Consider the following 56,341-nt stretch of genomic DNA (forward strand, 5'->3'; position numbering starts at 1 on the left):
GGCCGGACCACCGGCAAGTGGGGCGACCGGATCCCGGAGAACGGGATGAAGGACGTGCTCACCGAGACCTGGCCGGTGGTCGTGCGCGGCGCGGCCGTCGCCACGGTGCTCTTCCTGGTGTGGCGGGCGCGCCGCCGCGGCTGAACCCCGCCAGGGCCTAGTCGCGCTCCGCCTTCACGGACGCGTTCTCCACCGCTCGTTCCGCCTGCCAGGGCGCGCCCGGGACGACGAGGGGGCTGCCCGTCACCGGGTCCGGTACGACGACCGACTCCAGCCCGAACACCTCGTGCACCAGTTCCGCCGTGACCACCTCCGACGGGCGCCCGCGCGCGACGATCCGTCCCGCCTTCATCGCGATCAGGTGGTCCGCGTACCGCGCCGCCTGGTTGAGGTCGTGCAGGACGGCCACCACCGTACGGCCGCGCTCGTGGTTGAGCTGGCGGACCAGGTCCAGCACCTCCACCTGGTGGGAGATGTCCAGGTAGGTCGTCGGCTCGTCCAGCAGCAGAAGGCCGGTCTCCTGCGCGAGCGCCATCGCGATCCAGACGCGCTGCCGCTGGCCGCCGGACAGCTCGTCCACCAGCCGGCCGGCGAGCGCCGTCACGTCCGTACGCTCCATCGCGTCGCCGACCGCGCGTTCGTCCTCGTCGGACCACTGCTGCCACCAGTGCTGATGCGGCTGGCGGCCGCGGGAGACGAGGTCGGCGACGGTGATCGCGTCGGGCGCGACCGGGGTCTGCGGGAGGAGCCCCACGGACTGGGCGATCTTCTTGGTGGGGATGCGGGCGAGGTCCGTCCCGTCGAGGAGGACGGCGCCGCCGCGCGGCTTGAGGAGGCGGCCGAGGGCGCGCAGCAGGGTGGACTTGCCGCAGGCGTTGGGGCCGACGATGACCGTGACCTCGCCGTCGGGTATCACCAGGTCGAGGCCGTCCACGACGGTCCGGTCCTCGTAGGCGAGGGTCAGCTCGCGGGCGGCGAGCCTGGACCCGTGTGCGGCCCCGGCCCCGGACGCGGATGGTGATGCGGTCATGCCGTGGTGCCTCCGTTGCGGCTGCTGCGGCCGCGTCCCCCGGACGTCAGCAGCAGGTGGATCAGATACGGGGCGCCGACCGCGGCGGTCAGCACCCCCACCGGCAGTTCGGTCGGCGCGAACAGCTTGCGCGCCAGCAGATCGGCGGCGACGACGATGAACGCGCCGGTCAGCGCCGAGCACAGGAGCGGGATCTGCGCGGTACGGGTCATGCGGCGGGCGATCTGCGGGGCGAGCAGCGCCACGAAGTCGACCGGGCCCGCCGCGCCCGTCGCCATCGCGGCGAGGACGATGCCGAGGGTGGCGAGCCCGAGCCGTACCCGTCCGAGCCGTACGCCGAGCGCGGTCGCCGTGTCGTCGTCCATCGAGACGGTGCGCTGCGCCCGCGCCGCCCACAGGACGGCGGGCAGCAGGAACAGCAGCGCCCAGCCGAGCGGGGTGGCCTCGTCCCAGCCGCGCCCGTTGAGGGAACCGGTCATCCACACCTTGGCCTGCTGGGCGACGAGGTAGTCGCCCTTGGTGAGGAAGAGCTGGGTGATGGAGCGGAGCGCGACGGCGAACCCGATGCCGATGAGGACGAAGCGGGTGGCCTGGAGGCCGCCGCGCCAGGCGAAGACGTAGACGAGGGCGGCGGCCGCCAGGCCGCCCGCGACGGAGACGTACGGCAGCACGCCGAAGGCCGTCACGCCGTACGTCATCGCCCCGACGGTGACCGCGCTCGCGCCCTGCGTCACGCCGATGATGTCGGGGCTGGCGAGCGGGTTGCGGGCCACGGTCTGGATGAGCGCGCCCGCGATGCCGAAGGCGGCGCCGACCAGGAGGCCGAGGGTCATACGGGGGAGACGGAGGGTGCCGACGACGAGGTCGTTCGGGGTGGGCTGTCCGATGCCGTACTGGGTGTGCAGGAGGGCCTTCACGGCGTCGGCGGGGGCGATGAGGCTTTCGCCGAGGCAGAGGTACGCGACGCACACGGCCGCCGTGGCGGTGGTCAGCGCGAGGGCGACGACGGTCGCGCGGCGGTGCAGCAGGAACGAGGCGCGGCGGCCGGTGCGGAGGAGGCCGTAGCCGACAGGGCGGGCGGACGGCCGTGGCACGAAGACGGCACTCTCGCCGGTCCCGTCGGCGATGGTCTCGGTGCTGCCGCCGGTGCTGCCGCCGGTGCTGCCGCCAGGGGTGCCGCTGACCGGGCTCATGCCGTCACCGTCCTGCGTCGCACCAGTGTGACCAGGAACGGGACGCCGATCAGGGCCGTCATGACGCCTGCCGGGACCTCGCTCGGCGGGAAGACGAGACGGCCCACCACGTCCGCTATCAGCAGCATGACCGGGCCGATCAGGGCGGCCATCGGGAGGACCCAGCGGTGGTCCGTTCCCACCACCGCGCGCGCGAGGTGCGGGACCGCGAGGCCGACGAAGGCGATCGGGCCCGCGGCGGCGACGCCCACGCCCGTGAGGACCGTCGCGCCGAGGCCCGCGAGGACGCGTACGACGGCGATGTTCTGGCCGAGCCCCTTCGCGACGTCCTCGCCGAGCGCCAGCGCGTCAAGACCGCGGGCGACCGCGGCCACCAGCACCGTTCCCACCAGCAGGAACGGCCAGATCTGGCCGACAATCTCGGCGTCGCGCCCCGCGAGCGAGCCGATCTGCCAGAACCGGAACTCGTCCAGCGCCGCGGCCTTCGTCGTCAGCACGCCCGAGGTGACGGACACCAGCAGGGCGTTGACGGCGGCGCCGGCGAGCGCGAGCTTGACCGGGCTCGCGCCGCCCCGCCCGCCGGAGGCGATGGCGTAGACGGCGACCGAGGCGAGGCCCGCGCCCGCGAAGGCGAACCATACGTACCCGGTGAGCGTGTGCACCCCGGCGAAGGCGATCGCGAGCACGACCCCCACCGAGGCGCCCTGGCTGATGCCGAGCACGCCGGGGTCGGCGATCGGATTGCGGGTGACGCCCTGCATCACGGTGCCCGCCATGGCGAGCGCCGCGCCGACCATCAGGCCGACGACGGTACGCGGCAGCCGCAGCGACCGCACGATGTCGGCGGCGTCGCTCGTGCCCCCGTGCAGCAGCGCGTCCAGGACCTGGCTCGGCGCGATCTGGCGGCTGCCGAGGGCGAGGCTGAGCAGCACGGCGAGGAGGAGGGCGACGACGGCCGCGGCCGTCCAGCCGACGCGGCGCCGGACCAGTGCGGCTCTGGGACTTCGGCTGCTGGTCCGGTCTTCAGACATCGCTTCCGTTCGATCGTTCTCGCGTTCGGCTCTCGTGCGTGGGGTCGGCGCAGGTAAGGCGACGCTAAGTGTATGCATGGGCCAGGCACAATGACGGGCATGGCTGCACCGAGCACTTCCCCCCTCACCGTCGGCTTCGACCTCGACATGACCCTCATCGACTCCCGCCCCGGCATCAAGGCCGCCTACGAGGAGCTGTCCGCCCGCACCGGAACCCCCATCGACTCCGAACTCGCCATCACCCGGCTCGGCCCGCCGCTGGAGCAGGAGCTGGCGCACTGGTTCCCGGACGAGCGGATCGAGGAGATGGGCGATCTGTACCGGTCGCTGTACCCGGAGTTCGCGATCGCCCCGACGCTCGCCATGCGCGGCGCCCGGGAGGCGATAGCGGCGGTGCGGCGGGCCGGCGGGCGCGCCATCGTCGTCACGGCGAAGCACGAGCCGAACGCCAAGCTGCACCTGAGCCACCTGGGCATCGAGGCGGACGCGGTCATCGGCTGGCTGTGGGCGGAGGCCAAGGCGGAGGCGCTGCGCGAGTACGGGGCGTCGGTGTACGTCGGGGACCACACCGGCGACGTACGGGGCGCGCGGACGGCGGAGGCGCTGTCGGTTGCGGTCGCCACGGGGCCGTGCGCCGCGGGCGAACTGCGCGGGGCGGGGGCGGACGTCGTGCTCGACGACCTCACCGCGTTCCCGGCGTGGCTGGAGGGCCACACCGCGGCGTAACCCCGCGCCGGGGTATGCCCCGTTACGACTTGTTCTGCGCGACCCGTGCGACCCGTGCGGCCTCGCGCCGCTGCGCCGCGATCGACCGCAGCATCCCCGCCGCCGCGAGCGCGAAGCCGACGCCCATCAGCATGCAGACGAAGTACGCCACCGACGGCAGCGGATCGGCGCCCAGGAACAGGGGCGCGACGGTCGCGAGGGTGGCGACCGCGCCGACGGCGAAGACGATCACGCCGATGCGTACGAGGCGGTCGCCGGGGGCCGTTTCGCTGGTTCCACCGGTTCCACCGTGCGGGGTTTCGTTGCTCACCGCTCCAGGGTAGATCGGTGCCAGAGCGCGCATGCCAACCACCCGGAACCACCCGGGTACGTCTTGTCACCAGGCTCGGGACCATTAGCCTTGGTGGTGGCGGGTCTTACGACCCGCTGTAGTGCTATCCAGAGCTTTTTTCCGTGTTTTCCGACGAGCGACGAGGACGAGGACAGACGTGCCTACCGGCAAGGTCAAGTGGTTCAACAGTGAGAAGGGCTTTGGCTTTCTCTCCCGCGATGACGGCGGTGACGTCTTCGTGCACTCGTCGGTGCTCCCGGAAGGCGTGGATTCGCTGAAGCCGGGGCAGCGCGTTGAATTCGGTGTCGTCGCGGGAAACCGCGGTGACCAGGCGCTTTCGGTGACGCTTCTCGATCCGGCGCCGTCCGTTGCGGCCGCGCAGCGGCGTAAGCCGGACGAGCTGGCGTCGATCGTCCAGGATTTGACCACTCTGCTGGAGAGCGTGACGCAGCAGCTGGAGCGCGGCCGTTATCCCGACAAGGCGCACGGCCACAAGATCGCGGGGATGCTGCGCGCAGTGGCCGACCAACTCGATGTATGAGGCTCGATGTATGAGTCGCAACCCGCGCCGGTATGCTCTCATTCGAGCCGTAAACGAACGTAAAAGCGAACGGAATTAGGCGAATTCCAGTGCGTCCGGGCCGAGGGGCGGTACCAGTCCCTCGGCTGCCGCGCGCGTGAGCAGTCCGCGCACCGCCGCGTAGCCGTCCTCGCCCAGATCCGCGGTGAACTCGTTCACGTACAGCCCGATGTGCTGGTCCGCGACGCGCGGGTCCATCTCCTGGGCGTGCTCCAGGACATACGGACGCGACGCCTCCGGGTCGTCCCAGGCCATCCGGACCGACGTACGGACGGTCGCGGCCAGCTCGCGCAGCCGCTCCGCGCCCAGCGAGCGCTTGGCGATGATCGCGCCGAGCGGGATGGGCAGTCCGGTGGTCAGCTCCCAGTGCTCGCCCATGTCGGCGAGGCGGTGCAGGCCGTAATTCTGATAGGTGAACCGGGCTTCGTGGATGACGAGTCCGGCGTCGACCAGGCCGTCCCGTACCGCGGGCATGATCTCGTGGAACGGCAGCACCCGGATCTCCCCGACCCCGCCCGGCACCTCGGCGGCGGCCCACAGCCGGAACAGCAGATACGCGGTCGAACGCTCGCTCGGCACCGCGACCGTCTTCCCCGCGAGGTCCTTCGCCGCGCCCGGCTCCCTGGTGAGCACCAGCGGGCCGCAGCCGCGCCCGAGCGCCCCGCCGCAGGGCAGCAGCGCGTACTCGTCCAGCACCCAGGGCAGCACCGCGTACGACACCTTCAGCAGGTCGGACTCGCCGCGCTCGGCCATCCCGTTGGTGATGTCGATGTCGGCGAACGTGACGTCCAGCGCGGGCGCGTCCGGGATCCGGCCGTGGGCCCAGGCGTCGAAGACGAAGGTGTCGTTCGGGCAGGGCGAGTAGGCGATCGTGAGCGGCTGGGCTGCCGACGGAGTCACCTGGCCTCCTTCGAGGATGCCCCCGCCTTCACGCGGGGGAGGAATCGAGCCCCTGCGGAGTAGGGGAAGGTACGGCATTTCACCTCTAGGGCGAAATACCGCCCACGCGGTCGGGTGAGCTGCGTGTCGTGCGTTGCGAGAACCAAGCGTGCACAACGCGCTGAGCGAGAACCAAGCCAGTGCGACTCAATGCTTTCGGGCAACCGGGCAGGTTCCGTCCCGGCTGGTGCTGAGGGAGTAAGACCTTTCAGGTCGCTGACCTGCGAGGCTTCCTGAGCGAGGGATCCCTCTGCTTCAGCTGGGGGAGGGTTCAATGCTGGCTTCCTTCCAGATCGGGGTCAGGGGCCGCGCCCGGAGTCGGGGCCGCGAGGGCGGTGGCTACGGCGGGTACGGCGCGTGTGAACGCCTCCGCCAGGGCGTCCAGCGCCTCGCCGATGCGCCAGGCCGCCCGGTCGCGCGGGCCGACCGCGTTGGAGACGGCCCGCATCTCCAGTACGGGAACGGACTGGGCGGCGGCAGCCTCGGCCACCCCGAAGCCCTCCATCGCCTCGGCGACGGCGCGCGGATGGCGCCGCAGCAGCGCGGCGGCCCGCTCGGCGCTGCCGGTCACGGTCGATACGGTGAGCACGGTGCCGCGTACAACAGCCCCGATCGCCCCAGTAGTCCCGATCGCCCCGGCGACGGCGGCGACGAGCGCGGGCGGCGGCCGGTGTTCGACGGTTCCGAAGCCGAGGTCGGTGACGGGGGCGAAGCCGTCGGGGGTTTCGGCGCCCAGGTCGGCGGCGACGACGGCCTCGGCGACCACGACGGAGCCCAGCGGGGCGTGGGGCGCGAAGCCGCCGCCGATACCGGCCGATACGGCAAGGTCGTACGGGGCCCCTTGGGCGGCGGCGACGGTCAGCGCGGTGGCGGTACCGGCCGCCGCGGCGGCCGGGCCGACCCCGGCGGCCAGCACATCGACGGTGCAGCCCAACCGCAGCCGGTGCAGCACCCCGCCGGGCACGGCGACCTCAACCACATCGGCGACGTCGGCCGCAGCGCATCCGCGGACGACGGCGTCGCGCTCCGCGGGGACGGCGGTGACGATCAGTACGCGCATCAGCGCCTCCCGGCTATCGTGCCGCGGACCGAGCGGATCAAGCGAACCTGCCTACGCGGCGTCAGCTGTCCCGTTCCAGCTTGAAGCGCCAGATGCCCTTCACGCCCTGGGAGCCGTCGCCGAGCTGGGCGACCGTGATGGTGACGCTCTTCGACATGGTGGTCTGCCCGGTCTGCGGGTTCTGCTGCGCGAAGAGCGTGTCGCTGTCGAAGCTGCGGTACGTCTCCTTGCTCGGCTCGGCCATGACCGGGTTGTTGGCGATCAGGCCCCAGCTGGAATCGGCGATCTCCGGGTCCACCCCGATCCGCACCTTGTCCCCGGCGCCCACCTTGACGGTGTGGTCGGGCTTGGCGCTCAGGCACTTCTTGAACGTGCCGGAGCTGAGGTTCTTTCCGTCGCCGAAGCAGCCCTTGCCCGCCTCCGCCGTCACGGTGCTCGAACCGACCGTCACCGTCGCGAGCGGAGTCGGCTTGTCGCAGGCGGAGAGGGCGATGAGCCCGAGGGCAACGGCGCAGGCGGCGGTGGTGGCCCTGCGGCCCTTGCCCCTGGAAAACAGCGCAGCGGTCATGCGGGCAGGCTATCGGGCGCTTCCGGTCGCGCGGCGCCGGGGTAGCGGATCGCGGCACCGGTCGCGCCACGCCCGGTCACGCAGCGGCACGGTGCCCGGTCACGCGGCGGCGGAAGGTGCCCGGTCACGCCACCCGGGGGTGCGCGGCGCTGTGCCGGGCGGCGGACAGCAGCCCCCGTACGCTCACGGCCACGCCCAGGGCGATCATCGTCGCGGCCGCCGCCATGCCCACCACCCCGCTCAGGGGCAGCGAGATGCCCACCGCGCCGCCGACCACCCACGCCATCTGGAGGGTGGTCTCGGAGCGGGAGAACGCCGACGTACGGACCTCTTCCGGCACGTCCCGCTGGATCAGCGCGTCCAGCGACAGCTTGCCCAGCGCCAGCGAGACGCCCGCGGTGGCGGCGACCACGGCGACCGTCACCGCGCTGTACAGCACCGCCGAGAAGACGATCACGCCCAGGGCCGAGGTCAGCACCACGGCGATGATCAGCTCCGGGCCGCGCTCCCGCAGCCAGGCGCCGATCGCCGTGCCCAGCGCGTTGCCGCCGCCCGCCGCGACCGCGACCAGGCCGAGCGAGAACTCGGGGGACAGCCCGCCGACCGGATGCTCGCGGAGCAGGAAGGCGAGGTAGAGGGTGAGGAATCCGGACAGCGCCTTGAGCGAGGAGCAGGCCTGGAGGGCGTGCAGGACGGACGGGCCGACCGTCCGCAGCCCGGGCTTCTTGCCGCGCCCGGTGAACCCTCCGGAGAACCACCGGCCGAACGTCCCGGACCGTCCGAACCGGCCGAACCGGCCGCCGTCCCGGCCCGGATTCGGGGTGCCGCCCCCCGGCCTCGGGTCGGCGACCGTCACCACCTCGGGCGCCCCCGCCCCCGCGGGCACGGTCTTCGGCCCCGACGCGTGAGCCCCCGCCGCACGATCCCCCACCGCGCGATCCCCCGCCGCGCGGTGCCCGAAGTGGTGCTCGCCCGAGGTCAGCCGCGCCTTGGCCTCGCCCTTCGACGAATCCACCTTGTGCGGCAGGGTGAAGGACAGGAACGCCCCGGCCATGAAGATCGCGAACGCCCCGTACAGCGGCCAGCCCGGCCCCAGCTGATGCAGCCCGGCGCCCACCGGGGCCGCCGCCCCGGTCGCCAGCAGCCCGGCCAGGGTCACCCGGGAGTTCGCCTTGACCAGCGAGAAGCGGGGCGGCAGCAGCCGCGGTACGACGGCCGATCTGACGACCCCGTACGCCTTGGACGACACCAGCACGCCCAGCGCCGCCGGATACAGCTCCAGGCCGCCGCCCACCACCGCGCCGGCCATGGTCAGCGCGAGCAGCGCGCGAGTGAGCATCGAACCCGCCATCGCCGCGCGGCGGCCGTGCGGCACGCGGTCCAGCAACGGGCCGACCACGGGCGCGAGAACGGCGAACGGGGCCAGGGTGATCGTGAGATAGAGGGCGACCCGGCCGCGCGCCTCGTCCGTCGGCACCGAGAAGAAGACCGTCGAGGCGAGCGCGACCGTGATCAGCATGTCGCCGGCCGAGTTGACCGCGTGCAGCTCGATCAGCTTGCCGAGCCCGGACTCGCCCGCCCCATGGGCGTGCGTGGCCCGCCGGATGCCGCGGCCGGTCGCCGTGAACGGCAGGTGGAGCGCGCGGCCGATCAGGCGGCCCGATCGTCTGATCGGGCCGCCGTCGTGGAACCGCATGCCTGCCACCCGACCATGGTGCCGCCAAGCTGCCCGCAACGTGAGACCTACGACGGCTTTCCGGTCATGACTCCTTGTTCTCTCACCCGTACAACACCCTTCTGGCCAGCGAAAACGACCATCCGGCGGGTGCGTCCACGAACGCCGGACATGAGACGGGGGTGGGGGCGGCGCGGCCGGACAAGGTAGCGTGCGTTACGCGCCACCCACGGTCGTTCCTGGCCATGCGCCGAGTCGCCATCCCGCAGAATGGGACGTAACAAGGTGCGCCCGAGGCCGGATCGGGTGCGGACGTCGACGCGGTCCCACGGTCCGCTCCGTCCGCAGTCCCGCCGTCCGGCCGTACGGCTGGCGCACTCGTCAGACGACGGCTGAGACGGCGTGGAAGAGAGAATCGATCCTGTGAGTGCTGCGATGCGGAGCCGTACCCCCGACCGCCTGTGCGCCGAGGCGGTCGAACTCGCCCGCGAGGCGGCGGCGGAAGCGGCCCACCCGGGGACGGTGGGCGAGCACGTCGGGGTGGTCGCCGAGGGTGACCGCGTTGTCACGCATTTCTTCGACAGCGCCGAGCCGGGCTATCGCGGCTGGCGCTGGGCGGTCACCGTCACCCGCGCCTCCCGCGCGAAGATCGTCACCCTGGCCGAGACGGTGCTGCTCCCCGGCCCCGACGCGCTGCTCGCCCCGGAGTGGGTGCCGTGGAGCGAGCGGCTGCGCCCCGGTGACATGGGCCCGGGCGATCTGCTCCCCACCGAGGCCGAGGACCTGCGCCTGGAGCCCGGCTTCACGGGCGAGGACGCCCCGCCGCCCAACTCCGCCGTCTCCGAGGAGATGCAGCAGCTCGCGGCGGTGGAGGAGGCCGACGTGACGGCCGGCCCGCCGTCCGCCCAGACGACCCCGCCCGCCGCCGGCTCCATCGCGGCCCTCGCCGAGGAGCTGGGCATGCGCCGCGCCCGGGTGCTCTCCCGCTACGGGCTGCACGTCGCCGCCGACCGCTGGGACGAGGCGTACGGCGCCAAGACCTCGATGGCGCAGGCGGCCCCCGGCACGTGCGTGACCTGCGGCTTCCTGATGCCCCTCGCGGGCTCGCTGAAGCAGGCGTTCGGTGTGTGCGCCAACGAGTTCAGCCCGGCGGACGGCCGGGTGGTCTCCCTGGCGTACGGCTGCGGCGCCCACTCCGAGGCTGCCGTCATGCCCAAGCCCCCGCGCCCCGCCCCGCCGGTGGTCGACGAGACGGTCGTCGAACCGATGCCCCTCCACCCGGACCGCACCGGCGGCTCCGTGGAGCCGGACGCCCCGGCGGAGGAACTGGGCCACTCCTGAGCCGCCGCCTCTGAGTGCCTCCTGAGTACCAGACCCGAGCACTCCCGAGCACACCCGAGCACCACTCCTGAGCCGTCGCTTCTGAGCCATTCCTGAGCCATTCCTGAGCCACCGGGGCTGGGCAGGGGCGCCCGCCGCGTCCGCCGCGGCGGTTGCGTCGGCCGTACCCGTTCGTCCCCGCCGCTTCCCGCCGTCGCGCGGGCGGGCGGGACGCGTGCCCGCCCCGGATAGGGGTACGTTCGCGGTCTAGCAAAGTGGAATGTGGTGGCACCCACAGGACCCGGAGGCGATACGTGAGCAGCACGGCGATGGTGCGAGGCGCGACCGAGGACGCGGATCCCTTCGGGACCGCTCGGCTGCGGCGCGGCGTGCTGGACGCCTGGGCCGCGTCGCCCGCCCGCTTCCGGGAGGATGCCAACGCGGAGGAGGACCTGGCGCTCGGCGGCCACCGCGACCGGCTGGTCGTGGAGCTGGCCCAGAACGCGGCCGACGCCGCCGCCCGCGCCGGCGTCCCCGGGCGGCTGCGGCTGACGCTGCGCCCGGCGACCAACGGCGAACCGGCCGTCCTGGTCGCCGCCAACACCGGCGCCCCGCTGGACGCCGCCGGGGCCGAGTCGTTGTCCACGCTGCGCGCGTCGGCCAAGCGGGACGAGGACCCGGGACGGGCCGTGGGCCGGTTCGGCGTCGGCTTCGCGGCGGTGCTCGCGGTGAGCGACGAGCCCGCGGTGGTGGGCCGTTCGGGCGGGGTGCGCTGGTCGCTGGCGGAGGCCCGCGAACTGGCCTACAAGGCGGCGCTGCGCAGCCCCGGCCTCGCCGACGAGCTGCGCCGCCGCGACGGTCACGTACCGCTGCTGCGGCTGCCGCTGCCCGCCGAGGGCAGCGCGCCGGAGGGGTACGACACGGTCGTGGTGCTGCCGCTGCGGGACGGCGCCGCGCTGGACGTGGCGGAGCGGCTGCTGGCGGCGGTCGACGACGCGCTGCTGCTGACCCTGCCGGGGCTGGCCGAGGTCGTGGTCGAGACGGCCGAGGGGACGCGGACGCTGCGGCGCCACGAGGAGGGCCCGTACGCGGTCATCGAGGACCGGATCGACAAGGGCGACAAAGGCGACAAGAGCGACAGTGTCGGCCAGGGCGGCGCGGACGAGGGCGCCGAGGAGCGCCGTACGACGCGCTGGCGCACCGAGCGCGCGAGCGGCCACCTGGACGCGGCGCTGCTCGCCGACCGCCCGGTGGAGGAGCGGCTGCGCCCGACGTGGTCGGTGACCTGGGCGGTGCCGGTGGACGCCGAGGGCGCGCCGGTGCGGCCCGCGACGGCGCCGGTCGTGCACGCGCCGACGCCGACCGACGAGCCGCTGGGGCTGCCCGCGCTGCTGATCGCCTCGTTCCCGCTGGAGCCCACCCGCCGCCACACCGCGCCCGGCCCGCTCACCGGCTTCCTGGTGGAGCGCGCGGCCGAGGCGTACGCGGCGCTGCTGCGCGACTGGCATCCGGTGGGCACGGGCACGATCGGCCTGGTGCCGGGCCCGCTGGGCAAGGGCGAGCTGGACGGGGAGCTGCGGGCGCGGGTGCTGGAGCGGCTGCCGCGGGTGCCGTTCCTGCCGAGCGCGGCGGCGCCGGACACCCTGGAGCCGAACCCCCAGGAAGCGGAGGCGGACGCGGGGCTGGGCTGGGACGACGCGGTGCTCGCGCGGGGCACCTTCGAGGGCGAGCCGTACGCGCTGCGCCCCCGTGACGCGGAGATCGTGGAGGGCGCGGGCGCGGAGACCGTGGAGGTGCTGGCGGAGCTGTTCCCGACGCTGCTGCCCGCCGGGCTCGAGCGGCGGCAGGAGCTGCGGGTGCTGGACGTGGCCCGGGTGCCGCTGGGCGAGGTGATCGACCGGCTGGCGGGCGTCGAGCGCGCCCCGGTCTGGTGGCGGCGGCTGTACGACGCTCTGGCCGGTACCGACCCGGACCGGCTGACCGGGCTGCCGGTGCCGCTGGCGGACGGCCGGACGACGATCGGGCCCCGGCAGGTGCTGCTTCCGCTGCCGGGAGACGTAGATGGAGGGGACGGAGGGGACGGAGGGGATGGCACGGAGGGCGAGGGCTCGGCGGGCGGGACGCACCGCACCCTGGCCCGCCTCGGCCTGAAGGTCGCGCATCCGGAGGCCGCGCATCCGCTGCTGGAGAAGCTGGGCGCGACCCCCGCCACCCCGCGCGCCGTGCTGACCACCCCGCAGGTGCGGGCCGCCGTCGCGCATTCGCTGGAGGCGGAGGACGACTACGACCCGTTCGCGGAGGAGGGCGCGGCGCCCGGCGCCGCGCTGGACCCGGACACCCTGGCCGACACCGTCCTCGGCCTCGTCCAGCAGGCGCGGCTGGCGCCCGGCGACGAGCCGTGGCTGGCCGCGCTCGCGCTGCCGGACGAGGACGGGGAGCTGGCGCCCGCCGGTGAGCTGGTCTTCCCCGGCGGAGCCTTCGAGCAGGTGATGCGGGAGGGCGAGCTGGCCGCGTGCGACGCGGACCTCGCCGAGCGCTGGGGCGAGGAGCCGTTGTCCGCCGTCGGCGTGCTGTCCGCTTTCACCCTGGTCCGGGCCACCGACGTGGTGCTGGACCCGGACGAACTGGATCCGCGCGAGGGTGACTTCACCGAGCCCGACGACGTCGGCGTGCTGGACGCCGTGGACGTGTGGTGCGAGGACGCGCTGGACCGGCTGCCGGAGACCCCGGTGCCGCCGGTGGCCACCGAGATCGTCGCCGTGCGCGACCTGGACCTGGTGGACGACGACGCCTGGCCGCGCGCCCTGGCCATGCTCGCCCAGCCGCCGCTGCGCGACGCCCTGACCGCGCCGGTGCGGGTGCTGCTGCCGGACGGCACGACGGAGTCGGTGCGCTCGTACACCGCGTGGTGGCTGCGCGGCCACCCGGTGCTGGACGGCCGCCGCCCCGCCGGGCTGCGCGCGGCCGGCGGCGATCCGCTGCTGGCCGGGCTGTACGAGGCGGTGGACGCGGCCGGGTTCGAGGACGAGCAGGTGCTGCGGGCGCTCGGCGTACGGACGTCCGTGGCGGCGCTGCTGGACGAGCCGGGCGGCGCGGCCGAGCTGCTGGCGCGGCTGGCCGACCCGGACCGTCCGGTGACCCCGGCCCAGCTGCACGCGATCTACGGGCTGCTGGCGGACCTCGACCCCGAGCAGGTGACCCTGCCGGACGAGCTGCGCGCCGTGGTGGACGGCGAGCCGCGGGTGGTCGACGCGGACGGGGTGCTGGTCGCCGACGCCCCCGACCTGATGCCGCTGGCCGAGGCGGACGGCCGCGCCCTGCTGCCGGTGCGCCCGGCGCGCGCGGCGGAGCTGGCGGAGCTGTTCCAGGTGCGGCGGCTGAGCGAGGCGTACCCGGCCCCGGTGACCTCGCAGGGCGAGACCCATGAGGTCCCGGCGGCGGTCCGCGAACTGCTTCCGGACGCGCCGCTGTCGTACGTCGAGCACGAGGAGCTGCTGATCGAGGGCGGCACCGAGCTGGACTGGCGCTACGTGGGCGGCCCCGGCACACCCGATGCCACCCTGCACGCCTCGACGGTCGAGGGCGTGGCGGCGGGCCTGTCCTGGGCGGCGGGCCACTGGTCCCGCCGCTTCGAGGTGGCGGCGCTGCTGGAGGACCTGACCCGCACCGAGGAGCTGGCCCGGGCCCGCTGGTTCGACTGATCAAGAGTGCTACGGCTTGCGGGCCACGCCCGCGAAGATCCACAGGTCCAGGGTCTCCGCCGCGGCCCTGGCCTCTTCGCTCTCGGGGCGCCAGCGGTGCGGCATCACCACGCCGGGTTCGACCGGCTCCAGGCCGTCGAAGAACGGCAGGATCTCCTCGCGGGTGCGGCCCTGCACGTGGATGCCGCTGGCCCGGTAGAGCCGGGTGACCGCGTCGGAGATCTCGGCGCGGGGGTCGAGCCCGCCGTGGGAGAGGACCAGATAGCTGCCGGGGGCCAGGGGCTCGACCAGCTGCCGCACGATGTCGTACGGCTTCTGCTCGTTCGCGATGAAGTGCATCACCGCGTTGAGCGACAGCGCGACCGGCTCGCTCAGGTCGAGCGTGTCGTGCAGTTCGTCGGCGGCCAGGATGGTCCGCGGGTCGGTGATGTCGGCGTGCATGTAGGCGGTGCGGCCCTCGGGCGAGGAGAGCAGCAGGGCCTGGGCGTAGGCGAGCACGATGGGGTCGTTGTCCGCGTAGAGGACGCGGGCGTCCGGTGCGGCCCGCTGGGCTATCTGGTGCAGGTTGGGCTCGGTGGGGATGCCGGTGCCGATGTCGAGGAACTGCCGGATCCCCGCCTCGGCGGCGAGATAGCGGGTCGCCCGGTGCATGAAGGACCGGTTGGCGCGGGTCCACGCTGTGACGTCGGGCCAGACGGCCTCGACCTGCCGGGCGGCCTCGGTGTCGACCTCGTAGTGGGTCTTGCCGCCCAGGAAGTAGTCGTACATGCGCGCCGAGTGCGGCTTGCTGGTGTCGATTTCGGCGGAGCCAAAACGGTAACCGGTCATACCGCGGATGTTACTGAGCGGTTGTCAGTCAGAGGTGACGTTCTCTCAAGAAACAAGTTTCGTGAAGCTCCGATGATGTTGTGAAGAGCAGGTGAAAATCGTACAGTTGCGCAACACTCGGCTCCACGTTCGCGTCGGCGTCCATCTCGACGCAGGTCAACGCAGTGGAGCCTTCTTCATCTTGTGGGGGACACAGATGCGCAAGCGCATGACCTTTGCCGTGCTCGCCACCGCGACCGCGGCAGCTTTCGGGGGACTCGCCGTGCCGGCGGCGCACGCGGACGGCTCCGGCGACACGAAGATCACCAACGTGGCGGTGAGCGGCACCAACGTCGTCCTCGGCACCTCGGGCGCCAAGACCTTCACCGTCTCGGTGACCGCGCGGGACGACTCGGGTGTCAAGGCCGCCGACCTGTACCTGGACGGCCCGTCGTACGGGTACGCGACCCCGACCGGCGCCGTGACGTGCACCCCGGCGGCCGGTGACCCGACCACCTCGACCTGCGAGGCGACGTTCGTCCTGGACCCGCAAGTCGACTTCATCGACAACAGCGTGGCGGGCCGCTGGTACGCCAACGTGTGGATCGACGCCAACGACGGCGACTACCTGAGCGCCGACAAGGCCGGGTCCTTCGCGGTGCAGCGCGCCTCGAAGCTGACCGTCGACGCTACGCCGGAGCCGGTTAAGAAGGGCAAGACCATCACGGTCACCGGCGCCCTCACCCGCGCCAACTGGGAGACCGGCACGTACGGGGGCTACACCGCCCAGCCGGCGAAGCTTGAGTTCCGGAAGGCGAACAGCTCCACCTACTCCGTCGTCAAGACGGTGAACTCGGTCAGCGGCGGTGCGCTCAAGACGACCGTCAAGGCGGCCGAGGACGGCTGGTTCCGCTGGAACTTCGCGGGTACCAGCACCACACCGCCGGTCAAGGCGGGCGGCGACTACGTGGATGTGAGGTAACGCACGATGCGGGAACGCGGGACGCGGTTCAGTCGGCGTCGCTCTCCGAGGAGCGCCGGATGGCCGCGTCCCGCGCCCGTACATACCAGATGCCCAGCAACCCGAGGCCGCCGCCGGTCAGGCAGGTCCACAGCCACCACAGATGGCCGTGGTCGGCGTACCAGCCGTAGAACGGAAGCTGTGCGAGGAAGAGGACGAACCACACGATGGTGCCGCCGATGATGGTGGCGACGACATTGCCCTCCAGGGGTGCAGGCGCTTCGTGCCGGGGTGTCCACTTCGTCATGGGTCCAGCTTACGGGGGCGCTGGTGGGGGCGTGGGGGACACCGTAGCCGTTCGGGGGCCGGGGCGACGCACGCGGTTTGGCGATCCGCGATTTTTATATTCATACTGAACCGTTCTGGGTCTGGGTGGAATGTCCTGCGCGATCCTCCAAGAGGCCCGCTTCACCAGTCCACCACCACTGGGGTCCCTCCATGTCTCCCTCTGCCAGCGAGCCAGTCGACGCCGCACAGCAGGCACCGACACCACCCACGAACCGCCTGCCCTTCGTCGACAGGTTCTTCAAGATCAGCGAGCGCGGCTCCTCCCCGTCCCGGGAGATCCGCGGCGGTCTGGCCACGTTCTTTGCGATGGCGTACATCATCGTGCTGAACCCGATCATCCTCGGATCGGGTCAGGACATGTACGGGCACCATCTGGACAACGGCCAGCTGGTCACCTCCACCGCCCTGATGGCGGGCCTGACCACGCTGCTCATGGGCGTCATCGGCAACGTCCCGATCGCCCTCGCCGCCGGCCTCGGCATCAACGCCGTCGTCTCGCTCCAGCTCGCCCCCAAGATGAGCTGGCCGGACGCGATGGGCATGGTCGTCCTCGCCGGTCTGGTGCTGATGATCCTGGTCGCCTCCGGGCTGCGGCAGCGCGTGATGGACGCGATCCCCGGCGGGCTGCGGCGCGCGATCGCGATCGGCATCGGCCTGTTCATCACCCTGATCGGCCTGGTCGACTCCGGCTTCGTCACCCGTAACCCGGACGCGGCGCACACCACCGTGCCGCTGGGCCTCGGCATCGAGGGCAAGCTCCAGGGCTGGCCCGTGCTGATCTTCGTGATCGGTCTCGCGCTCACCTTCGTCCTGGTCGTCGCCAAGACCCGGGGCGCGATCCTCATCGGCATCGTGGTCATGACGGCGGCCGCGATCTCGATCAACACCGTCACCCACACCCCGGACGCGAGCTGGGGCCTGACCGTGCCCAAGGTGCCGGACACGCTGGTGGCGACCCCGGACTTCGGGCTCGTGGGCCAGGTCAGCCTCTTCGGCGGGTTCGAGAAGGTCGGCATCCTGACCGGCTGCCTCTTCGTCTTCACCGTCCTGCTGTCCGGCTTCTTCGACGCGATGGGGACGATCATCGGCGTCGGCGAGGAGGCCGAGCTGACGGACGAGCGCGGCCAGCTGCCCGGCATGGGCCGGATCCTGATGGTGGACGGCGTCGCGGTCGCGGGCGGCGGCTTCGGCTCGGCCTCCGCGAACACCTGCTTCGTGGAGTCCACGGCGGGCGTCGGGGAGGGCGCGCGCACCGGCCTCGCCAACGTGGTGACCGGCGGGCTCTTTCTGCTCGCGCTGGTCTTCACCCCGCTCGCGAAGGTCGTCCCGTCGCAGGCGGCGACCCCCGCGCTGGTGGTCGTCGGCTTCATGATCATGGCGGCGAACGTCAAGGAGATCGACTGGAGCGACTCCACGATCGCGGTCCCGGCCTTCCTGACCATGATCTCGATGCCGTTCACGTACAGCATCACCAACGGCATCGGCCTCGGCGTGCTGTCGTACCTGCTGCTGCGCGTCGCGACCCGGCGGGTCCGGGAGATCCCGTGGCTGCTGACCGCCGTCGGGTTCTGCTTCCTGGTCTACTTCCTGCTGCACCCGATCGAGCAGGCGCTCGGCGTCGTGTGATCCGGCACGTCCTCGGTCACTCGCATGGGTGAGTGACCGAGGACACCCGTATCCGGGTTTTCCTTAGACGAGGTAATGAGTTATGCTAAAGACCATGCCGGATCCGTCCCGCCTTCCGTCGCCCCCGGCGGAAGCGCCCCTTGATGACGCGGCCGCGGTGAGCGCTCTGCGGTCGGCCGTGATGCGCCTGTCGCGACGACTGAAGCATCAGCGTGTCGACGAGTCGCTGAGCCCCACGGAGATGTCGGTGCTCGGCACCCTCGCCGGGTGCGGCTCCGCCACCCCCGGCGAGCTGGCCCGCAAGGAGCACGTCCAGCCGCCGTCGATGACGCGCATCGTGGCCCTGCTGGAGGCCAAGGGACTGGTCAGGCTGGAGCCACACCAGGAGGACCGGCGGCAGAAGGTCGTGTCGCCGACCGAGCGGGCCGAGGTCATGCTCGAAGAGAGCCGGCGCAAGCGCAACGCCTGGCTGAGCGAACTGGTCGGGCAGCTGTCCGAGGACGAGTGGGAGACGCTGCGCGCCGCCGCGCCCGTCCTGGAGAAGCTCGCGCACATGGAGTGAGAAGACCGAGCAGCCAGGAGGCGAACGAGCTTGAGTACGGGACCCGGAGCAGACTCCGCACCCGCACCGAACACCGACTCCCCTTCCGTCACCACGGTGGACCCCACCAAGGGCGGAATGTTCCGTTCACTCAGGGTCCGCAACTACCGGCTCTTCGCGACCGGTGCCGTGATCTCCAACACCGGCACCTGGATGTCGCGGATCGCCCAGGACTGGCTGGTCCTCAGCCTCACCGGCTCCTCCACCGCGGTCGGCATCACCACCGCGCTCCAGTTCCTGCCCATGCTGCTCTTCGGGCTGTACGGCGGCGTGATCGCCGACCGGTACCCCCGGCGGAAGCTGCTGCTCTTCACCCAGGCCGCGCTCGGCCTGTGCGGTCTGGCGCTGGCCGCCCTCACCCTGAGCGGACACGTCCAGGTCTGGCACGTCTACCTGATCGCGTTCCTGCTCGGCCTGGTCACCGTCGTCGACAACCCGACCCGCCAGGTCTTCGTCAACGAGATGGTCGGCCCCCGCGACCTGCGCAACGCGGTCAGCCTCAACTCCGCGAACTTCCAGTCCGCCCGGCTGATAGGCCCCGCGGTCGCCGGTGTCCTGATCACCGCCGTGGGCAGCGGCTGGGCCTTCCTCATCAACGGCCTCTCCTTCGGCGCCCCGCTCGTCGGCCTGCTGCTGATGCGCACCGGTGAACTGCACCCGGCCAAGCGCGCGCCGCGCGGCAAGGGCCAGCTGCGCGAGGGCCTGACCTACGTCCGCAGCCGCCCCGATCTGCTGTGGCCGATCGTCCTCGTCGGCTTCATCGGCACGTTCGGCTTCAACTTCCCGATCTGGCTCAGCGCCTTCGCCGACCACGTCTTCCACGCCGGCCCCGGTACGTACGGCCTGCTCAACACCCTGATCGCGGCCGGTTCGGTCACCGGCGCCCTGCTCGCCGCCCGCCGCGTCACCACCCGCCGGCGGCTGCTGGTCGGGGCGGCGCTGCTGTTCGGCTTGCTGGAGGTGGCCGCCGCGGTGACCCCGTTCTTCTGGCTCTTCGCCGCGCTGATGGTGCCGGTCGGGATCTTCAGCCTGACCTTCAACGTCACGGCCAACTCCAGCGTCCAGCTCGCCACCGACCCCGCGATGCGCGGCCGGGTGATGAGCCTGTTCATGATGGTCTTCGTGGGCGGCACCCCCATCGGCGGCCCGCTGATCGGCTGGGTCACCGACACCTGGGGCGCCCGGGTCGGTTTCGCCTTCGGCGGCCTGATCTCCGCAGCCGCCGCGGTCGCTGTGGGCCTGATGCTGGCCCGCGCGGGCGGCCTCCGCCTCAAGGTGTCCCTGCGCCGGGGCCATCCGCGGGTGAGCTTCGTGCCGAGGGTGCAGGAAGAACAGCTGGCTCCGGCGGCGTAACCGCGTCACCTCACGCGAGTAACCTCACGCGATGAGACTCTTCGCCGCAGTCCTGCCCCCGGAGCCGGTCCTGACGGAGTTGGGGGCGCGGGTCGACGCACTGCACCGGCTCCCCGGCGCGGACACCCTCCGCTGGACCGAGCGCCCCGGCTGGCATCTCACCCTCGCCTTCTTCGGCGAGGTCGGCGACGAGGCCCGCCCCGAGCTGGAAGCCCGGCTGGCCCGCGCCGCCCATCGCCACCACCCCCACCAGGTGCGGCTGGCGGGCGGCGGCCGGTTCTCCGACCGCGCCCTCTGGGTGGGCGTGGAGGGTGACCCCGCCGCCCTGCGGCGGCTCGCCGACTCCGCCGCCGCTGGGGCCCGCCGTGTGGGGATCGCCGTGAACGAGGACCGCCCGTACCACCCCCACCTCACGGTCGCGCGCAACCGCTCCACCACCCGCCTCGCGCCGTTCGCCGAGGGCCTCACCGGCTTCGCGGGCCGCGACTGGACGGTTGAGGAACTGAGCCTGGTCCACAGCCACCCGCCGACCCCCGGGGTGCCCGGGGCGCAGCCGCGGTACGAGGTGGTGGCGGCCTGGCCGCTGGGCGGCTGAGCGGCCCGGCTAACCTCGGGGTGTGGACCCGAAGACCAGAAACATGATCATGAGTGGTGCCCTGGTGATGATCCTCGTCGTGGTGGCCGTCGCGGCCGCCTTCGGAGGATGACCCGCCGGGGCGTCCCGACCAGTCAGGGGGTGTGACCGCACACGGTCACACCCCCTCGTACTGACCGGCAGCACGGCTGCTACCAGGACTGGTACGGCTACCAGGCGATACCTACCAGGCGAATGCCTCGGGCGTCGGCCCCGGGCCCGGGAAGATCTCGTCCAGCGCGCCCAGCACCTCGTCGCTCAGCGTCAGCTCGGACGCCCGCACCGCCGAGGCCAGCTGCTCGGCCGTGCGCGGCCCCACGATGGGCCCGGTGACCCCGGGGCGGGTCAGCAGCCAGGCCAGGGCCACCTCGCCGGGCTCGAGGCCGTGCTTGTCGAGCAGGTCCTCGTAGGCCTGGATCTGCTCGCGCACCGCCGTGTTCTTCAGCGCGTCGGCGGCACGCCCGCCCGCGGTGCGGGCACCGGCGCCGCCCTCCCGCTCCTTGCGGAGCGCGCCGCCGAGCAGCCCGCCGTGCAGCGGGGACCAGGGGATGATGCCGAGGCCGTAGTCCTGCGCGGCGGGGATCACGTCCATCTCGGCGCGCCGCTCGGCCAGGTTGTAGAGGCACTGCTCGCTGACCAGGCCGTACGAGTTCCGGCGCCGGGCCGTCTCGTTGGCCTGGGCGATGTGCCAGCCCGCGTGGTTGGAGGACCCGGCGTAGAGGATCTTGCCCTGCTGTACGAGGACGTCGATGGCCTGCCAGATCTCGTCCCACGGGGTCGCGCGGTCGACGTGGTGGAACTGGTAGAGGTCGATGTGGTCGGTGCCCAGCCGCTTGAGGCTCGCGTCCACGGCCCGGCGGATGTTGAGCGCGGAGAGCTTGTCGGTGTTGGGCCAGGGCTCGCCGTCGGCGGCCATGTTGCCGTACACCTTGGTGGCGATGACGGTCTTCTCGCGCCGTCCGCCGCCCTTGCCGAACCAGCTTCCGACGATCTCCTCGGTGCGGCCCTTGTTCTCGCCCCAGCCGTACACATTGGCGGTGTCGAAGAAGTTGATGCCCGCGTCGAGCGCGGCATCCATGATCGCGTGACTGTCGGCCTCATCGGTCTGCGGGCCGAAGTTCATGGTGCCGAGGACCAGTCGGCTGACCTTGAGGCCGGTACGTCCGAGCTGCGTGTACTCCATGGGACCCAGCCAATCCCTTGGAGTGCGCTCTAATCAAGGACCCGCCCCGGCCCGCCGCATTCCGGAAAACCCGGAGGCCCGATTTTTGGCCCCCCGTCGCGGTCAAAAATCGGGCTACCGGAATCTCCGGAATGGGAATTGCTCGGCTGGCCGCTCAGCGGCCGGCGCGGGTCTTCAGGAATCCGAGCACGCCCAAGATCAGAATCATCAGCGCACCGGCGAGTGCGGTGGTGCGGCCGCCGCGCCTCCGCCAGGGTTGCCGGCGGAATGCAACGGTGGGGGCGCGGTTTGCGCAGAAGAGGAATGGCTGTATTCGCTCATGGGTAAAGACCGTAGAGGCGGCCTTTCGGGAAAGCAATGCCCCCGCCCGTTTTGCCGTCAATGCCCGATAAATTTCCGTCGTACATAATCCCCGGATGGATTCAAATAATCTGCGGGTTATTGAGAACCCCCGGTCGCCCGTCTGTAATTCATGGCGGGCGGTGGGCCACGTCCAACGCGCCCCCGGCGGCCGTAACGCGACGTCCGTGCCCCGCCGGGATGGCAGGCTTGGGCCCATGCGTCCGCTTCCGTACGTCCTCGGTGCCGCCGTACTGGTGGCTCTGCCCGTCACCACCCCCGCTCCCGCGGTGGCCGACGACTCGTCCCCGTCCTCGTTCACGATCGAGGACCCCCGCATCACCGAGTCCAGCGGGCTCGCCGCGAGCCGGGCCCACCCCGGGATCTACTGGACGCACAACGACAGCTCGGACGGGGCGTACGTCTACGCCGTCGACAGCAGGACCGGAAAGACGGTCGCCCGGATCACCCTGCGCGGCATAGGTAAACCCCGGGACGTGGAGGCGATCTCGATAGGCCCCGACGGCAATGTGTACGTCGGCGACATCGGCGACAACCTCGGCGGCACCTGGCCCCACGTGTGGATCTACCGCTTCCCCGAGCCCAAGGTCCTCAAGGACGCCACGGTCACCGCCACCCAGTTCACCGTGCAGTACCAGGGCGGGCCGCGCAACGCCGAGGCGATGATGGTCCACCCGAAGACCGGCCGGGTCTACATCACCAGCAAGAGCGACGAGGACCCCGGGCTGTACGAGGCGCCCGCCACGCTCTCCCCCCAGGGCACCAACGTCTTCCGCCGGGTCGCCGACCTCGACATGGAGGTCACCGACGGCGCCTTCGCCCCGGACGGCAGCCGGCTGGTGCTCCGCGGCTACTTCGCGGCCTCCGAGTACCGCTGGCGGAACGGCAAGCCGCAGAACCTGAAGGAGCTGAAGGACGAGCCGGGGCTGCCGATCCAGCGCCAGGGCGAGTCGGTGACGTTTACCCCGGACGGCGGCACGCTCATGTACGGCACGGAGGGTCCGGGCAGCAAGGTCACCGCGGTGGACCTGGGCGGGGAGCTGCTGCCGGACGCGACCGCGAAGAAGCAGAAGAAGGACGGGGAGTACTCCTCGCGCCCCGACGGCAAGCGGCAGAGTTCCGAGGACGAGAAGAACGGCAACCTGCTGAAGGGCGCGCTCACCTTCGGTGCCGCGATGGTGCTGTTCCTGGGGCTGCGGCGGCTGGTCCGCCGTAAGCCCTCGTAGGGGCCGTAGCCCTCCAGGGGGCCGTACGAAGCGGGCCCGGAGCGCGAACGCCCCGGGCCCGTAACGCTTCGTCAGACCGCACGCCTCACAGGTGCTCGATGACGTAGTCCACGCAGGCGGTCAGCGCCTCGACGTCGGCCGGGTCGACGGCCGGGAACATCGCCACCCGCAGCTGGTTGCGGCCCAGCTTCCGGTACGGGTCGGTGTCCACGATCCCGTTGGCACGCAGCACCTTGGCGATCGCGGCGGCGTCGATCTCCTCGTCGAAGTCGATCGTGCCGATGACCTGCGACCGCTTGGCCGGGTCGGTGACGAACGGGGTGGCGAACTTGGACCCCTCGGCCCAGCCGTACAGCGTGCGCGAGGAGGTGGCGGTGCGCCGCACGGCCCAGTCCAGGCCGCCCTGCCCGTTGATCCACTCCAGCTGGTCGTTGAGCAGGAAGAGCGTCGCGATGGCCGGCGTGTTGTACGTCTGGTTCTTCCGCGAGTTGTCGATCGCGGTCGGCAGCGAGAAGAACTCCGGCACATGACGGCCGGACCCGTGGATCCGGGCGGCACGCTCCAGCGCGGCGGGGGAGAAGACCCCGATCCACAGCCCGCCGTCCGAGGCGAAGGACTTCTGCGGCGCGAAGTAGTAGACGTCCGTCTCGGCGATGTCCACGGGCAGACCGCCCGCGCCGGACGTGGCGTCCACCAGCACCAGCGACCCCTCGTCGGCCCCGGCCACCCGCTGGATGGGCATCGCGACACCGGTCGAGGTCTCGTTGTGGGTGAAGGCGTAGACGTCCGTGCCCGCCTCGGCCCTCGGCTCCGGGTGGGTGCCGGGGTCGGAGGAGATCACGGTCGGCTCGTCCAGCCACGGGGCGAGCTTGGCCGCCTTCGCGAACTTCGACGAGAACTCGCCGAAGGTCAGGTGCTGGGACTTGTTGTCGATCAGGCCGTGCGTCGCCACGTCCCAGAAGGCGGTGGAGCCGCCGTTGCCGAGGACGACCTCGTAGCCCTCGGGGAGCTGGAACAGTTCGCGCACGCCGTCGCGCACCTTGCCGACCAGGTTCTTGACCGGGGCCTGCCGGTGGGACGTGCCGAGCAGGGAGCTGCCCGTCGCGGCGAGGGCGTCGAGCGCCTCGGTGCGTACCTTGGAGGGGCCTGCGCCGAAGCGACCGTCGGCGGGCTTGATGTCTTCGGGGATCCGGATCTCAGCCACGCCCGCAGCCTAATCCGTCCCAACCCGGCATTCAGCCGGGGGTCCATTCGCTGAGACGACCCGTCCACGGAAGGGGACGGATCGCGTGCTCGTGTTGACCTTGTTCGTCCCCCGCTTTCCCCCGCTTGACACCGGCACCCTGGCGCCTCCCGTGCACAGTGGTCCATGATCACGCCGTTGCGGCACAGTGTGCACGTATCCATAGGGACCCTCCGCGTGGACGATGGGGAACATGGCTGAGCACGAGGCAGACGAGCACGAGGCAGACGAACTGGAGCAGGCGCTGCGCCGAGCCGTCCGTGGGGACGTCTCCTTCGACGCGGCGAGCCGGGCCCTGATGACCATGGACGCGTCGAACTACCGGCGCGTGCCGGCCGGTGTCGTCGCACCGCGCGACGCGGACGACGTGGCGGCGGCGCTCGCCGTCTGCCGGGAGCGCGGGGTGCCGGTGGTGGCACGCGGGGCGGGGACCTCCATCGCCGGGCAGGCCACCGGGCTCGGGGTCGTCCTCGACTTCACCCGCCACATGCGGTCCATCCTGTCCCTGGACCCGGAGCGGCGCACCGCCGTCGTCCAGCCCGGTGTCATCCTGGACGAGCTGCGGACCGCCGCGGGCGCGCACGGCCTCACCTTCGGCCCCGACCCGTCCACCCACAGCCGCTGCACCCTCGGCGGCATGATCGGCAACAACTCGTGCGGCTCGCACTCGGTGGCCTGGGGCACCACCGCCGACAACGTCCGGGAGCTGGACGTCCTGACGTACGGCGGGGAGCGGGTCCGCGCCGCCCAGGGGCTCGACACGCTCCCCGCCCGGCTCCGCGACGGCATGCGCTCCCTCGCCGGTGAGCATCTGGCGCTGCTGCGCACCGGCTTCCCCGAGCTGCCCCGCCGCATCTCCGGCTACGCCCTGGACGAGCTGCTGCCCGAGAAGAACGCCGATGTCGCCCGCGCCCTCACCGGCAGCGAGGGCACGCTCGGCGTGCTCACCGAGGCGACCGTACGGCTCGTCGAGGCGCCCGCCGCCCGCGCCCTCGCCGTGCTCGGCTACCCCGACGAGTCGGCGGCGGCCGAGGCCGCGCACACCCTGCTGCCGTACGGGCCGCTCACCGTCGAGGGCATGGCCGCCGACCTGGTCGCGGGCGCGTCGGGGCTGCCCAAGGGCGGTGCCTGGCTGTTCGTGGAGGTCGGCGGCGCGGGGCGCGAGGAAGCGTACGCCCGCGCGGAGGAGATAGCGCGCGTCGCCGCGCACGCCACCACCGACCACACCGTGGTCGCCGACCCGGCCGGGCAGCGCGCGCTGTGGCGGGTCCGCGAGGACGCCTCAGGCACCGCCACCCGACTGCGTATTCCGGGTAGGGCGGACGACAGCGAGGCGTGGCCCGGCTGGGAGGACTGCGCGGTCCCGCCCGCCCGGCTCGGCGCCTACCTCCGCGACTTCCGCGCCCTGCTCACCCAGCACGGGCTGCGCGGCACCCCGTACGGGCACTTCGGCGACGGCTGCATCCACGTCCGCATCGACTTCGACCTGATGCGCGAGGCCGGGGTGCGGGTCTTCCGCGACTTCTCCACCGACCTCGCCGACCTCGTCGTCGCCCACGGCGGCTCGCTCTCCGGTGAACACGGCGACGGCCTCGCCCGCGCCGAGCTGCTGCCCCGCATGTACGGGGACGAGATGGTCGGGCTCTTCGGGCGCTTCAAGGACCTGTGGGACCCCGCGGGCGGCCTCAACCCCGGCGTACTCGCCCGCCCCCGCCGCCTCGACCAGGACCTGCGCTTCGACGTCCTGCCGCGGCGCCCGGTGGACGTCGAGTTCGGCTACCCCCACGACGGCGGCGACTTCTCGGCCGCCGTACGGCGCTGCGTCGGCGTCGCCAAGTGCCGCAACGAGTCGGTGTCCGGCGCGAGCGTGATGTGCCCCTCGTACCGCGCGACCGGCGAGGAACAGCACTCCACCCGCGGCCGCGCCCGGCTGCTGCACGAGATGCTCGCGGGCGAGGTCGTGCGCGACGGCTGGCGCTCGGAGGAGGTACGGGACGCGCTCGACCTGTGCCTGTCCTGCAAGGGCTGCCGCAGCGACTGCCCGGTCGGGGTGGACATGGCCACGTACAAGGCGGAGTTCCTGCACCACCACTACGAGGGCCGGGTGCGCCCGGCCGCCCACTACTCGATGGGCTGGCTCCCGGTATGGCTCCGGGCGGCGGCCACCCTGAGGGCAGCCCCGGCGGCCAACGCTCTGGCAGGCGTGGCGCCGCTATCCGCCCTGGCGAAGCGCGCGGGCGGCATCGCCCCCCAGCGCGAGATCCCGGAGCTGGCCCGCGAGCCGTTCACGAGGTGGTGGCGCGACCACGCGCGCAGTGTGCCCCGTTCCCCGGGGTCGGCCCGGACCGTGGTGTTGTGGCCGGACACCTTCACCAACTACCTCTCGCCCTCCGTCGGCCAGGCAGCGGTGCGCGTGCTGGAGTCGGCCGGACTACGGGTCGTCGTACCCCCCAAGCCCGTCTGCTGCGGCCTGACCTGGGTCTCGACCGGCCAACTCGACCGCGCCCGCGCGGTCATGCGGCGCACCCTGGACGTCATGGCCCCGGCCCTGGACGCCGGTCTGCCCGTCGTCGGCCTCGAACCCAGCTGCACGGCCGCCCTCCGCACCGACCTGCCCGAACTCCTCGGCACCGACGACCCTCGCGCCGCCCGCCTGGCCGACTCCGTGCGGACGTTCGCCGGGACCCTGGAGGAGTTCGCCCCCGACTGGCAGCCCCCGAAGGTCGACCGCCCGGTCGTCGGCCAGACCCACTGCCACCAGCACGCCGTCCTCGGCGACGCCGCCGACCGCCGCCTCCGCGAACGCGCGGGCCTGACCGGCGAGCTGAGCGGCGGCTGCTGCGGCTTGGCGGGCAACTTCGGCTTCGAGGCGGGCCATTACGACGTCTCGGTGGCCTGCGCAGAGGAACAGCTCCTGCCGTCCGTACGGTCGGCGGCCGCCTCGGCCGAGGTCCTGGCGGACGGTTTCTCCTGCCGTACGCAACTGGACCAGCTCGCCGGCGGCCGCCCGGCCCGTCACCTGGCCGAGGTCCTGGCGGAGCGCCTGCCCTGATCCGCGACACCCGAGGGGGCGGGCTCAGCCGAGGGCGATGTCGTTGGACCGTGACTCGACGGCGTCCAGCGCGGCCAGTGTGGCGTCGTCGAACTCGACCGTTCCGGCGGCGATGTTCGCCTCCAGGTGGCCGGCGTCCGCGGTGCCGGGGATGAGCAGCGTGTTCGGCGCGTGGTGGAGCAGCCAGGCGAGGCCGATCTGTGCGGGGGTGCGGCCGAGGGACCGCGCGGCGGCGGTGACGGCCGGGGCGTCGCTCACCTTGGGCAGGCCGGGGAAGGCGCCGCCGAGGGGGAAGAACGGCACCCAGGCGATGCCCTCGGCCGCGCAGAGCCGCAGCATCTCCTCGTCGTCGCGCGACACCAGGCTGTAGGCGTTCTGGACGCAGGCGATACCGGCGGGAAGGGCCCGGCGCAGCCCCTCCGGGGTGACGGCGCTCAGGCCGATCGCGCCGATCTTGCCCTCGTCCCGCAGGGCGGTCATCACCGCGAGCTGATCGTCGAGGTCGACCACCTGGTCGCCCTCGGCCCGGATGCCCGGACCGGCGTCCGGGCGGCGCAGGTTCACCACGGGTATCCGGTCGAGGCCGAGGGATACGAGGTTGTCCTCGACGCTCGCCCGCAGCTCCTCGGGCCGCTGGGCGAAACGCAGCGGAGGGGTGCCGCCCGGATCGGGATCGGCACCGACCTTGCTGACGACCACGACGCCGTCCCCGGGGCGTACGGCGTCGCGGATGACCTCGTTGACGAACCCGTTGCCGTAGAACTGGGCGGTGTCGACGTGGTCGACGCCGAGCTCGATCGCGCGGCGCAGGACCGCGATCGCGGCGTCGCGGTCGGCGTGCAGGCGCGCGAGCTGCATCGCGCCGTACCCGATGCGGGAGACCGTGTGGCCTGCGAGCGTTCCGGCCCCTCCGGCGCGCGGGGCGCCGGTGGCCGTGAGCTGGGGGGAGGGAGTGCCGTTCATGGCCATGGGGATGCCGTCCTCATGAGACGATGAAGGAAGCGGAGGAACCTCCGCTTCATCGACTGTAGCACTGATACCGGAGGTGCCTCCGCTTTGGATTCCGACGATCCCGCAGGGGCCGCCCCCGAGGGGAAGCCGCGTGGCGCCCGCGCCCCCCGCGCACCCCGTGCCGACGCGCTGCGCAACCGCGAAAAACTCGTCCGGGTCGCCCGGGCGGCGTTCGCGGCCGCCGACGGCACCGTCTCGCTCGAAGGAGTCGCCCGCGAGGCCGGTGTCGGCATCGGCACGCTGTACCGCCACTTCCCGGCCCGCGAAGACCTGGTGGAGGCCGTGTACGCCGCCGAACTCGACGACGTCACCGGCAGCGTCCCCGCCCTGCTCCAGGAGCTTCCGCCGGACGCGGCGCTCCGGGCGTGGATCGAGCGCTACGCCGCGTTCGTCGCGACGAAGCGCGGCATGCTCGACACGCTCCGGGCCGGCTGGGCCTCGGGGCGGATCGCCACACCGGCCACCCGGGAACGCATCACCGCCGCCGTCGCCACGCTCCTCGCCGCCGGAGCCGAAGCCGGATCGCTCCGCGGCGACGTCGAACCGGAGGATGCCGTCCTGATGCTGATGGGGATCTTCCTCGCCGCCGGGACCGTCGACAGCGCCCCCGAGCAGACCGGACGGCTGATCGACCTCGTCATGGACGCACTGCGGCCGACGACGGCCGGCTGACCCCGGCCCGGCCGCCCTCGGTCTGCCGGGGTCAAAAACCATGCAAGCACGCTTGATTGTTTCTCGCGGCGCTGCCACGCTCACTCCCAACGCTCCGCACACACCCGCACGCCCGCACGACAACGGGAGTCCCGCGTGTCCGATACGGAAGCTCTGCTCGGCGATCTGCGCGCCGAGGGCGAGGAGTTGGACGGTCTGGTGGCCGGGCTCGGGGACGCGGCGTGGGACGCGCCGACGCCCGCGGCCGGGTGGACCATCGCCCACCAGATCGCCCACCTCGCCTGGACCGACGCGCGGGCGGTGCAGGCGGCCGAGGACCCCGAGGGGTTCGCCGACGAGGTGCGGAAGGCTTTTGCCGCGCCGGATCGTTTCGTGGACGAGGGCGCGGAACGCGGCGTGGCCGACCCGCCCGCCGTGCTGCTGCGGCGGTGGCGGGAGGGGCGGGAGCGGCTGGCGCGGGTGTTCGCCGCGCAGCCGCCTGGCGCCCGGCTCCCGTGGTACGGGCCGCCGATGAGCGTCCTGTCGATGGTGACGGCCCGGCTGATGGAGACGTGGGCGCACGGCCAGGACGTCGCCGACGCGCTGGGTGTGCGCCGTACCCCCACCGCCCGCCTGCGGCATGTGGCCCGCATCGGCGTACGGGCGCGGGGCTACGCGTACGCGGCGCGCGGCCTGGCGCCGCCCGCCGAGGAGTTCCGCGTCGAACTCACCGCCCCGAACGGCGAGATCTGGACGTACGGCCCCGAGGACGCGCCCCAGCGCGTCACCGGCCCCGCGCTCGACTTCTGCCTCCTGGCCACACAGCGCGCCCACCGCGACGACCTGGCCGTACGGGCGGAGGGGCCGGACGCGGACCACTGGCTGGACATCGCCCAAGCCTTCGCCGGACCGCCGGGCAAGGGGCGGCAACCGGGCGGGCCGCGCCCGGACCGCCCACTTCAGGGCGATGCGGCGGCCGCGACCGGAGGCGCCACGTCTCCGCCGGACGCCGGCGCCACCTCCCCGGGCCACACCCGCGACGCCGCCCTCCCCGGAGGCGCCACGCCGGGTGGCGGCGCCGAGCCGGACGGGGGCACCGCGCCGGGCGGGAAAACCGGCCCGACCGAGGGGGCTGAGCCCGGCGGAGGCGAGCGGCCCGGTGGGGCTGCGTACGCGGGGGAGGCCGCGCCGGTCAGGGGGGACGCACCCGGTGGGGGCACCACACCTGGCGGGGGTGCCGCATGAGCACCGGCACCACGCCCGCGCCGGAGCCCCTCCGCATCGGCAACGCCTCCGGCTTCTACGGCGACCGCTTCGACGCCCTGCGCGAGATGCTGACCGACGGGCCGCTCGACGTCCTCACCGGGGACTACCTCGCCGAGCTGACCATGCTCATCCTCGGCCGGGACCGGGCCAAGGACCCCACCCGGAGCTACGCCACCACCTTCCTCCGGCAGTTGGAGGATACCCTCGGGCTCGCCGTCGAGCGCGGGGTGCGGATCGTCACCAATGCGGGCGGGCTGAACCCGGCCGGGCTGGCCGACGCCGTCCGTGCGCTCGCGGAGCGGCTCGGGTTACCGGTGCGCGTCGCGCACGTGGAGGGCGACGATCTGCTCGGTGCGCGGGACTGGGGGCCCGGGGTGGTGAGCGCCAACGCCTACCTCGGGGGCGGCGGGATCGCGGAATGCCTGCGCGGCGGGGCGGACGTCGTGGTCACCGGGCGGGTCACCGACGCCGCGCTCGTCACCGGGCCCGCCGCCGCGCACTTCGGGTGGGCGGCGGACGCGTGGGACCCGCTGGCCGGGGCCGTGGTCGCCGGGCACGTGCTGGAGTGCGGGACGCAGGCGACCGGCGGCAACTACGCGTTCTTCACCGAAATCAGCGACCTTCGCCACCTCGGCTTCCCCCTCGCCGAGATCCACCCGGACGGCTCGGCCGTCATCACCAAGCACCCCGGCACCGGCGGCGCCGTCACCGTCGGCACGGTCACGGCCCAGCTGCTGTACGAGACGGCGGGCGCGCGCTACCCCGGCCCGGACGTCACGGCCCGCCTGGACTCCGTACGGCTCACCCAGGACGGCCCCGACCGGGTGCGGATCCACGGCGTACGGGGTGAGGCGCCGCCGCCCACGCTCAAGGCGGGGCTGACGCGCCTGGGGGGCCACCGCAACGAGGTGGTGTTCGTCCTCACCGGCCTCGACATCAACGCCAAGGCCGCCCGCGTACGCGACCAGATGGACACCGCCCTCGCCAAACGCCGCCCCGCCGAGGTCCGCTGGACGCTGGCCCGCACCGACCATCACGACGCGGACGTGCAGGAGGAGGCCAGCGCCCTGCTGCGGCTCGTCGTGCGCGACCGCGACCCCGACACCGTCGGGCGAGCGGTCAGCGGCGCGGCCGTGGAGCTGGCCCTGGCCAGCATCCCCGGCTTCCACCTCACCGCCCCGCCGGGCAAGGCCACCCCGTACGGGGTGTTCGAGGCGGCGTACGTCCCCCGGGACGACGTTCCGCACATCGCCGTGCTGGCGGACGGCACCCGGACCGCGATCCCCCCGGCCCCGGACGCCGAAGAACTACGGCCCGCCGACGAACCCCCACTGCCCCCGCCCCTGGACAGCGGCCCCACCCGCCGCGCCCCCCTCGGCCTGGTCGCCGGGGCCCGCAGTGGCGACAAGGGCGGCAGCGCCAACATCGGCGTCTGGGTACGCACCGACGACGCCTGGCGCTGGCTGGTCCACACCCTCACCCCCGACCGGCTCCGCGAACTCCTCCCGGAGACCGCCGGACTGCCGGTCACCCGCCACCAACTCCCTCACCTGCGCGCCCTCAACTTCACGGTCGACGGCCTGCTCGGCGAGGGCGTCGCCGCGCAGGCCCGCTTCGACCCGCAGGCCAAGGCCGTCGGCGAATGGCTGCGCTCGCGCCACCTCGACATACCGGAGGCATTGCTGTGACCGTGCTCGCGTCCGCGCTCGACCCCGCAGGCGCCGACTACACGGCCCACCGCGAGGCGATGCTCGCCAAGCTCACCGAACTGGAGGCCGAACACGCCAAGGCCCTCGCGGGCGGCGGCGAGAAGTACGTCGAGCGGCACCGGGGGCGCGGCAAGCTCCTCGTCCGGGAGCGCATCGAACTCCTCCTGGACCCCGATACGCCCTTCCTGGAGCTGTCCCCGCTCGCCGCCTGGGGGAGTGACCACCCGGTCGGCGCCTCCGTCGTCACCGGCATCGGTGTGATCTCCGGCGTCGAGTGCCTGATCAGCGCCAACGACCCCACCGTGCGCGGCGGCGCCAGCAATCCCTGGACGCTGAAGAAGTCGCTGCGCGCGCATGAGATCGCCCGGATCAACCGCCTCCCGGTCGTCAGCCTGGTCGAGTCCGGGGGCGCCGATCTCCCCTCCCAGAAGGAGATCTTCATCCCCGGCGGGGCCATGTTCCGCGACCTCACGCGGCTGTCCGCCGAGGGCATCCCCACCATCGCCGTCGTCTTCGGCAACTCCACCGCCGGAGGCGCGTACATCCCGGGGATGTCCGACCACGTGATCATGGTCAAGGAGCGGTCCAAGGTCTTCCTCGGCGGGCCGCCGCTGGTCAAGATGGCCACCGGCGAGGAGAGCGACGACGAATCGCTCGGCGGCGCCGACATGCACGCCCGCACCTCCGGGCTCGCCGACTACTTCGCCACCGACGAGCCCGACGCCCTCCACCAGGCACGACGCGTCGTCGCCCGCCTCAACTGGCGCAAGGCCCATCCCGACCCGGCCCCCGCCGCACCGCCCGCATACGACCCGGAGGAACTGCTCGGCATCGTCCCCGGCGACCTCAAGGTCCCCTTCGACCCCCGCGAGGTCATCGCCCGCATCGCCGACGGCTCCGACTTCGACGAGTTCAAGCCGCTGTACGGGACGAGCCTCGCGACCGGCTGGGCCACCCTCCACGGCTATCCCGTCGGCATCCTCGCCAACGCTCAAGGCGTCCTGTTCAGCGAGGAGTCCCAGAAGGCCGCGCAGTTCATCCAGCTCGCCAACCAACGCGACATCCCCCTCCTCTTCCTCCACAACACCACCGGCTACATGGTCGGCCGCGCCTACGAACAGGGCGGGATCATCAAGCACGGCGCCATGATGATCAACGCGGTCTCCAACTCCCGCGTCCCCCACCTCTCCGTCCTCATCGGCGCCTCGTACGGCGCCGGCCACTACGGCATGTGCGGCCGCGCCTACGACCCGCGTTTCCTCTTCGCCTGGCCGAGCGCCAAGTCCGCCGTCATGGGCCCGCAGCAGCTCGCCGGGGTGCTGTCGATCGTCGCCCGCCAGTCCGCCGCCGCCAAGGGACAGCCGTACGACGAGGACGGCGACGCCGCCCTGCGCGCCATGGTCGAGCAGCAGATCGAGTCCGAGTCGCTGCCACTGTTCCTCTCCGGGCGGCTGTACGACGACGGCGTCATCGACCCGCGCGACACCCGCACGGTCCTCGGCCTCTGCCTCTCCGCCCTCCACACCGCGCCCGTCGAGGGGGCGCGCGGTGGCTTCGGCGTCTTCCGGATGTGAGGAAAAAACCGCCGTGATCCGATCCCTCCTCATCGCCAACCGCGGCGAAATCGCCCGCCGCATCATCCGCAGCTGCCGCGAACTCGGCATCGTCACGGTGGCCGTCCACTCCGACGCGGACGCCGACGCCCCGCACGTCCGGGAGGCCGACACCGCCGTACGGCTGCCGGGTGACGCCCCCGCCGACACGTATCTGCGCGGCGACCTGCTGACCAAGGCCGCCCTGGCGGCGGGCGCCGACGCCGTTCACCCCGGCTACGGCTTCCTCTCCGAGGACCCCGCATTCGCCCAGGCCGTCCGCGACGCCGGGCTGTTGTGGGTCGGGCCGCCGCCCGCGGCGATGCAGGCCATGGCCTCCAAGACCCGCGCCAAACGGCTGCTGCGCGACGCGGGCGTCCCCCTCCTCGACTCCCTCGACCCCGACCGGATCACCCCCGCCGACCTGCCCGTCCTCATCAAGGCCGCGGCGGGCGGCGGCGGCCGCGGCATGCGCGTCGTCCGCGAGGCGCCCACGCTCCCCGCCGAACTGACCTCCGCGCGCGCGGAGGCGGCATCCGCCTTCGGGGACGGCGAGGTGTTCGTCGAGCCGTACGTGGAGGGCGCCCGCCACGTCGAGGTGCAGGTGCTGGCCGACGCCCACGGCACCGTCTGGTCCCTCGGCACCCGCGACTGCTCCCTCCAGCGCCGCCACCAGAAGGTCATCGAGGAGGCCCCGGCCCCGGGGCTCGCCGACGAACTGCGCCGCCTGCTGGAGGAGTCGGCGGTGAACGCGGCCCGCGCCATCGGGTACGAGGGCGCGGGCACCGTCGAGTTCCTGGTCTCGTCGGCGGGGCGCGCGTACTTCCTGGAGATGAACACCCGCCTCCAGGTCGAGCACCCGGTGACGGAGGAGGTGCACGGGCTGGACCTGGTGGCCCTCCAGCTACGGGTGGCCGAGGGGCAGCCCCTGGACCCCGAACCCCCGTCCCCGCGCGGCCACGCGGTCGAGGCGCGGCTGTACGCGGAGGACCCGGGCCGGGGGTGGCAGCCGCAGGCGGGCGTGATGCACCGGCTGGACCTCCCCGGACTGCGCGTCGACTCCGGCATCGTGGACGGCGATCTGATCGGCGTCCACTACGACCCCCTGCTGGCCAAGGTCATCGCCTGGGCGCCCACCCGCGCCGAGGCGCTGCGGCGGCTGGCCCACGGTCTGGAGCGGGCCCGGATCCACGGCCCGGCCACCAACCGGGACCTGCTGGTACGGGCCCTGCGGCACCCGGAGTTCGAGGCCGGACGCATGGACACCGGCTTCCTGGAACGCCACCTCGATGACCTCACCACGGCCGACGCGGACGGCATCGCTCCGGCCGCCCTCGCCGCCGCGCTGGCCGACGCATCGGATCGGCCAGCGACGGTGGCGGGCCGCCTCGGCGGATGGCGGAACGTGCCCTCCCAGCCGCAGATCAAGACCTACCGCGCACCGGACGGCACCGAGCACGAGGTCCGCTACCGCCTCACCCGCGACGGTATCGTCGCGGAGGGCAACCTCCGGCCGCTCCGGGCGACCCCGGATCAGGTCGTCCTCGAAGTGGACGGCATCCGGCGGCAATTCGACGTTGCGCGCCACGGCGACCGTATATACGTCGACTCGTCCCTCGGCTCGTACACCCTCACCCCCCGATCCCGCTTCCCCGACCCCACCGCCCGCACCGAACCGGGCTCCCTGCTGGCCCCCATGCCCGGCACGGTGGTGCGGCTCGCCGACGTCGCCGTGGGCGACCCCGTACAGGCGGGGCAGCCGCTGCTGTGGCTGGAGGCGATGAAGATGGAGCACCGTGTCGTCGCGCCCACCGCCGGGGTGCTCACCGCGCTGCACGCCGCCGAGGGCCGTCAGGTCGAGGTCGGCGCGCTGCTCGCAGTCGTCGCGGCGGAGGCGGAGGAGCCCGCATAGCGACCCCGAACCCCGCACCGCGCCAAGCAACCCCGTACACACCGGACGGAGCCGCACATGACCCAGGCGCACACCCCCATCGACACCCCCGAGCAGGCCGGTCTCCGCACCGCCGTGGCGGCCTTCGGCAGGGACAACCGCGACACCGCCACCCCCGACCTCTGGGCCGCGGCGGGCAAGCTCGGCTACCTCGGCGTCAACCTCCCGGAGGCGTACGGCGGCGGAGGGGGCGGCATAGCCGAGCTGTCCATCGTGCTGGAAGAGCTGGGCGCGGCGGGCTGTCCGCTGCTCATGCTCGTCGTGTCGCCCGCCATCTGCGGCACGGTGATCGCCCGGTACGGCACGGACGCGCAGAAGTCCCGCTGGCTGCCGAGCCTGGCGGACGGCAGCGTGACGATGGCGTTCGGCATCACGGAACCGGACGCCGGATCGAACTCGCACCGCATCACCACCACGGCCCGCCGCGACGGCACGGACTGGGTGCTGACCGGCCGCAAGGTGTTCATCTCGGGCGTGGACATCGCCGACGCCACCCTGATCGTGGGCCGCATGGAGGACGCCCGCACCGGCAAGCTCAAGCCGTGTCTGTTCATCGTCCCGCGCGATACCCCCGGCTTCTCGTACCACCACATCCCCATGGAGCTGGCCGCGAACGAGAAGCAGTTCGAGGTCGTGCTGGATGACGTACGGCTGCCGGCGGACGCGCTGGTGGGGGACGAGGACGCGGGGCTGGCGCAGCTGTTCGCGGGGCTGAACCCGGAGCGCATCATGACGGCGGCGTTCGCACTGGGGATGGGCCGGCACGCGCTGGCGAAGGCGGTGGACTACGCCCGTACCCGCCAGGTGTGGAAGGAGCCGATCGGCGCGCATCAGGCGATCGCGCACCCCCTCGCCCAGGCGCACATCGAGGTGGAGCTGGCCCGGCTGATGATGGCGAAGGCGGCGTATCTGTACGACGCGGGGGAGGACGCGGCCGCGGGGGAGGCGGCCAACATGGCGAAGTACGCGGCCGGGGAGGCGGCCGTGAAGGCGGTCGACCAGGCGGTGCACACGCTGGGCGGGAACGGCCTGACGGAGGAGTACGGGCTGGCGAAGCTGATCACGGCGGCGCGGGTGGCGCGGATCGCGCCGGTCAGCCGGGAGATGATCCTCAACTTCGTGTCCCACCAGACGCTGGGGCTGCCCAAGTCGTACTGATCGGGCGACCCGGGCAGTACGGACGGGAAGGCAACAGGCAACGCGACTGGCAGGCACAGCGACCCGAGGGGAGCAGCCATGGTGCTGCGCAGCGAGTTACCCGATGTCCCGCCCATCGATCTGCCCATTCACGACGCGGTGCTGGGCCGCGCGGCGAAGGAGTTCGGGGACCGTACGGCACTGATCGACGGGGTGACGGGGGAGAGCGTCGGCTACGCGGCGCTGGACCACGCCGCGCGCCGGATCGCCGCGGAGCTGGCGGCGGCGGGGGTGCGCAAGGGCGAGGTGGTGGCGCTGCACAGCCCCAACTCGCTGATGTTCCCGATGGCGTTCTACGGGGTGACGCGCACCGGCGCGGCGGTCACGACGGTGCATGCGCTGGCCACGGCCGGGGAGTTCGCCCGGCAGCTGCGGGACGCGGCGGCGACGTGGATCGTGACGGTGTCGCCGCTGTTGGGGGTGGCGCGGCAGGCGGCGGAGCAGGCGGGCGGGGTGCGGGAGATCTTCGTGTGCGACGAGGCGAGCGGACATCGTTCGCTGGGCGACATGCTGGAGGGCACGGCGCCGGAGCCGGTGGTGGAGATCGACCCGGCGCAGGACGTGGCGGTGCTGCCGTACTCGTCGGGGACGACGGGCAGTCCGAAGGGCGTGATGCTGACGCACCGCAGCGTCGCCACCAATCTGGCGCAGGTCGAGGCGCTGGTCCCGGCGCGGCCGGGCGAACGGGTGCTCGCGGTGCTGCCGTTCTTCCACGCGTACGGGATGACGGCGCTCATGAACGCCCCGCTGCGGGCCGGTGCCACGGTGATCGTGCTGCCGCGCTTCGATCTGGACCAGTTTCTGACCGCGATCGAGCGGTACGAGGCGCAGGCGCTGTACGTGGCGCCGCCGATCGTGCTGGCGCTCGCCAAGCACCCGGCGGTGGCGGAACACGACCTGTCGTCGGTGCGGTACGTGCTGTGCGCGGCGGCGCCGCTGGACGCGCGGCTGGCGGAGGCGTGCGCGCGGCGGCTCGGCGTACCGCCGCTGCTGCAGGGGTTCGGGATGACGGAGCTGTCACCGTGCTGCCATCTGGTGCCCCGGGAGGCGGAGGGCGTTCCGCCGGGGACGGTGGGGAAGCTGCTGCCGAGCACCGAGATGCGCGTCGTCGGCATGGCGGACGGCCGGGATGTGGGGGCGGGGGAGGACGGGGAGATCCTCATCCGGGGCCCGCAGGTGATGAAGGGCTATCTGGGGCGGCCCGCCGACACTGCCGCCATGGTCGACGCGGACGGCTGGCTGCACACGGGCGATATCGGCCATGTGGACTCGGACGGCTGGCTGTTCGTGGTGGACCGGGTGAAGGAGCTGATCAAGTACAAGGGCTACCAGGTCGCCCCGGCCGATCTGGAGGCCGTGCTGATCGCGCACGAGGCCGTCGCCGACGCCGCCGTGATCGGGGTGACGGACGGGGACGGCAACGAGATCCCGAAGGCGTACGTGGTGCGCGGGCCCGGTGCCCGGATCTCGGAGGAGGAGCTGATCCGTTACGTTGCCGGTCAGGTGGCCCCGTACAAGAAGGTGCGCAGCGTGGAGTTCACGGACAGCGTGCCGCGCTCGGCCGCCGGAAAGATCCTGCGGCGCGAACTGCGCGCCAGGGAAAGGAGTTCGACCACCCCATGACCGACGCCAAGGCTGATGCCGACGCGCCTTTCGTGCGTACGTCCGACGACCATGGCATCCGGGCGCTGACCCTCGACTCGCCGCACAACCGTAACGCGCTCTCCGCCCGCCTGGTCGCCGAGTTGCGGGCCGGGCTGGCGGCGGCCGGGGCGGATCCGGAGGTACGGGCGGTGTTGCTGACGCACACCGGCAACACGTTCTGCGCGGGCGCGGACCTGCGCGAACCCCCGGCCGCTTCGGGCGCGCTGGGTCTCGTCGAGCTGTTGCGCGCGATCGTGGAGCTGCCCAAGCCGGTGGTCGCGCGGGTCACCGGGCATGTGCGGGCCGGTGGTCTCGGACTGCTCGGGGCGTGCGACATCTCGGCGGCGGGGCGGGGCGCGAGCTTCGCGTTCACCGAGGCGCGGCTCGGGCTGGCCCCCGCGGTGATCTCGATGCCGCTGCTGCCCCGCCTGGACGCCCGCGCGGCGGCCCGCTACTACCTCACGGGGGAGCGGTTCGACGCCGCCGAGGCGGCCCGGATCGGCCTGGTGACGGTGGCGGACCCGGAGGGGGACGCGGACGGGGCGCTGGCCCCGGTGCTGGACGGACTGCGGCGCGGCTCCCCGCAGGGCCTGGCGGAGTCCAAGCGGCTGGTGACGGCCGAGGTGCGGCGGGCGTTCGACCGGGACGGGGAGGGGCTGGCGGAGCTGTCGGCGCGGCTGTTCGCCTCGGCGGAGGCGCGGGAGGGGATGACGGCGTTCCGGGAGCGGCGGGATCCGGCGTGGGTGACGCGGGCCGGGGCGGGGGTCGGTCAGTGAGCCCTGGTACGTCGCCCCGTACGGCCCCGCGTGACCCCAAGCAGGACCGCAGCCGCGCGACCCGGCAGCGGCTGCTGGAGGCCGCCGTGGCGTGCCTCGCCGAGCACGGCTGGGCGGGGTCGACGGTGTCGGTGGTCGCGGAGCGGGCCGGGGTGTCCCGGGGCGCGGCCCAGCACCACTTCCCGACCCGGGAGGACCTGTTCACGGCCGCGGTCGAGCAGGTCGCGGAGCAGCGTTCGGCGGAGCTGCGTGCCCTCGCCCCGACGGGCGAGGGCACGGCCCGTACGCGTGCGGTCGTCACCGAACTGGTCGACCTCTACACCGGCCCGCTGTTCCGGGCCGCGCTCCAGCTGTGGGTCGCCGCGTCGTACGAACCCCAGTTGGGCGCCCGGGTCACCGTCCTGGAGGCTCGTATCGGCCGCGAGACCCACCGCATGGCGGTGGAGCTGCTGGGCGCTGACGAGACGGCCCCGGGGGTCCGGGAGGCGGTGCAGGGCCTGCTCGACATGGCCCGCGGCCTGGGCCTGGCCAACCTGCTGACGGACGACAGCGCCCGCCGGGAGCGGGTGGTGGGGCAGTGGTCGCGGATCCTGGACGAGGCGCTGGACGCGGCGCGTGCTTGATGACGGGGGCGGGGAGGACCCCCGCCCCACTCGTACCGCCCCCGCCCCACTCGTACCGCCCGCTACCGCGAGATGTCGCCGTAGCCCTGGATCTCCTGCGGGCCGCGGGTGCCCGGCCCGACGTAGCGCGCCGAGGGGCGGACGAGGCGGCCGGTCCGCTTCTGCTCCAGGATGTGCGCGCTCCACCCCGCGGTCCGCGCGCACGTGAACATCGACGTGAACATGGGCGCCGGGACCTGCGCGAAGTCCAGCGTGATCGCCGCCCAGAACTCGACGTTGGTGGCCAGCACCCGGTCCGGCCGCCGGTTGTGCAGCTCCTCCAGGGCGGCCCGCTCCAGCGCCTCGGCGACCTCGTAGCGCGGCGCCCCCAGCTCCTTGGCGGTGCGCCGCAGCACCCGCGCCCGCGGGTCCTCGGCGCGGTAGACCCGGTGGCCGAAGCCCATCAGCCGCTCGCCCCGGTCGAGCGCCCTCTTGACGTACGCCGTGGCGTCACCGGTGCGCTCGATCTCCTCGATCATGCCGAGCACCCGCGAGGGCGCGCCCCCGTGCAGCGGCCCGGACATGGCCCCGACCGCGCCGGAGAGCGCGGCGGCGACATCGGCGCCGGTGGAGGCGATGACGCGGGCGGTGAAGGTGGAGGCGTTCATGCCGTGCTCGGCGGCGGAGGTCCAGTACGCGTCGACGGCGGCGACGTGCTTGGGGTCGGGCTCGCCGCGCCAGCGGCGCATGAAGCGTTCGACGATGGTCTCGGCCTTGTCGATCTCCCGCTGCGGCACCATCGGCCGGCTCTGGCCGCGCGCCGACTGGGCGACGTACGAGAGCGCCATGACGGCCGCGCGGGCGAGGTCGTCGCGGGCCTGGGCCTCGTCGATGTCGAGGAGCGGTTTGAGGCCCCAGACGGGCGCGAGCATGGCCAGCGCGGACTGCACGTCGACCCGGACGTCGCCGGAGTGCACCGGGATGGGGAAGGGCTCGGCGGCGGGCAGCCCGGGGTTGAAGGCGCCGTCGACCAGCAGGCCCCACACGTTCCCGAAGGACACATGGCCCACCAGGTCCTCGATGTCGACACCGCGGTAGCGGAGCGCGCCGCCCTCCTTGTCGGGTTCGGCGATCTCCGTCTCGAACGCGACGACTCCCTCGAGTCCGGGTACGAAGTCGGACATCGGGCGGCTCCTCATGATGTGGGCGACGGGTGGACGAACGGCTGGTGCGGGTGCTGGTGCGGATGTGCGGGCTGGTACGCGGATAACGGCTGGTGCGGAGGAAACGTCAGCGGAGCGGATATCGGTGTCATCGGGGGGCGTCCGGCCCCGGGACGGCTCCGCGGCCGACGGCTCGCGGTCCGTACCGGATACCCGGTGGTGTGCCCCGTGTGCGCGGTGGTCACCCAGCGGGGCCGAAAACCGGCGCCGGGTACCGCGCTGACACGGCATGTTCGGCCACGGCGTGGTGGACGCGCCAGTCACGGGGGCGCGTGAGAAGTGGCACACCGCTTGTGCGGCGGGAGGAGGGTTACGGATCCCCGAGGCGGGGGATGGAGGGGATCGCTCTTTCGGGGCAGCCCGTGCGGTGGACCGATGATGTTGCAAGATATGCGCGTGCCTCACGTTGACCCGGAGCCCCCGGCTTCCCCCTCGGCTTACTCCGCGCGCACGTACGACCCGGCCGCCATGCGCGAGCACTATCGCGCGGCGGGCATCGACGAGGCGGGCCTCGGGGGCACCCCGTTCCAGCAGTTCACGCGGTGGTTCGAGGAGGCGGTGGGCAGCGGGCTGTACGAGCCGAACGCGATGGTCGTCTCCACGGCGGACGCGGCCGGGCGCCCCAGCTCCCGTACGGTCCTGATGAAGAGCTTCGACGAGCGCGGCTTCGTGTTCTACACCAACTACGGGTCGCGCAAGGGCCGCGAACTGGCCGAGAACCCGCACGTCTCGCTGCTCTTCCCCTGGCACCCGATCGCCCGCCAGGTGATCGTGACGGGCGTCGCGCACCGCACCGGGCGGGACGAGACGGCCGCGTACTTCCGGACCCGCCCGCACGGCTCGCAGCTGGGCGCGTGGGCCAGCGCGCAGTCCTCGGTGGTCGGCGCGCGGGAGGAGCTGGACCGGGCGTACGCGGAGCTGGCGGACCGCTATCCGCCGGGGGAGCAGGTGCCGGTGCCGCCGGAGTGGGGCGGGTTCCGGGTGGTGCCGGAGGCGGTGGAGTTCTGGCAGGGCAGGGAGAACCGGCTGCACGACCGGATGCGGTACGTGCGGACGCCGGCCGGGGAGGGCTGGCGGATCGAGCGCCTGTCGCCGTGAGGGCGTGCGGGACATCCGGCGGCGCCGGTCGGAGACGATCGGCACCGCATACAGCCGGAAACGCAGCCTCGGCACACAGCCGGAAACGCAGACGACCCGCGGGTCTGTCCCCTGGCGCCGGTGAGGACGCCTGGGGGCCGGTCGGACGTACCGGCAACCCGCGGGCCGGGTGACTGCTTGGGATTGGCCGGCTGCGCACATCCCTCGTGCGCCGTCCGGCGAATGCGCTGAGCGCGACGACGGACTGCTAGCCCGCAGTCACCTCACGCGTCCGGATTTGATACATCTGCCGAACCACCTCCCTTCTCGTGTGCTCCACACCTTAGGAACGCCCTCGCGTCGCACACAAGCAAATTTCCGGGAGGCAACGATTTCGCCGAATCCGGTGTGGCGCGCGTCACGTTGGAGTTCAATGTTCCGACGTGCACCAGCACAGGCAGCCACGTCCACCACGTCCCGCAGGGGGTGTCCGGTGACCGCTCCGCAGCGCTCCGAACCCGCGCGTCCCGCGCGTCCCGTCCCGGCCCAGCCGGCGGCCGCGCCCGTGCCCGCGACCGGCCCGGGCCGGGACGACTCCGATCTGCTCGCCGCGCTTCTCGACGGCATGGACGCCGCGCTGTGCGCGTTCGACGCGGACGGCATCGTCACCCACTGGAACCGCGAGGCCGAGCGCATCCTCGGCTGGCCGGCGGCCGAGGCCGTGGGGCGCAAGGGGCTGGCGGGGTGGGCGGCCCGTACGGAGGACGCCAGGGACGTCGAGGCCCGGCTGATGGAGGTGCTGGACGCCACCGGCCGCCGGGTGCACGAGTTCGCCCTGCTGACCAAGGACGGCGGCCGGGTCCTGGTCCGTGTCCAGTCGTCCGCGGTGCCCGGCGCGGACGGCCGCCCGGCGGGGGTGTACTGCGCGTTCAGCGAGGTGCACGCGCAGCTGGACCTGGAGCGGTCGATCGCGCTGAGCGAGGCGCTGCTGGACGACGCGTCCTGGTGCGTCGTCCTTGTCGACGCCGACCTGCGGGTGGCGGTCCTCAACGGCAACGCGGCGGACGCCCTGCGCACGGGCCGCACGGCCGCGCTCGGGCGGCCGCTGGGCGAGTTCCTCGACCAGGGCGTGGAGGAGGCCGAGAACGCCCTCCAGCACGTCCTCGCCGAGGGCGCGCCCCCGGCGCCCACCGAACTGTGGGTGACGCTGCGCGAGCCGGCCGACGAGGCGATGGAGGACGAGCCCCCGGCGCGCTGCTGCTGGCGCAGCGGCTTCCTGCGGCTGGCCTCGCCGCTCAGCGAGGGAGAGCCGGTGCCGCTCGGGGTGGCCTGGATCTTCCAGGACGTGACGGAGCTGAAGGAGCACGAGCAGGAGAGCGCCAGGCTGCGCTTCCGTGGCAACCAGCTGCACCGGGCGGCACGGGCGGCGGCCGAGTGCGAGGACCCGATGGAGGCGGCCGCGGTCCACCTGGACTTCGCCCTCGCGGGCTTCGCCGACCACGCGCTGATCGATCTGGTCCTGGACCGTCCGGAGACGGTGCCGCCGGGTGCGCCCCCGCCGGGCGCGCTGGCGCCCGGCGGGGGCGAGCGGATCCGCCTCGTCCGGGCGGCGGCCACGCCGTGCGGCACCGCGGGCCCGTGCTCCCCGATCACCCCGGGCGGCATCCCGGTCGCCTACCTGGAGGGCCACCCGGCGCTGCAGGCGGCCGAGCGCTGCGGTTCGGTGCGGGCGAGTGCGATGCGTACGGACGAGGCGGCGGCGGCGCGCTGGGCGGCGGCCCGCAAGTGGCCGGAGGGCTCGGTGCACGCCCTGTGCGCGGTCCTGCGCAGCCGCGGCCGCACCCTGGGCGTCCTGACCTTCCTCCGCGGCCCGGCCCGCCGCCCCTTCGACCGCCCGGACACGGCGTACGCGGAGGACGTGGCGGCCCGGGTCGCGGCCGCGGTGGACCTGGCCCTCGGCGGATAGCACGGGCCCGGGTGGTGGGGCCGGACTCTGCGGCGGACCAGGCGGGTCGCCCCCGGTGGCTACTGCCGGTAGAAGATCCGGTCGCCGTACTCCGCCATCACCTGGCGGTTCCACTCGTGGCCGCCGTCCACGTTGCCCGACCGCAGCAGGGGCGGCCGTACGCCGCGGGACATCAGCTCCTCCACTCCCGACGCCACCACGGCCTGCATCAGCGCGCTGGTCACCACGGTCGACGCGGGCGCGAACGGCGCCCCGACGCCCTCCGCCGTGACCTCCGCGTCGCCGACCGCGATCTTGCTGTCGAGGACCAGATCGCAGTGGTCCTTGAGGAAGCCGCCGGACGCGTTGCGCGACGTGGTCGCCGTCGCGTACGCCACGGACGTCACGCCGATCACCGTCACCCCGCGCTCCCGCGCGCCCGTCGCCATCTCCACCGGCAGCGGGTTCCGGCCGGACAGCGAGATGATGAACAGCAGGTCACCGGCGCGCAGCGGCCCGGTCTCCAGGACGGCCGCGGCGAGCCCCCCGACCCGCTCCAGCGCGCTCCCCAGGGTGGCGGGCATGACGTCCACGCCCACCAACCCCGGCACCGGGAGCAGGTTCATCAGGGCGAGCCCGCCCGCGCGGTAGACCACGTCCTGGGCGGGCAGGGAGGAGTGGCCCGCGCCGAAGACGAAGATCCGGCCGCCGCCGGTGACCGTGTCGGCGATCAGGCCGCCCGCCGCCTCGATGTGCTCGGCCTCCTCGTCCCGCACCTTGTGCAACAGCCCGATCGCGGCGTCGAAAAAGCGCCCTGCCGACTTGCTCTGGCTCATCGCGGAGGCCCTTCGTGTCGGTGTTAACTTGGATCCACGTCCCCGTGGCGCGGATCACGTTGCGATGTGGATCATGAAGCTGTCAATACCACCTCCGCCCTCGCTACGGCAGTGGCCGATCCGGCCCCGTTGTCGGTGGGATGCGTCAGAATTGGGTTCAGGGCCACCGCACGACACCTCAAGGGGCACGCATGTCCGGACTGATCGACACCACGGAGATGTATCTCCGCACCATCCTCGAACTCGAGGAGGAGGGCGTGGTCCCCATGCGCGCCCGGATCGCGGAGCGGCTCGATCAGAGCGGCCCCACCGTCAGCCAGACGGTCGCGCGCATGGAGCGCGACGGGCTGGTGACGGTCGCGGGCGACCGGCACCTCGAGCTGACGGACGAGGGCCGTCGGCTGGCCACGCGCGTGATGCGCAAGCACCGGCTCGCCGAATGCCTGCTCGTCGATGTGATCGGCCTGGAGTGGGAGCAGGTCCACGCGGAGGCGTGCCGCTGGGAGCACGTGATGAGCGAGGCGGTGGAGCGCCGGGTGCTGGAGCTGCTGCGCCACCCCACCGAGTCGCCGTACGGGAACCCGATCCCGGGCCTGGAGGAGCTGGGGGAGAAGGGCGAGGCCGACCCGTTCCTGGACGACAGCATGGTGAGCCTGCGCGAGCTGGCGCCGGGCACCGAGGGCAAGACGGTGGTAGTGCGCCGGATCGGCGAGCCGATCCAGATGGACGCCCAGCTGATGTACACGCTGCGCAGGGCCGGGGTGCAGCCGGGCTCGGTCGTGAGCGTGACGGAGTCGCCGGGCGGCGTCCTGGTGGGCAGCAGCGGTGAGGCGGCCGAGCTGGATGCGGACATCGCGTCGCACGTCTTCGTGGCCAAGCGCTAGCGGTGACCAACAAAGCCTGACGAACAAGCCCTGACGAACAAGCCCTGACGAACAAGCCCTGACGAACAAACCCTGACAAACTGTGGCGAACGGCCCCTGACGCCCCCGCACCGCGAGCCCGCTTCCCCGCTCTCCAGGCCCCCGGCCCCTCGGGACACGCTGACCGTGTCGGCCGTTTCACGCGCTCTCGCCCGCGCCACCTGCGGTGACGGTTTTTGGCGACGCCGGAGTTCGGGGAAATCGAGCGGGCGGGAGCGACCCGTGCAACCCTGTCGCTGACGCATATGCACAAGCGTGCTCGCAGTCAGGGGAGGGGGCTCCTATGGGCCCGGCGAGCGGCAGCGATGCCGAGCGGGCGTTCGAACGCGAGGGCCCCGGTGCCGTGAGGCGCCGGGGCCCCGCTTCCCCATGTCCCCCCGACGGCCCCCAGGTCGTGCGGACCGCGCGAACGCGGCCGTTGCGACCCGGGGCCGTGGCGACCCGGAGCCCCGAGCTCCCAGGGTCATCCCCGGCGGACTTCCTTCCCCGAGCAGTCCGCCTCCCGTTAGCTGTCTCCCCTCGGCGGAGGCGGCCAATCCTTGAGCGTGGTCACTCGAATGAGGGGTGTTGCCCGGCACTTGCGGTGCGTTCGAATACAAGTTCGATAGTGTGGGGTGGTTGGGGTTGCTCGGGAGAGGGATGGAGGTGCCAGACGACATGGTGCGACGCATCGACGTGACCGGAGCCGGCGGTGTGCGGCTCGCGGCCTGGGAGTTCACGGACCCGCCCAAGGCCGGAGGCCGCGCGGGAGCGCGCGGCGGCCCCGGAGTGCTGCTGCTCCACGGGCTGATGGGCCGCGCCGCGCACTGGGCGGCGACCGCCCGCTGGCTCGCCACCCGGCACCGGGCCGTCGCCCTCGACCAGCGCGGCCACGGCCGCAGCGAGAAGCCCGCCGAAGGGCCGTTCGACCGCGGCGCGTATGTGGACGACGCCGCGGCGGCCGTCGATCAGCTCGGGCTGGGCCCGGTCGCCCTCATCGGCCACTCCATGGGCGCCCTGACGGCCTGGCAGCTCGCCGCCCGCCGCCCCGATCTGGTCCGGGCCCTGGTCATCTGCGACATGCGGGCCTCGGCGCTCGGCAGTGCCTCGCAGCGCGAATGGACCGAGTGGTTCCGGTCCTGGCCGGTGCCCTTCGCGACCCTCGCGGACGTCCGCAAGTGGTTCGGCGAGGACGATCCGTCGCTGGAGCGCCCGAGCGCCGCCCGGGGTGACTTCTTCGCCGAGGTCATGGCCGAGCGTTCGGACGGCTGGCGGCCGGTGTTCTCCCGTCGCCAGATGCTGAAGGCCCGTGCGGCCTGGGCCCATGACGCGCACTGGGAGGAGCTGGCCCAGGTGGAGTGCCCCACCCTGGTCGTCCGCGGCCTGGACGGCGAGCTGGGCCGCGCCGAGGCGCAGGAGATGGTCCGCGTCCTCCCCCGTGGTGAGTACGCGGAGGTGGCCGACGCGGGCCACCTGGTCCACTACGACCAACCGGACGGCTGGCGCCGCGCCGTGGAGCCGTTCCTCGCCGCGACCCTCCCCGCACAGCCCGGACCGGAGTAGGCCGGACCGGAGTAGGCCGGACCGGAGTAGGCCGGACCGGAGTAGGCCGGTGGGTAAGGCGGGATCAGCGTCAGCCCCGCGCGGGGAACTTCCAGACGAACGGCTTGCCGCCGATCTCGGTCCAGGTGATCTCCAGCCGCTTGGTGTCCGCCGGGATGAGGAAGGTGTTGCAGAGGGTGTAGCTCTGGCCGTCCTTCCAGTCCTTGATGGCGTCGGAGTCGGCGCAGCCCTTCGGCGCGTCACCGCCGATGACCTTCGCGCCGCGCCGCCCGTCCGCGTAGACGTCCGCGTAGTCGCCGACCCGCGGCCACTCCTTGACGACGTCACCGGTTACATGGCGGTAGGTCACATATCCGGTCGCCGGGATCTTGCCCTTGGCGTCCTTCGGGTCGGAGACCAGGGACTTGGCGTCGGCGGCCGTTCCGACGTCGATCCGCCGCGCGGTGATCGAGTACAACGGCTTGACGCCGGTGTCCTCCTTGAATGCCCGCGACGCGGACTGCCCCGGTTTCAGCACGGCCTTCGCCGCCGCGCTCGTGCCGCGCATGCCGTTCTTGTGCGTGCTGACACGGGAATGCGACTTGTGCTTTTGGGGCGTGGAGCCATGGCTCTTTTTCCCGTGGGATCCGCAGGCGGTGACAGCCAGGGCCAGTACGGCAACGGGTGCGGCGATGCGCGGCCACGTTGTCTTGTTCAGCACGTCGATCTCCCCTGCGCGATCCTTCTCCGTTCAACGATCCTAGGGGCTGGAATTCCGCATCCGGGTCGTCAACTGTGTGCGTACTGTGACGGCCTGAGAGTGAGTCTGTGGAAGATGGCCGGATCCGGGCATCCCCGCGGTGCGGATGAACGGATTCCCATCCGGAATTCAACCTTCGCGGCCTCAAGGGCGTCTACCAGTACGGTGCTTGCGGATTGGCTGCTGCTACGCTCAGCCACGCATTAACACCCGTACGTAAAGAAATCACTGATCTCGGGGGGAGATCGCGTGAAGCTCAGACGCCAAGCCTCGATGGTCGTGCTCTCGGTGGTGCTCATGCTGGGCGGCTCGATCGCGATGGCGCCCACGGCATCCGCCGTGGGCTCCTCGGCATGCCGATTCAATTCTCCGGACGTCAATTTCAAGGTCGCGACGAGTGGCGCCAGATTCCGTACCGGACCGGGAAACAGGTACCGCGCGATAGGGACGCTGTACCGGGGAGACTCCTTCCGGTACTTCTGCCGCACCGGCGGTCTGGGCGGATTCATGAAGAGCTGGTCCTACGGAAAGATCCTCAAGCGGACCACCTCGGGCATCAAGCCCGGGACCAGGGGCTGGGTCTACAGCAAGTACCTGAACTGAGGGCCGTCACGTAACTCGGCATCGGTCAGTAGGGCTGATGGGTGATCATGCCCTACCGCAAACCCCGCGACGGCGGCGCACTTGAACAGGTTGTCGCGGAGGTCAAAACATGTAGCGGCTTACTGTCTCCGGGTGGATGACGAGACGAACCCAGTCTGCGGCCAGGATCCCGGCGAGGTCGTCGGCGCGGGCCGGGTCGTCGAGGTCCCAGTAGCGAGCGGCCAGGCGGGCGCACAGGTCGTGTGCTCCGTCGGGTTCCACCGTGGTGCGGCCGGCGACCGACAGCCAGCGCTCGCGTTCACCCACTGGGGCGGCGACGACCATCACGGCGCGGGGGTCGCGGCGTAGGCGCCGCACTTTGAGCGAGTCCGGGTCCGTGAACAGCTGGATCGTGCCCCCGGCAGTGGCCTCGAACCACACCGGCCGGGGCTCTGGCGGGAGTGGCCCTGCGGCCACGGACAGGAACCCGTGCAGGGGGCGTCGGAGGAACTCGAGGTCCTGGGTGGTCAGCGAACTGGCATCGGTGCTCATCACATTCCTTCCGGTAGGCGAGGGGGAATGGTTCCGAGGACATTGAAATAAGGCGTCGACTCGTTCGGAACGGTGTTCCGAGGGCGATGGTCGATCAGCTCAGCCGCTGTCGGGCGAGCACCCCGGGACGCGGCGCTTTTCATTGATCGGCGTCCTGCGCGCGGGAGCCGCCGGACGATCCTCGCCGCCAGGCTCCCGCCGCTGCGGCCCGCACGACGTAGTCCTCAAAGGTTCGGGGCGCCCGTCCCAGCACGGTGGCGAGGTCATCCGTCGTCGCGGCAATCAGCCCACGTTCCATCAGCACGAACATCTCGGCGACGTGGTGGGCATCGTCCTCGCTCAAGCCCTCCTCGACCAGCGTCGCGGCGTACTCGGCGGGGGAGATCTGCCGGAAGGTGAGGGGGCGCCCGGACGCCCGGGAGATCAGCTCAACCGCCTCACCGAAGGTGAGCGCACGCGGTCCGGTCAGCTCGTAGACCCGTCCGGCGTGCCGACCGGTCTCGGTCAACACCGCGGCCGCGGCGTCGGCGACGTCGTCCACGTCGATGAACGGCTCGGGAACCACGCCTGCCGGGAGGGCCAGCTCCCCGGCGACCAGCGGGGCGTGGAAGACGTCCTCGTCGAAGTTCTGAGCGAAGTTCGACGGCCGCAGGACGGTCCACTCCAGCGCCGAGCCGCGTACGGCTTCTTCGGCCGAGCGCATGTCCAGGCCGAACGCAGAGTCGCCCCAGGTGTCGGCGCCGCGCCCGGAGAGCAGGACCAGCCGCTGCACTCCGGCGGCCTCGGCCCGGGCCACGAACTCGTGCACCGGGCCCGGCACGCGCGGGGCCACCACGTAGGCGACGGCGATACCCCGCAGGACCGCATCCCAGCTGCCGGGATCGGACCAGTCGAACCGGACCCGGCTCGATCGGGAGGCGGCGCGCACCGTCGTGCCGCGCACCCGCAGCCGGGCGGCGATCCGCCGGCCGGTCTTGCCTGTTGCGCCGAGGACGAGAGTGGTGTCGTTGCTCATGACTCCGATTGAACACGGCCGACTCGGACGATCCCATGGGTGAGAAGCCTGATCGCCTGTGTATTCGTCTAACCTCGGTGGGATGGACGTGTTCAGTGACCTGATCCGGGGGGTGCGAGCCCACGGCTCGTTGTTCGGCAGCTCGACCCTGTCCCCGCCCTGGGCCCTGCACTTCGTGGACGGTGCGCCACTGACTCTGTGCACCGTCCTCACCGGGGCGGGCTGGGTCGTGCCGGAGCACGGTCCAGCCGAGCCGCTTCGCGCCCGCGAGACGATCGTCGTGCGCGGCCCCGCGACGTTCACCTTCGTCGACGAGGTCGGCACCCGGGCCGAACCCATCGCGTGCGGCGAGCACTGCGCGACGCCCGAGCAGGGCGGGACCCGGCACCGGCGCGGCTGGAACGATCGCGGCGGGGACGCCGGTGACGGCGGCGGTGCGACGACCCTGATCGTCGGCGTCTATCCGGTACGCGGCGAGATCAGTCACCGCCTGCTGGACGCGCTGCCCGTCGTACTGCGCGCGGGCGGCGGGGACACGGCCGACCCCGTGCTGGACCACCTCGCCGCCGAGGTCTGCGTCGACGCGCCGGGCCAGCAGGTGGTGCTCGACCGGCTGCTGGACTGGATGCTGGTGTGCACACTGCGCGAGTGGTTCGACCGGCCCGGCGGCGAGCCCCCGGCCTGGTGGGCCGCCCAGCGGGACCCGGTGGCCGGCGAGGCGCTGCGCCTGCTGCACGCCGAACCGGCGGCACCGTGGACGGTCGCCGCGCTGGCCGAGCGCACCGGGGTGTCGCGTTCGACGCTGGCCAAGCGGTTCGCCGACCTGGTAGGGGAGCCGCCGCTGACCTACCTCACCCGCTGGCGTATGACGCTCGCGGCAGACCTACTGGTCGAGCAGGAGTCCGCAACCGTCGCGGACATTGCCCGCGCCGTGGGTTACTCCGACCCGTTCGGGTTCAGCGCAGCGTTCAAACGGGTCCGAGGCGCCAACCCGAGCGAGTTCCGGCGCACCGCGACCACTGCTTCCCCGGCGGCCGAGCGGCCCGTTCCAGCCCGCACCACCCCGGCCGGCCCGAACGCCTGAACCAGGGGTGAGCCAAGCCAGGGTGCGATCCCACGCTTTATCAGGGGTCGGCTCTCTCAGGGGACGGTTCCATCAGGGGGAATGGCGCGGGAGCGGGACCTGACCAGTCCCGCTCCCGCGCCGCACGCCATGACCGAGGCTCAGCCCTTGCTCACCGCCGCCAGGATCTCCGGCAGCCGCCGCGCCGTACGCGGCGCGGCCAGCCGCAGCCCCGCCTCCGCGATCCCCGCGCCGTACGCCACGCCCAGCGGCAGCACCACCCACAGCAGGTCGTGCGCCCCGCTGGTGTGCAGCCAGATCGTCAGGCCCAGCAGCGGCGCGCACAGCAGGGCACCCGCGATCATGCCACCGAAGATGCCCATCCAGGCGAGCCCCGCCTGCCCCGGCGCCACGTTCTTGGCGCTGTCCTGCGGGATGGAGTACGGGACCAGTGCGGATGCCAGCGCCCCGGTCGCCATCATCCCGCCGAGCAGGCCGAACGCGAGCCCGAGCGCTTCGGGGACGGCGGCCAGGTCGTGCAGGAAGGCGGCCGAGCCCACCACGGCCAGGAGCACGTACGGCACTCCGGCCAGCGCGATCGCGAACGCCCGCCCGCGCAGCTCCAGATAGGCGTCCCGGGGGGAGGCGATGGTCTGCGCGACCATCCAGAACGCGGAGGAGTCCTGCCCGAACTGGTTGTTCATCTGCATGCCCAGCATCCCGGTGGCCCAGCACGCCCAGTAGACACTGCCGTTGCCCTGGACGGAGGTGACGAACGGCAGCAGCAGGCCGACCCCCAGCGAGCTGACCCAGCTGGTCTTGGACTTGGGGTCCCGTACCGCGTACCGCAGGGTGCGCAGCATGACGGTGCCGGTGCGCCCCGCGGGCAGCAGCCGCCCGAGCGGGCCGCGCGCGTCGGCGGACGAGTCCGCTCCCTCGGCGCCCCGCCGCGGCTTCTCCGGCTGGATCGTGGAGCTGTCGGGCGCGGTCATCAGATGCGTCAGGCTGCGCGACCACCACCACATCAGCAGCGCGACCGCGACCGCGCTCAGGGCGAACTGAGCGGCGGCGAGCCCGTACGCGCCCTCGCTCACGCCCTGCACGGCGTCGATCGCCGTCGCGGGCGGCACCCAGCGCAGGATGTCCGCGGCGGGCCGCAGCGCGGCCAGCCCGCCCGCGCCGGACAGCTTCTGCACGCCCACGTTCACGAACTGCACGCCGATCGCCACGAACAGACCGCTCAGCAGCGCCAGATCGCGGCCCTTGCGGCTGCTCAGCAGCCGGGTGTTGGCGGTCGCGACGGCCCGTGCCAGCGCCACGCACGTCAGCACGGTCAGCACCCCGGCGAGGACGGCCGCGACCGCGGCCGCCGCACCGTGCGCGATGGCGATCAGCGAACCCGCCACCAGGGTCAGCGTGAACAGCGGGCCCACGCCGATCAGCGAGGACACCAGCAGCGCGCTGATCAGCGGCCGGGGCCGCAGCGGCAGCATCACCAGCCGGGTGGGGTCCAGGGTCTCGTCACCGCTGGGGAAGAACAGCGGCATCACCGCCCAGCCCAGCGCGAGCACCGCGGTGAGCAGGGTGACCAGCGCGTCCGCGCCGTCGTGGCCGCGCAGCAGCACCAGGCCGAGCAGCTGGAGCAGGGCGAACAGGACGGTGATGACGAGCGAGGTGATGTACGCGGCGCGGCGGCCCGCGGACTGCCGCAGCCCGTTGCGCATCAGCGACAGCTTCAGCTGGACGAAGACGGGCACCAGCGAACCGGTGGGGGCCGCCGGGGGAGCGGGCGCCGCGGTGGCGAGCGGACCCTTGGCGTCGAGCGGATCGGTGAGCGTCATCGGGCGCCGCCGCCGAGCCAGTCGAGGTTGTCCCCGGAGCGCTGGTCGCGGGCGCCCACCAGCCCCAGGAAGGCGTCCTGGAGGGACGGCGCGTCGCCCCGTACGTCGGCCAGCGCACCCTGCGCGCGGATCTTGCCGCGCGCCATCACCGCGACCCAGTCGCACAGCGACTCGACCAGCTCCATCACATGGCTGGAGAAGACGACCGTCGCACCGGAGCGGGTGTAGCGCTCCAGCACGCCGCGGATGGTCTGCGCGGAGACCGGGTCGACGCCCTCGAAGGGCTCGTCGAGGAAGAGGACTTCCGGGTTGTGGAGGAGTGCGGCGGCCAGGCCGATCTTCTTGCGCATACCGGTCGAGTAGTCCACGACCAGCTTGTTCTGCGCACCGGCCAGGTCCAGGACGTCCAGCAGCTGGGTCGCGCGCTTGTCGACCTCGTCGCCGGGCAGTCCGCGCAGCCGCCCGGTGTACGCGAGGAGTTCGCGCCCCGAAAGCCGCTCGAACAGCCGCAGCCCTTCCGGCAGCACGCCGATCCGCGCCTTGACCTCGGCCGGGTCCTGCCAGACGTCGTGGCCGCCGATCTCGACCGTGCCGGAGTCGGGGCGCAGCAGTCCGGTGATCATCGAGAGGGTCGTGGTCTTGCCCGCGCCGTTGGGGCCGACGAGCCCGATGAACTGCCCGGCGGGAAGTTCGAGATCGATGCCCTGGACCGCGATCTGCTCCCCGAACCGCTTCCACAGACCCCGCACCTGCACGGCCGGCCGCTGATCAGCGGCGGCCGACTCGGTCGCTGCCTCGGCGTGTGCGTGTACGTCTGCGTGTACGTCTGCGTCTGCACGTGCGTCTGCGTCCGGCACTGGACTCCCCGTCTCCCAACGTCAGGCTGGTCCGGGGACTGGTCATGTCCCCGTTCGCGCCCACGATACGGGGGGCCGGTGACGGCGCCCAGGCGTGTCAGCGGTGCTCGGGTGAGCGTGCTTCCCGACCTCGGGTTTCGCGTCCGCAGGCGTAGGCGAGGGTGCTCACCAGCTCCTCGGCGTCCGGCAGCCAGCGGTTGGCGGCGGTCGGCCGACGGGCCCACTGGGTCGGGCCGTGCCGCCCGACCCGGGTCGGGGGAGCGACCACGTAGTCCCCGTCGCCGCGGGCGGCCAGGTCGACCGAGGCCGGCGGCCAGCCCAGGTTCCGCAGCAGGTCCGGGATCTTCGCGGCGGCGCCGGGGAGCACGAAGAAGAGCATCCTGCGGTCCGGGGTGGAAGTGACCGGGCCGAGGTCGACGTTGCGGCGCTCCATCCGGGCCAGCGCCAGACAGCCCGCCGACTCCGGTACGTCCAGGGCGTCGAAGGTACGGCCGGTCGGCAGCAGGATCGACGCGCCCGGGGCGCGGGCCCACATCCGCCGGACCACGACCGGGCTGCCGGTCGCCTGGTTGACCCAGTCCGGGGCGGTCGGATGGGCACCGGGGGCCGGGCAGTCGGCCTGTCCGCAGGAGCAGCGCTGGACGCCCTTCACGGTGTCCAGCCAGGCGCCGGCGAGCACGTCCCAGTGCCGTTCCTCGGCGTAGCGCACGGCGGCGTCGAGCAGCCGCTCCCCGCGCTGCTTCGGAATATGTGGTGTTCCTGTCACGTCCATGGTCTCGTCCACGACCAAGACAACTTCCGCCGTCAACAAGGGTTACGGCCGCGCCCCACGTCCGGGCGCGGGGACGGCACACCGGGGCGCATGGGTGCATGACCGGGGGCGCGTATGGGGTTCCGGCTGTGTAAGCGGGTAGCCACCATGCGTGACAGGCGTACGAGGGCGTTTTGGCGCGGCCGTACGCACGTACGTGAACCAAGCGGTCTATGTGGTCAATACGGGCAAGTTCCGCATTCGCCGTATACCCGCGATATCCGCGGGGAATTGATCCACAGGGACGGCATCCGCCGAGAACGCACAGCAGTCACTGGGGGTAAAACCATGGCCGCTAGGCCGCTTGTGGCGCGACAGCCGAACGAACGGCTGCAGGCGCTCATTCAGGAAGCCGCGTGCTCCAATGCCGGTTTGGCCCGCAGGGTCAACATGTGCGGTGCCGAGCACGGTCTCGATCTGCGCTACGACAAGACGTCGGTCGCCCGGTGGCTGCGCGGACAGCAGCCCCGGGGGCGCGCCCCGGGCATCATCGCCGAGGCGCTCGGCCGCAAGCTCGGTCGTACGGTCACGATCGACGAGATCGGCATGGCCAACGGCAAGAACCTGGCGTCGGGTGTGGGACTGCAGTTCTCACCGACCGTCCTCGGCGCGATAGAGCAGGTCTGCGAGTTGTGGCGCAGCGACGTCGGCCGCCGCGACTTCCTGACCGGCTCGACGGTCGCCGCCTCGGCGCTCGTCGAGCCCAGCCGCGACTGGTTGATCACCGGCGCGGACGCGCAGGTCGCGCGCACCGCCGGGGCCCGGGTCGGCCGCTCCGACGTCGCCGCCGTGCGGGCCACCACGGACGCGCTGGTCGAGCTGGACCACCGTTACGGCAGCGGCCATGTGCGCCCCGTCGTCGTCCACTACCTCAACAGCGTGGTCTCCGGGCTGCTCGCCGGGTCCTACCGGGAGTCGGTCGGACGCGAACTGTTCGCGGCGGTCGCCCGCTTGACGGAGCTGGCCGGGTACATGGCGATCGACACCGGCCAGTCCGGGCTCGCCCAGCGCTACTACATCCAGGCGCTGCGGCTCGCGCAGGCCGCCGGGGACCGGGGTTACGGCGGATACGTGCTGGCCGCCAGCATGAGCCACCTCGCCGCCCAGCTGGGCAACCCCCGGGAGATCGCGCAGCTGGCCAAGGCCGCGCAGGAGGGTTCGCGCGGCCAGGTGCCGCCGCGCGCCGAGTCGATGTTCCTGGCCGCCGAGGCGCGCGGGCACGCGCTGATGGGGGACGCCCCGGCCTGCCAGCACGCGGCCGGGCGGGCTCTGGACGCGATGGAGCGGGCGGTGGGCAGCGGCGGGCCGTCCGGGGACGAGCCGCCGTGGATCCAGCACTTCGACCACGCCTATCTGGCCGACGAGCTGGCCCACTGCCACCGCGACCT

48 protein-coding genes and 1 pseudogene (2 of these 49 cut by a window edge) are annotated in these 56,341 nt (G+C 72.7%); 28 read left to right on the plus strand and 21 right to left on the minus strand.

The window, feature by feature from the left end; all coding sequences use genetic code 11:
- Window positions 1-144: the 3' end of a hypothetical protein gene (locus ACH4SI_RS34525; RefSeq protein WP_398302804.1), read on the plus strand. Its footprint begins 1,092 nt before the window's first position; only the last 144 of its 1,236 coding nucleotides appear in the window; the start codon falls outside the window, past its left edge; the stop codon is at window positions 142-144.
- A gap of 13 nt (window positions 145-157) precedes the next feature.
- Here the strand turns inward: ACH4SI_RS34525 and ACH4SI_RS34530 are convergent, their stop codons facing one another.
- From ACH4SI_RS34530 to ACH4SI_RS34540, 3 genes are read right to left on the minus strand one after another with little or no spacing between them, the layout of a single operon-like run.
- The gene (locus ACH4SI_RS34530; protein WP_398302806.1) at window positions 158-1,030 is read right to left on the minus strand and encodes an ABC transporter ATP-binding protein; all 873 of its coding nucleotides are present in this window, start codon (window positions 1,028-1,030) and stop codon (window positions 158-160) included.
- On the minus strand, window positions 1,027-2,223 hold the full coding sequence (locus tag ACH4SI_RS34535) for a FecCD family ABC transporter permease (RefSeq protein WP_398302808.1): 1,197 nt from the start codon (window positions 2,221-2,223) through the stop codon (window positions 1,027-1,029). Before ACH4SI_RS34535 ends, ACH4SI_RS34530 begins: the two co-directional genes overlap by 4 nt.
- On the minus strand, window positions 2,220-3,254 hold the full coding sequence (locus tag ACH4SI_RS34540) for a FecCD family ABC transporter permease (protein ID WP_398302810.1): 1,035 nt from the start codon (window positions 3,252-3,254) through the stop codon (window positions 2,220-2,222). Before ACH4SI_RS34540 ends, ACH4SI_RS34535 begins: the two co-directional genes overlap by 4 nt.
- 90 nt (window positions 3,255-3,344) lie before the next feature.
- On the opposite strand from ACH4SI_RS34540, the gene ACH4SI_RS34545 reads away from it, so the two are divergent.
- Window positions 3,345-3,980, plus strand: a complete 636-nt coding sequence (locus ACH4SI_RS34545; protein WP_398302812.1) for an HAD family hydrolase — start codon at window positions 3,345-3,347, stop codon at window positions 3,978-3,980.
- A gap of 22 nt (window positions 3,981-4,002) precedes the next feature.
- Here ACH4SI_RS34545 and ACH4SI_RS34550 read toward each other — a convergent pair whose 3' ends face one another.
- Window positions 4,003-4,290, minus strand: coding sequence for a hypothetical protein (locus tag ACH4SI_RS34550; RefSeq protein WP_398302814.1), 288 nt, complete (start codon window positions 4,288-4,290; stop codon window positions 4,003-4,005).
- 178 nt (window positions 4,291-4,468) lie between these two features.
- Between ACH4SI_RS34550 and ACH4SI_RS34555 the strand changes: the two genes are divergently transcribed.
- On the plus strand, window positions 4,469-4,852 hold the full coding sequence (locus ACH4SI_RS34555) for a cold-shock protein (RefSeq protein ID WP_398302816.1): 384 nt from the start codon (window positions 4,469-4,471) through the stop codon (window positions 4,850-4,852).
- Between the two features lie 75 nt (window positions 4,853-4,927).
- On the opposite strand, the gene ACH4SI_RS34560 is transcribed toward ACH4SI_RS34555, so the two are convergent.
- The 4 genes from ACH4SI_RS34560 to ACH4SI_RS34575 all read right to left on the minus strand — a co-directional run bounded on the left by ACH4SI_RS34560 (window position 4,928) and on the right by ACH4SI_RS34575 (window position 9,163).
- Window positions 4,928-5,791, minus strand: coding sequence for a 1,4-dihydroxy-6-naphthoate synthase (locus tag ACH4SI_RS34560; protein WP_398302818.1), 864 nt, complete (start codon window positions 5,789-5,791; stop codon window positions 4,928-4,930).
- A 310-nt stretch (window positions 5,792-6,101) separates the two neighbouring features.
- Window positions 6,102-6,890 (minus strand): futalosine hydrolase, encoded by a 789-nt coding sequence (locus tag ACH4SI_RS34565; protein WP_398302820.1) that lies wholly within the window; start codon window positions 6,888-6,890, stop codon window positions 6,102-6,104.
- 61 nt (window positions 6,891-6,951) lie between these two features.
- Window positions 6,952-7,458 (minus strand): hypothetical protein, encoded by a 507-nt coding sequence (locus tag ACH4SI_RS34570; protein WP_398302822.1) that lies wholly within the window; start codon window positions 7,456-7,458, stop codon window positions 6,952-6,954.
- Window positions 7,459-7,582: 124 nt separating this feature from the next.
- Window positions 7,583-9,163, minus strand: a complete 1,581-nt coding sequence (locus ACH4SI_RS34575) for an MFS transporter (protein ID WP_398302824.1) — start codon at window positions 9,161-9,163, stop codon at window positions 7,583-7,585.
- 405 nt (window positions 9,164-9,568) lie between these two features.
- Between ACH4SI_RS34575 and ACH4SI_RS34580 the strand changes: the two genes are divergently transcribed.
- Together ACH4SI_RS34580 and ACH4SI_RS34585 are read left to right on the plus strand one after the other, a co-directional pair.
- Entirely contained in the window at window positions 9,569-10,474 is a 906-nt protein-coding gene (locus ACH4SI_RS34580; RefSeq protein WP_398303020.1) for a DUF3027 domain-containing protein, read from the plus strand.
- Between the two features lie 308 nt (window positions 10,475-10,782).
- Window positions 10,783-14,154, plus strand: a complete 3,372-nt coding sequence (locus ACH4SI_RS34585) for a sacsin N-terminal ATP-binding-like domain-containing protein (RefSeq protein ID WP_398303022.1) — start codon at window positions 10,783-10,785, stop codon at window positions 14,152-14,154.
- A gap of 9 nt (window positions 14,155-14,163) precedes the next feature.
- On the opposite strand, the gene ACH4SI_RS34590 is transcribed toward ACH4SI_RS34585, so the two are convergent.
- Window positions 14,164-14,982 (minus strand): SAM-dependent methyltransferase, encoded by an 819-nt coding sequence (locus ACH4SI_RS34590; RefSeq protein WP_398302826.1) that lies wholly within the window; start codon window positions 14,980-14,982, stop codon window positions 14,164-14,166.
- Between the two features lie 208 nt (window positions 14,983-15,190).
- Between ACH4SI_RS34590 and ACH4SI_RS34595 the strand changes: the two genes are divergently transcribed.
- Window positions 15,191-15,943 carry a calcium-binding protein gene (locus ACH4SI_RS34595; RefSeq protein ID WP_398302828.1) on the plus strand — a complete coding sequence of 251 codons (753 nt, stop codon included), beginning with the start codon at window positions 15,191-15,193 and terminating at the stop codon, window positions 15,941-15,943.
- Window positions 15,944-15,971: 28 nt separating this feature from the next.
- Here the strand turns inward: ACH4SI_RS34595 and ACH4SI_RS34600 are convergent, their stop codons facing one another.
- A complete protein-coding gene (locus ACH4SI_RS34600; protein ID WP_398302830.1) occupies window positions 15,972-16,229 on the minus strand; it encodes a DUF2530 domain-containing protein in 258 nt (85 codons plus the stop codon).
- 191 nt (window positions 16,230-16,420) lie between these two features.
- Between ACH4SI_RS34600 and ACH4SI_RS34605 the strand changes: the two genes are divergently transcribed.
- From ACH4SI_RS34605 to thpR, 4 genes are all read left to right on the plus strand, one after another.
- Window positions 16,421-17,896, plus strand: a complete 1,476-nt coding sequence (locus tag ACH4SI_RS34605) for an NCS2 family permease (RefSeq protein WP_398302832.1) — start codon at window positions 16,421-16,423, stop codon at window positions 17,894-17,896.
- A gap of 94 nt (window positions 17,897-17,990) precedes the next feature.
- A complete protein-coding gene (locus tag ACH4SI_RS34610) occupies window positions 17,991-18,458 on the plus strand; it encodes a MarR family winged helix-turn-helix transcriptional regulator (protein WP_398302834.1) in 468 nt (155 codons plus the stop codon).
- Between the two features lie 30 nt (window positions 18,459-18,488).
- Window positions 18,489-19,850, plus strand: a complete 1,362-nt coding sequence (locus ACH4SI_RS34615) for an MFS transporter (protein ID WP_398302837.1) — start codon at window positions 18,489-18,491, stop codon at window positions 19,848-19,850.
- A 31-nt stretch (window positions 19,851-19,881) separates the two neighbouring features.
- Entirely contained in the window at window positions 19,882-20,445 is a 564-nt protein-coding gene (gene thpR / locus ACH4SI_RS34620) for an RNA 2',3'-cyclic phosphodiesterase (protein WP_398302839.1), read from the plus strand.
- Window positions 20,446-20,668: 223 nt separating this feature from the next.
- Here the strand turns inward: thpR and ACH4SI_RS34625 are convergent, their stop codons facing one another.
- The gene (locus ACH4SI_RS34625) at window positions 20,669-21,667 is read right to left on the minus strand and encodes an aldo/keto reductase (protein ID WP_398302841.1); all 999 of its coding nucleotides are present in this window, start codon (window positions 21,665-21,667) and stop codon (window positions 20,669-20,671) included.
- 557 nt (window positions 21,668-22,224) lie between these two features.
- Between ACH4SI_RS34625 and ACH4SI_RS34630 the strand changes: the two genes are divergently transcribed.
- Complete coding sequence (locus ACH4SI_RS34630; RefSeq protein ID WP_398302843.1) at window positions 22,225-23,253, plus strand: hypothetical protein; 1,029 nt, start codon at window positions 22,225-22,227, stop codon at window positions 23,251-23,253.
- A gap of 85 nt (window positions 23,254-23,338) precedes the next feature.
- Here the strand turns inward: ACH4SI_RS34630 and serC are convergent, their stop codons facing one another.
- The gene (serC, locus tag ACH4SI_RS34635) at window positions 23,339-24,457 is read right to left on the minus strand and encodes a phosphoserine transaminase (RefSeq protein WP_398302845.1); all 1,119 of its coding nucleotides are present in this window, start codon (window positions 24,455-24,457) and stop codon (window positions 23,339-23,341) included.
- 223 nt (window positions 24,458-24,680) lie between these two features.
- On the opposite strand from serC, the gene ACH4SI_RS34640 reads away from it, so the two are divergent.
- A complete protein-coding gene (locus ACH4SI_RS34640) occupies window positions 24,681-27,548 on the plus strand; it encodes an FAD-binding and (Fe-S)-binding domain-containing protein (RefSeq protein WP_398302847.1) in 2,868 nt (955 codons plus the stop codon).
- Window positions 27,549-27,572: 24 nt separating this feature from the next.
- Here ACH4SI_RS34640 and ACH4SI_RS34645 read toward each other — a convergent pair whose 3' ends face one another.
- Complete coding sequence (locus tag ACH4SI_RS34645) at window positions 27,573-28,517, minus strand: aldo/keto reductase (RefSeq protein WP_398302849.1); 945 nt, start codon at window positions 28,515-28,517, stop codon at window positions 27,573-27,575.
- A gap of 87 nt (window positions 28,518-28,604) precedes the next feature.
- Between ACH4SI_RS34645 and ACH4SI_RS34650 the strand changes: the two genes are divergently transcribed.
- The 9 genes and pseudogenes from ACH4SI_RS34650 to ACH4SI_RS34690 all read left to right on the plus strand — a co-directional run bounded on the left by ACH4SI_RS34650 (window position 28,605) and on the right by ACH4SI_RS34690 (window position 39,968).
- Window positions 28,605-29,231: a TetR/AcrR family transcriptional regulator gene (locus tag ACH4SI_RS34650; protein WP_398302851.1), complete on the plus strand. Its 627-nt coding sequence runs from the start codon at window positions 28,605-28,607 to the stop codon at window positions 29,229-29,231.
- 135 nt (window positions 29,232-29,366) lie between these two features.
- A pseudogene (locus tag ACH4SI_RS34655) lies at window positions 29,367-30,149 on the plus strand (TIGR03084 family metal-binding protein); the annotation flags it as partial.
- Between the two features lie 302 nt (window positions 30,150-30,451).
- Entirely contained in the window at window positions 30,452-32,164 is a 1,713-nt protein-coding gene (locus ACH4SI_RS34660; RefSeq protein ID WP_398302853.1) for an acyclic terpene utilization AtuA family protein, read from the plus strand.
- Window positions 32,161-33,759, plus strand: coding sequence for an acyl-CoA carboxylase subunit beta (locus tag ACH4SI_RS34665; protein ID WP_398302855.1), 1,599 nt, complete (start codon window positions 32,161-32,163; stop codon window positions 33,757-33,759). The genes ACH4SI_RS34660 and ACH4SI_RS34665 overlap by 4 nt, the downstream gene beginning before the upstream one ends.
- Window positions 33,760-33,772: 13 nt before the next feature.
- A complete protein-coding gene (locus ACH4SI_RS34670) occupies window positions 33,773-35,689 on the plus strand; it encodes a biotin carboxylase N-terminal domain-containing protein (RefSeq protein WP_398302857.1) in 1,917 nt (638 codons plus the stop codon).
- 57 nt (window positions 35,690-35,746) lie between these two features.
- Window positions 35,747-36,886 (plus strand): acyl-CoA dehydrogenase family protein, encoded by a 1,140-nt coding sequence (locus ACH4SI_RS34675; protein ID WP_398302859.1) that lies wholly within the window; start codon window positions 35,747-35,749, stop codon window positions 36,884-36,886.
- Between the two features lie 78 nt (window positions 36,887-36,964).
- A complete protein-coding gene (locus ACH4SI_RS34680) occupies window positions 36,965-38,548 on the plus strand; it encodes an AMP-binding protein (RefSeq protein ID WP_398302861.1) in 1,584 nt (527 codons plus the stop codon).
- Entirely contained in the window at window positions 38,545-39,345 is an 801-nt protein-coding gene (locus ACH4SI_RS34685; RefSeq protein ID WP_398302863.1) for an enoyl-CoA hydratase family protein, read from the plus strand. Before ACH4SI_RS34680 ends, ACH4SI_RS34685 begins: the two co-directional genes overlap by 4 nt.
- Entirely contained in the window at window positions 39,342-39,968 is a 627-nt protein-coding gene (locus ACH4SI_RS34690; protein ID WP_398302865.1) for a TetR/AcrR family transcriptional regulator, read from the plus strand. Before ACH4SI_RS34685 ends, ACH4SI_RS34690 begins: the two co-directional genes overlap by 4 nt.
- A gap of 62 nt (window positions 39,969-40,030) precedes the next feature.
- Here the strand turns inward: ACH4SI_RS34690 and ACH4SI_RS34695 are convergent, their stop codons facing one another.
- The gene (locus ACH4SI_RS34695; RefSeq protein ID WP_398302867.1) at window positions 40,031-41,131 is read right to left on the minus strand and encodes a citrate synthase 2; all 1,101 of its coding nucleotides are present in this window, start codon (window positions 41,129-41,131) and stop codon (window positions 40,031-40,033) included.
- A gap of 429 nt (window positions 41,132-41,560) precedes the next feature.
- Here ACH4SI_RS34695 and pdxH point away from each other — a divergent pair, with 429 nt between their 5' ends.
- Entirely contained in the window at window positions 41,561-42,268 is a 708-nt protein-coding gene (pdxH, locus tag ACH4SI_RS34700) for a pyridoxamine 5'-phosphate oxidase (RefSeq protein WP_398302869.1), read from the plus strand.
- 472 nt (window positions 42,269-42,740) lie between these two features.
- Window positions 42,741-44,213 (plus strand): PAS domain-containing protein, encoded by a 1,473-nt coding sequence (locus ACH4SI_RS34705; protein WP_398302871.1) that lies wholly within the window; start codon window positions 42,741-42,743, stop codon window positions 44,211-44,213.
- A 59-nt stretch (window positions 44,214-44,272) separates the two neighbouring features.
- Here the strand turns inward: ACH4SI_RS34705 and ACH4SI_RS34710 are convergent, their stop codons facing one another.
- Complete coding sequence (locus ACH4SI_RS34710) at window positions 44,273-45,028, minus strand: SIS domain-containing protein (RefSeq protein WP_398302873.1); 756 nt, start codon at window positions 45,026-45,028, stop codon at window positions 44,273-44,275.
- A 191-nt stretch (window positions 45,029-45,219) separates the two neighbouring features.
- Here ACH4SI_RS34710 and ACH4SI_RS34715 point away from each other — a divergent pair, with 191 nt between their 5' ends.
- Both ACH4SI_RS34715 and ACH4SI_RS34720 read left to right on the plus strand, forming a co-directional pair.
- On the plus strand, window positions 45,220-45,912 hold the full coding sequence (locus tag ACH4SI_RS34715; RefSeq protein ID WP_398302875.1) for a metal-dependent transcriptional regulator: 693 nt from the start codon (window positions 45,220-45,222) through the stop codon (window positions 45,910-45,912).
- Window positions 45,913-46,608: 696 nt separating this feature from the next.
- Complete coding sequence (locus ACH4SI_RS34720) at window positions 46,609-47,493, plus strand: alpha/beta fold hydrolase (RefSeq protein WP_398302877.1); 885 nt, start codon at window positions 46,609-46,611, stop codon at window positions 47,491-47,493.
- A gap of 70 nt (window positions 47,494-47,563) precedes the next feature.
- Here ACH4SI_RS34720 and ACH4SI_RS34725 read toward each other — a convergent pair whose 3' ends face one another.
- A complete protein-coding gene (locus tag ACH4SI_RS34725) occupies window positions 47,564-48,040 on the minus strand; it encodes a hypothetical protein (protein ID WP_398302879.1) in 477 nt (158 codons plus the stop codon).
- A 441-nt stretch (window positions 48,041-48,481) separates the two neighbouring features.
- On the opposite strand from ACH4SI_RS34725, the gene ACH4SI_RS34730 reads away from it, so the two are divergent.
- Window positions 48,482-48,835: an SH3 domain-containing protein gene (locus ACH4SI_RS34730; protein WP_398302881.1), complete on the plus strand. Its 354-nt coding sequence runs from the start codon at window positions 48,482-48,484 to the stop codon at window positions 48,833-48,835.
- A 102-nt stretch (window positions 48,836-48,937) separates the two neighbouring features.
- Here ACH4SI_RS34730 and ACH4SI_RS34735 read toward each other — a convergent pair whose 3' ends face one another.
- Window positions 48,938-49,366 carry a pyridoxamine 5'-phosphate oxidase family protein gene (locus ACH4SI_RS34735; RefSeq protein ID WP_398302883.1) on the minus strand — a complete coding sequence of 143 codons (429 nt, stop codon included), beginning with the start codon at window positions 49,364-49,366 and terminating at the stop codon, window positions 48,938-48,940.
- A gap of 139 nt (window positions 49,367-49,505) precedes the next feature.
- The gene (locus ACH4SI_RS34740; protein ID WP_398302885.1) at window positions 49,506-50,381 is read right to left on the minus strand and encodes an NAD(P)H-binding protein; all 876 of its coding nucleotides are present in this window, start codon (window positions 50,379-50,381) and stop codon (window positions 49,506-49,508) included.
- Window positions 50,382-50,463: 82 nt separating this feature from the next.
- Here ACH4SI_RS34740 and ACH4SI_RS34745 point away from each other — a divergent pair, with 82 nt between their 5' ends.
- The gene (locus ACH4SI_RS34745; RefSeq protein ID WP_398302887.1) at window positions 50,464-51,465 is read left to right on the plus strand and encodes a cupin domain-containing protein; all 1,002 of its coding nucleotides are present in this window, start codon (window positions 50,464-50,466) and stop codon (window positions 51,463-51,465) included.
- A 140-nt stretch (window positions 51,466-51,605) separates the two neighbouring features.
- Here the strand turns inward: ACH4SI_RS34745 and ACH4SI_RS34750 are convergent, their stop codons facing one another.
- The 3 genes from ACH4SI_RS34750 to ACH4SI_RS34760 form a co-directional block, all read right to left on the minus strand.
- Window positions 51,606-53,285 (minus strand): transporter, encoded by a 1,680-nt coding sequence (locus ACH4SI_RS34750; protein WP_398302889.1) that lies wholly within the window; start codon window positions 53,283-53,285, stop codon window positions 51,606-51,608.
- Window positions 53,282-54,040 carry an ABC transporter ATP-binding protein gene (locus ACH4SI_RS34755; protein WP_398302891.1) on the minus strand — a complete coding sequence of 253 codons (759 nt, stop codon included), beginning with the start codon at window positions 54,038-54,040 and terminating at the stop codon, window positions 53,282-53,284. The genes ACH4SI_RS34750 and ACH4SI_RS34755 overlap by 4 nt, the downstream gene beginning before the upstream one ends.
- A gap of 199 nt (window positions 54,041-54,239) precedes the next feature.
- On the minus strand, window positions 54,240-54,914 hold the full coding sequence (locus ACH4SI_RS34760) for a bifunctional DNA primase/polymerase (protein WP_398302893.1): 675 nt from the start codon (window positions 54,912-54,914) through the stop codon (window positions 54,240-54,242).
- A gap of 327 nt (window positions 54,915-55,241) precedes the next feature.
- On the opposite strand from ACH4SI_RS34760, the gene ACH4SI_RS34765 reads away from it, so the two are divergent.
- On the plus strand, window positions 55,242-56,341 hold the 5' portion of the coding sequence (locus tag ACH4SI_RS34765; protein ID WP_055546690.1) for a hypothetical protein. Its footprint extends 292 nt past the window's final position; the window shows 1,100 of its 1,392 coding nt (coding positions 1-1,100); its start codon is at window positions 55,242-55,244; its stop codon lies off the right edge, out of view.

It is taken from the genome of Streptomyces sp. NPDC021212 (assembly GCF_044332925.1).
Lineage (GTDB): Bacteria > Actinomycetota > Actinomycetes > Streptomycetales > Streptomycetaceae > Streptomyces.

What these genes read in the sequence shown, in the direction of transcription:
- ACH4SI_RS34530 (WP_398302806.1), bottom strand. Translation starts at nt 1,030, where the DNA reads ATGACCGCATCACCATCCGCGTCCGGGGCCGGGGCCGCACACGGGTCC.
- ACH4SI_RS34535 (WP_398302808.1), bottom strand. Translation starts at nt 2,223, where the DNA reads ATGAGCCCGGTCAGCGGCACCCCTGGCGGCAGCACCGGCGGCAGCACC.
- ACH4SI_RS34540 (WP_398302810.1), bottom strand. Translation starts at nt 3,254, where the DNA reads ATGTCTGAAGACCGGACCAGCAGCCGAAGTCCCAGAGCCGCACTGGTC.
- ACH4SI_RS34545 (WP_398302812.1), top strand. Translation starts at nt 3,345, where the DNA reads ATGACGGGCATGGCTGCACCGAGCACTTCCCCCCTCACCGTCGGCTTC.
- ACH4SI_RS34565 (WP_398302820.1), bottom strand. Translation starts at nt 6,890, where the DNA reads ATGCGCGTACTGATCGTCACCGCCGTCCCCGCGGAGCGCGACGCCGTC.
- ACH4SI_RS34570 (WP_398302822.1), bottom strand. Translation starts at nt 7,458, where the DNA reads ATGACCGCTGCGCTGTTTTCCAGGGGCAAGGGCCGCAGGGCCACCACC.
- ACH4SI_RS34580 (WP_398303020.1), top strand. Translation starts at nt 9,569, where the DNA reads ATGCGGAGCCGTACCCCCGACCGCCTGTGCGCCGAGGCGGTCGAACTC.
- ACH4SI_RS34585 (WP_398303022.1), top strand. Translation starts at nt 10,783, where the DNA reads ATGGTGCGAGGCGCGACCGAGGACGCGGATCCCTTCGGGACCGCTCGG.
- ACH4SI_RS34590 (WP_398302826.1), bottom strand. Translation starts at nt 14,982, where the DNA reads ATGACCGGTTACCGTTTTGGCTCCGCCGAAATCGACACCAGCAAGCCG.
- ACH4SI_RS34595 (WP_398302828.1), top strand. Translation starts at nt 15,191, where the DNA reads ATGACCTTTGCCGTGCTCGCCACCGCGACCGCGGCAGCTTTCGGGGGA.
- ACH4SI_RS34600 (WP_398302830.1), bottom strand. Translation starts at nt 16,229, where the DNA reads ATGACGAAGTGGACACCCCGGCACGAAGCGCCTGCACCCCTGGAGGGC.
- ACH4SI_RS34605 (WP_398302832.1), top strand. Translation starts at nt 16,421, where the DNA reads ATGTCTCCCTCTGCCAGCGAGCCAGTCGACGCCGCACAGCAGGCACCG.
- ACH4SI_RS34610 (WP_398302834.1), top strand. Translation starts at nt 17,991, where the DNA reads ATGCCGGATCCGTCCCGCCTTCCGTCGCCCCCGGCGGAAGCGCCCCTT.
- thpR (WP_398302839.1), top strand. Translation starts at nt 19,882, where the DNA reads ATGAGACTCTTCGCCGCAGTCCTGCCCCCGGAGCCGGTCCTGACGGAG.
- ACH4SI_RS34625 (WP_398302841.1), bottom strand. Translation starts at nt 21,667, where the DNA reads ATGGAGTACACGCAGCTCGGACGTACCGGCCTCAAGGTCAGCCGACTG.
- ACH4SI_RS34630 (WP_398302843.1), top strand. Translation starts at nt 22,225, where the DNA reads ATGCGTCCGCTTCCGTACGTCCTCGGTGCCGCCGTACTGGTGGCTCTG.
- ACH4SI_RS34640 (WP_398302847.1), top strand. Translation starts at nt 24,681, where the DNA reads ATGGGGAACATGGCTGAGCACGAGGCAGACGAGCACGAGGCAGACGAA.
- ACH4SI_RS34645 (WP_398302849.1), bottom strand. Translation starts at nt 28,517, where the DNA reads ATGGCCATGAACGGCACTCCCTCCCCCCAGCTCACGGCCACCGGCGCC.
- ACH4SI_RS34660 (WP_398302853.1), top strand. Translation starts at nt 30,452, where the DNA reads ATGAGCACCGGCACCACGCCCGCGCCGGAGCCCCTCCGCATCGGCAAC.
- ACH4SI_RS34675 (WP_398302859.1), top strand. Translation starts at nt 35,747, where the DNA reads ATGACCCAGGCGCACACCCCCATCGACACCCCCGAGCAGGCCGGTCTC.
- ACH4SI_RS34680 (WP_398302861.1), top strand. Translation starts at nt 36,965, where the DNA reads ATGGTGCTGCGCAGCGAGTTACCCGATGTCCCGCCCATCGATCTGCCC.
- ACH4SI_RS34685 (WP_398302863.1), top strand. Translation starts at nt 38,545, where the DNA reads ATGACCGACGCCAAGGCTGATGCCGACGCGCCTTTCGTGCGTACGTCC.
- ACH4SI_RS34695 (WP_398302867.1), bottom strand. Translation starts at nt 41,131, where the DNA reads ATGTCCGACTTCGTACCCGGACTCGAGGGAGTCGTCGCGTTCGAGACG.
- pdxH (WP_398302869.1), top strand. Translation starts at nt 41,561, where the DNA reads ATGCGCGTGCCTCACGTTGACCCGGAGCCCCCGGCTTCCCCCTCGGCT.
- ACH4SI_RS34710 (WP_398302873.1), bottom strand. Translation starts at nt 45,028, where the DNA reads ATGAGCCAGAGCAAGTCGGCAGGGCGCTTTTTCGACGCCGCGATCGGG.
- ACH4SI_RS34715 (WP_398302875.1), top strand. Translation starts at nt 45,220, where the DNA reads ATGTCCGGACTGATCGACACCACGGAGATGTATCTCCGCACCATCCTC.
- ACH4SI_RS34720 (WP_398302877.1), top strand. Translation starts at nt 46,609, where the DNA reads ATGGTGCGACGCATCGACGTGACCGGAGCCGGCGGTGTGCGGCTCGCG.
- ACH4SI_RS34725 (WP_398302879.1), bottom strand. Translation starts at nt 48,040, where the DNA reads ATGCGCGGCACGAGCGCGGCGGCGAAGGCCGTGCTGAAACCGGGGCAG.
- ACH4SI_RS34735 (WP_398302883.1), bottom strand. Translation starts at nt 49,366, where the DNA reads ATGAGCACCGATGCCAGTTCGCTGACCACCCAGGACCTCGAGTTCCTC.
- ACH4SI_RS34740 (WP_398302885.1), bottom strand. Translation starts at nt 50,381, where the DNA reads ATGAGCAACGACACCACTCTCGTCCTCGGCGCAACAGGCAAGACCGGC.
- ACH4SI_RS34745 (WP_398302887.1), top strand. Translation starts at nt 50,464, where the DNA reads ATGGACGTGTTCAGTGACCTGATCCGGGGGGTGCGAGCCCACGGCTCG.
- ACH4SI_RS34750 (WP_398302889.1), bottom strand. Translation starts at nt 53,285, where the DNA reads ATGACGCTCACCGATCCGCTCGACGCCAAGGGTCCGCTCGCCACCGCG.
- ACH4SI_RS34760 (WP_398302893.1), bottom strand. Translation starts at nt 54,914, where the DNA reads ATGGACGTGACAGGAACACCACATATTCCGAAGCAGCGCGGGGAGCGG.